Origin of the sequence: Roseomonas aeriglobus (genome assembly GCA_016937575.1) — a bacterium.
Classification (GTDB): domain Bacteria; phylum Pseudomonadota; class Alphaproteobacteria; order Sphingomonadales; family Sphingomonadaceae; genus Sphingomonas; species Sphingomonas aerigloba.
Genome location: JAFHKN010000002.1, coordinates 1872609 through 1927072 on the forward strand (window position 1 = coordinate 1872609; position 54464 = coordinate 1927072).

The window sequence follows — 54464 nt, forward strand, 5'->3', positions numbered from 1 at the left end:
GCCGTCCTCGCGCTTATCGACCAGCATGATGCCCGGCGCCTCGCGGAGCAGGTTCTGCGCGGCTTCCGCCGACAGCTCGTTCTCCATCTCGATCGTCAGCGCCTCGGAATGGCCGACGAAGACGGGCACGCGCACGCAGGTCGCGACGACCTTGATCTTGGGATCGAGGATCTTCTTGGTTTCGACCACCATCTTCCACTCTTCCTTGGTCGATCCGTCGTCCAGGAAGCTGTCGATGTGCGGGATCACGTTGAAGGCGATCTGCTTGGTGAATTTCTTGGGCTCGGCCGAGTCGCCGACGAAGATGTTGCGGCTCTGCTCGAACAGCTCGTCCATGCCCGCCTTCCCCGCGCCCGAAACCGACTGATAGGTCGCGACGACGACGCGGGTGATCTTGGCGGCGTCGTGGATCGGCTTCAGCGCGACGACCATCTGCGCGGTCGAGCAATTCGGGTTCGCGATGATGTTCTTGGCGGTGTAACCGTCGATCGCTTCCGGGTTCACTTCGGGCACGACCAGCGGCACGTCCGGGTCCATGCGGAACAGCGACGAATTGTCGATGACGGTGCAGCCCGCCGCGGCAAAGCGGGGGGCGTGGAGCTTGGTTGCTTCCGACCCGATGGCGAAAATCGCCATGTCCCATCCCTTGGGATCGAAATGCTCGATGTTCTGGATCTTCAGCTTGCGGCCGGTTTCGCCATAATCGACCTCGTCGCCCTGGCTGCGCGCCGACGCCAGCACCGCAATCTCGTCGGCCGGAAACTCGCGCTCGGCCAGGATGGCAAGAACCTCGCGCCCGACATTGCCCGTCGCGCCTGCGACAACGACCCGATACCCCATGAAACCCTCCACTTACTCGCGCGCGGCCGTAGCGGCGGGCCGGCGCGCGGGCAAGCAAGCAGGGGTTTAGACCCGTAAACGGCAATGACCGTGACGGAGCCGACATTGGTTCAGGCAAGAAACGAGGAGCGGCGCGATGCTATTGCATCGTGTCCCCAGGCGACTTTGGCTCGCGACGCTCTGGGGTAAAATCGGCCCGCCGCTTCCGGGTTTCATCAAATTATCGCTTTTGATGAGACCCTGCACGGTTGCCCTGTCGCGCCTACCGGCTGCGTCAGGGTTTCCCGCGAAGTAGCACCTTGCGGGGGCCCGGCGGCGAGCCTTGCAGGCTGCGCCGCTACCTGCTGCCCCCCCCTCGTTGCCGGACGAACACGACAGGGCAATCACGGTCGTTGTCCTTTGCGGGTCTGACCCCTTACTTGAGGCCAGCCCCAACCGTCCTGTCGAGGAAGTTCAGGATCGTCGTCCAGACATGAATGTCGCGGCCGGCGCTGTGGGTCTTTCCGGGATAGAACATCATTTCGAACGGCGTGTTCGTCGCCTGCATCCTGGCGGCGAAGGCGGTCGAATTGTCGAGCACGACATTGTCGTCGGCCATGCCGTGGATCAGGAGCAGCGGGTCGCTGATCTTCGGCCCGTCCTCGACCGCCGCCGATCTGGTATAGGCCGCCTTGTCGCGACCCTTCGGATCGGTGCCCATGTAGCGCTCGGTGTAATGGGTGTCGTAGAGTTCCCACTTCGTCACCGGCGCGCCCGATATGCCGGCGGCGTAGACGCCCGGGTTCGCCTCCAGCATCTTCAGCGTCATGTAGCCGCCGTACGACCAGCCATAGGTCGCAATGCGCTTGGGATCGACGAAGTCCAGCGTCTTGAGATAATTGGCCCCGGCCAGCTGGTCGCGCACCTCGACCCCGCCCATCGCGTGCCAGATCGCGTCCTCGAACGCCTTGCCGCGGTTCGCCGACCCGCGGTTGTCGATCATGAAGACGATATAGCCCTTGTCGACCAGCAGCTGGTGCAGCGGCGGCCCCCAGTTCCGCGTGACCGTCTGGCTATGCGGGCCGCCGTAATGTTCGAAGAACACGGGATACTTCTTGCCCGGCTCCAGCTTCGGCGTCAGCATTTCCCAATAGAGCGTCTCGCCATCGGGCGTCTTCAGACTGCCGAACTTCGTCTCGGCGTGACTCGAGAGATACGGATAATAGGGGTGGCCCGGCCGGATCGCATTTTCGGTGATCCAGGACAGCCGCTTACCGCTCGCATCGGCGAGATAGACCTGCGTCGGCTGAATCGGATTGGAACGCTGGACGATGAAGCGGCGGGCGCTGTCGTCGGCGGTGGCATTGTTCCACCAGCCGGCCTCGGTCAGGCGGGTCATAGCCAGGGACGCCAGGTCGAGCGCGTAGATATGGCGTTCGAGCGCACCGTCCTTGTTGCCGTTGAAATAGAGCTTGCCGCCCGTTTCATCGACGCCGTTCAGCCCGGCGACGTCCCATGCGCCCTTGGTCAGCTGCGTCCACTTGCCGGCGTTAAACCGGTACAGGTGCCCGTGGCCGTCGCGCTCTGACCACCAGATGATGCTGCCGTCCTTCATCGGCACGAAGACGTTCGACAGGTTGACCCAGCTCTTCGGGCCCGATTTTTCGGTGAAGAGGACGCTCGACGTACCGGTCGCCGGATCGACCTTCAGCACGTCGAGCACGGTCTGTTCGCGATTCTGACGCTGGACATAGAGCGTCTTGCCGTCGGGCGCCCACTTCACGCGGGCGAGGTAGATGTCGCGGTCCTTGCCCAGGTCGACCTTCACCGTCCCAGTACCGTCCGGGCGCATGACATAGAGGTCGACGAGGACGTTCGGCGTGCCGGCGGCGGGATAGCGTTGTTCGAAGACCTTCGTCTCCTCCGCCCCGATCGCCGCGCGGACGACGGTGCCGACCGGCGCTTCATCGAAGCGTTCGACCGCAATATACTGCTCGTCGGGCGACCACCAATAGCCAGTGGTGCGGTCCATTTCCTCCTGCGCGACGAACTCCGCCTCACCCCAATGCACCGTACCGGCGCCGTCGGGCGTGATCTTGCGCGCAGCACCGCCGTTCAGGTCGGAAACGTAGAGATTTTGATCCCTCACGAAGCTCAACAGATTGCCCCGCGGGCTGACCAGCGGATTGAGCTCGCCGCCCGGCGTGTTGGTCAGCCGCTTCACCTTGCCGTCGAGCGTGGCGAGGTACAGATCGCCGTCGAGCGGGACCAGGATCGACTTCCCGTCCGACGACCATTGATAAGCGACGATTCCGCGCTGGCCGCCGATGCGCGCGCGCTCGCGCTGCATCTTCTCGGCCTCGCTGAGTTCGGCGCCGGTACCGACCTTCTTGCTGTCGACCAGCATCCGCCATTGGCCCGTTGCGGTATCCATCGCCCACAGGTCGAACCGGTCCTTTTCCTCCGCGCGTGGGCGCAGTGACGTGAGCAGGCGGCCATCGGGCGACAGCTTCAGCGCGCGCGGCTGCTCGCCGGCCAGATCGGGGCTGGCGAACACGCGCTGTAGCGTCAGATCTTCGGCGTGGGCAGGCATGGACATGAGGGCGACGGAGGCGGCAAGCGCCGCGATAGTGGTGCGAAGCATGGGGCGGAACCTACTGAAGGCCCCGCCCGTAGCCAAGCGCTCAGGCTGCCACCGGCACGCCTCCCGCAACGAGCGGCGGGCGCTTGCGGATCGGCAGCAACTGCCGCGCGACGATGGATCGCCACGCCCATTCGACCGGCGCGATACGGTACTGACGGACGTACCAGTTCGCCGCCATCAGCAGCAGCGCGTTGATCGCGACCGCAGTCAGCATCAGCGCCATCCAGCCCTGCGTCCCGTACAGCCCCAGACCGAACGGCGGATACAGCAGCCACAGACAGATGATCGTCTGCCCGATGTAGATCGTCAGTGCCGTACGCCCTGCCGCTTCGAACGGGCGAAGCAGGCGTGTGCCCAGGGCGGTCGACAACAGCAGGTAGACCAGCCCGATATGGCCGAGCGTCGTCGTCAACCGAGCGACTTCGGACAGCGACCACATGATCGACGGGCTATCGTCGAAGCGCATCGTATGAATTGCGCCGACCGTCCGGCTCCCGAGGCCTACGGCATAGCTCGCCAAGGTCATCCGTACGTAGAAGGCGCGCGAGCGGGCGCCCTGGATGATGCCCCATTTGTAGAGCGCCGCGCCGACCAGCATCGTGGCGGCGGCTTCCCAGACGAGAGCGATCTCGAGCAGCTGGCCCTGCAGATACAGGAAGAAGCCCCAGGCCGCCGACGCCCAGGTGCCGAACGTACCGGTGGCGTCGCTGCGGGCCTTGTCTTCCGCGACGATGCGCGCGCGATCTTCGGCTTGCCCCTTCTCGCGCGCGGCGCGGCGCTCCAGCGCCTTCGTCAGCGTTTCCGCTTCCGCCTTGCTCAACGCGGCGCCGCTCGTCTTTTGGGCTTCCAGCCGGGCTATCTCCGCCCGCTGCCCCGGCACCGTCAGATAGCCGACACCGCCCCCGACGAGTTGCAGCAGCGCCATGCTGAGCCCGAGCGCCAGCAACGTCTTTGGACCGAGGCGCCGGAACAACACCGCGACCAGCGCAGCGATGCCATAGGTATGGAGAATGTCGCCCGGCCACAGCAGGACGAAGACGTGGATCAGTCCGAACGCGAAAAGGACGATGTTCCGCCAGGCATAGCTGCGCAGTACCGGCCAGGGACCGAACAGGCGACGGATGATCCGGCCCATGCGGCCTTCCGGCGGCGCCGTTGCCACAGCGCCGGCCACGCGATCGGTCAGAATGACCATGCCGACCCCGAACAACATCTCGAGCATGCAGCGCGCGGTGCCATCGGCGAACACCTCGCGGAGGAACCAGGCGATCTGATCGGCCTGCGACCAGCCGAGATGCCGCACGTCCTGCGCCCAGAACGCCCAGATCGATCCGCCCATGTCGTTGATGTTCATGAACAGGATGCCCAGGATCGCGATCCCGCGCAGAATATCGAGGCTGGCGACGCGCGGTGCGCCGTCCGGCTCGACCGCAGTCGTCATCATGGTGGCGTCGGCCATAGGATCGTCTCCCCCCGGAGTGTATCGCTACAGTATCACACTTACCGCGGAGCGCAAGCGGATCGCCGGGGCTTGTGCCGTCTGTGTCCAACCGGATACGATCACCCATGACTGACGATGACGGCGAACGCCGTGGCTGGCGCGACCGGCTGCCTTATGTGATCGGCGTGCTGGGACTCTTCGCCTGGTTTGCGCTGCTTTACTTCATGCTACGCGACGTCGCCTGACAGGCAGCGTGTCGCATGGTCCGGGTCAGGCGCGGGCGCTCGCTGCTCCTTGCGCTCGTGCTTAGTCCATCGGAGCACCCAGGCCGGATACGCCCGGCAACGCGCTCGCGATGAAAGACGGGGGGTAGCGGGCGCTGACGCTTCCCCCAAAAGGAGAAGGGGCGCCGCGACCCCCAGGTCGCGACGCCCCGTGAAACCCCGACGGGCCGGCGGCTTATTCGGCCGCTGCGGTCTCGGTCGTGCGGGTGTCGCGACGCTCGGCGATACGCGCCGACTTGCCGGTACGACCACGCAGATAGTACAGCTTGGCACGACGCACGACACCGCGACGAACGACGGTGATGCTGTCGATGTTCGGCGAATACAGCGGGAAGACACGCTCCACGCCTTCGCCGAAGCTGATCTTGCGGACGGTGAAGCTCGAACCCATGCCCTTGTTCGACCGCGCGATGCACACGCCTTCATAGGCCTGGACGCGGGTACGCTCGCCTTCGACGACGCGCACGCCGACACGCAGCGTATCGCCCGGGCGGAACTCGGGGACCTGCTTGCTGTCGTTGAACTTGGCGATCTGCTCGGCTTCGAGCTGCTGAATGATGTTCATACAAAATCGTCCTCTGACGGTTGCCGCGCGCCAGAGGGAGGGTGGACCCGAGCGCCGGTGTAGCGCTCCCACAGGTCTGGCCTCCGTAGCCGTGTATCAGTCTCGGCCTGTGCTTTCCGCCAGGCCGCGATCTTCGCATGATCCCCCGATCGCAGCACTTGCGGGATCGTGCGGCCCTCCCACTCGACGGGTCGGGTGTAGTGCGGATATTCGAGGAGGCCGCTTTCGAAGCTTTCCTCATCCCCACTGAGGGCCGCGCCCATTACGCCGGGAAGCAGCCGAATGCAAGCATCCAGCAGGACCAGCGCACCCATCTCTCCGCCCGACAGGATATAGTCGCCGATCGACACCGGCTCGACCGCGCGCCCTTCGAAGATGCGCTCGTCGAACCCCTCGAACCGCCCGCACAGGATGGCGACCCCCGGCCCCGCCGCCAGGTCGCGCACGCGAGCCTGGGTCAGCGGCGCCCCGCGCGGGCTCATCGCCAGCACGGGTACGACGTCCGTCACGCTGTCGATCGCCGCGGCGAGCACATCGGCCCGCAGCACCATTCCCGCCCCGCCCCCGGCGGGCGTGTCGTCCACCGTCCGATGCCTGTCGATCGCAAAATCTCGGATCTGCGTGGTCTTGAGCGACCATTTCCCCTCCCTGAGCGCTCGCCCGGCGAGCGACGCGCCGAGAGGACCGGGAAACATCTCCGGATAGAGCGTCAGGATGGTGGCGGCGAAGGTCATGCGGCCCAATTCTCAACGCGCAGGCCGGGGATGTCGGCGAAATCGCGGGTGTTGTTGGTGACGAGGGTGAGATCGAGCGCCAGGGCATGAGCTGCAATCAAACGATCGAAACTTCCACGGCGCATCCCGATCTGCTGTACCATCGTACCGTACGAAACCGCGGCCGCCTCATCGAACGGCTGAACGATCACGCCGCCAATAAAGCGATCGATGGTGCGATCATCCTCATGCGGATTACTGGTCGCTTTCGCACCCACGCGAAGTTCGGCCAGCGTGATTGTCGAGACGGCCACCCGTCCAAACATCGCGCGCATCTGCGAAATGACGCCCGGATTCCGACGTAGAAGAAAATCGAGGCACGCATTCGTGTCGGCCAGATAGATCATGCCGCCCTCGCCGGATCGCCCTCCGAACGCCAATCGCGCTCCGGCTGCTCGATATCGCCGCGTCCAACTGCCATGAAGTCCGGAGACAGCCGGCCGGCAAGAGACATGAACGCTTCCAGGGCTTCACTTGTCTTGATGATCGTAAATCCGCCGTCTGCATGCGAAATGATCTTGAGTTCTTCACCTTCGGTCACGCCCAGCGCTTTCGGCAGCCGCAAGGCCACCGAATTACCCGACTTGAACGCCTTCGCCAGATATTCCTTCGACATCCCGTAAATGTATATACGCCACGTATATACGTCAATCCGGCCGTACGCGAAAGTCGATGACCTGCAGGCTCAAGTCCGGCGTGGGTGCCCGCTGGACGCGGCCCGCGATGTGGCCGCGTTCACAATGCCAGTCGAACACACCTTCCATCGCCGAGATCGGGCGGATCGGCTCCGACATCGCGCAGGTGCCGACCTGCGCCTTGGCATCGGCAATCTCGCGCGCCCGTCTCGCAGCATCGCGGTCGAGCAACACGTTGTTGGCGAGCGGCGCGCGGGTAGCGTCGCCCGCGGTCCACGCCGTTTTCGCGACCGCATAGGCCGCCGCGAGACCGTCCGACACCGGCGTCGTCCGCGGCTTGGCAAGCCCCGCTTCGCGCAGCGCCATCAATGTCCGCATCATCGGCAACGCACCGCCCGTATAGGTTCGGCTGGAAAAGACGAACACGCCCACGCCGGCATCGGGCAGCAGCGCGACGTTCGATCCATAGCCCGGATAGCCACCGCTATGCGTAACAACCCGCCCAAGGTCGCAGTCGTCGAGCACCCGCCAGCCCATGCCATAGGCACCCGCTTGCCGACACGACGCCCCGAGCGCGGCGTTGCGCATCTGTCCACTGGCGAAGTTCGCCCCTTCAACGATCTCCCGCACGGTCGACCGCTTGACCGGCCCCGCTTCGGCACCATCGCGCGCGGGCCAGGCCGACAGAAGAAAGGCCACCCAGCGCCAGTAATCGTTGGCCGTCGTCTCCACCCCGCCCATCGCGCCGAACGCACCATCGGCCATGTCGGGCTCGCGGACGTAGCCGCCGTCCTGCCAGCGATAGCCGATCGTCCGGGACCCCTTGGGCGACGCGAAGATGTCGTATCCCGTCGACGTCATCCCGAGCGGCATCATGATCTCGCGCCGGATGTAATCCTGATACCGCACGCCCGACACGTTCGAGACGATCCGACCGAGCGTCGCATAGCCGAGGTTCGAATATTCGAACGCCGTCCCCGGCGCGGTAGCGAACGGCACGCCGTCCTTCAGCATCTTCGTGAACTGGGGCTCGGTTAGCACCTGCTGGCGGTCGCCCCACGGGTTGTCCTCGACATAGCCGGCGATGTGGTGGAGCAGGTCGCGCACCGTGATCTTCGCGCTGTCGCTGGTCGGATAGCGCCATCCGCGCATCTCGGGCACATAGCGTTCGGCCGGCGCGTCGAGCGACAGCTTGCCGGCATCGCGCAGCTTGAGGATGGCGAGCGCGGTAAAGGCCTTCGACATCGACGCGATGCGGAAGCGGCTGTCGGCGGTGACGGGGCGCTTGCTGTCCTGATCCTGCGTGCCGATCGTGCCGACATGGATCAGGCGGCCGTCCTTCACCACGCCGTACGCCGCACCGGGCACATGCGCCTCTCGCGCCCATTCGGCAAAGATCGTGTCGATCTTGGGCGCGATCGTCGCCACATCGGCCGCGGGCGCGGTCTGCGCCGCAGCCGGGTTTGCAACGCCCGCCAGAGCCAATGCGATCGCCAGACGCCTCATAGCCACTTCCCCTTTGCCCGGATCACGCGATTAGCGTGGGCGATGCGGAACCGCCAGCCACCTCGTCATTTGGGCTAGCGTGGACGACTGCATCATCATCGGCGCCGGGCCGGCGGGCTTGACCGCGGCAATCTATCTGGCGCGCTTTCACCTCTCGATCCGGCTATTCGACTCCGGGTCCAGCCGCGCTGCGTTGATCCCGCGAACGCACAACCACGCCGGCTACCCCGATGGGATCGAGGGCCCCGATTTGCTTCATCGCATGCTGCGCCAGGCCGAGCGCTATGGCGCAGTCCGTGAAGGCGTCGAAGTCACACGGATCGAACCGGTCGGTCGCGACTTTCGGGTGCATGCCGGCGAGCGAGCGTTCGACGCGCGCACGGTGCTGCTCGCGACCGGTGTCGTCAACAATCGCCCGGACATGCCTCGCGAGGCGCACGACGCGGCGCTTGCGGCCGGGCTGATCCGCTACTGCCCGATCTGCGACGGCTATGAGGTCACCGACAAGCGCGTCGGCGTGATCGGCACCGGCGACCACGGCATGCGCGAAGCGCTGTTCCTGCGCGGCTATACGAAAGACGTGACGCTGATCGCGCATGACGGCGAGCATGATCTGTCAGACGCGTGCCGGAGTGAACTCGCCGATGCAGGGATAGCGTGGGTCGACGGCCCCTGCACGCCGCTGCGGGCGGACGGCGCCGAACTGGTCGTCCAGACCGCGGATGGCGAGCGTCGCTTCGACAGCGTCTACCCCGCGCTCGGATCGGTCATCCGCTCAAAGCTGGCAGTCGACGCCGGCGCCAAGGCGAGTGACGACGGCTGTCTCGAGGTCGACGACCACCAGCGCACGTCCCTCCCCGGCCTGTTCGCGGCGGGGGACGTCGTAAAGGGCCTCGACCAGATCAGCAACGCGATGGGCCAGGCCGGCGTCGCCGCGACGACGATTCGCAACGAGCTCTCGGAACGCGTACCGTTGCGGCGCTGATGCTTCCCGCCCGGCGGAGAGCGGACGCGCATCGAGATCGCAGTGACGCGCTGACCCGCGCCTGCCTTCCCGCAAGCGGGTCAGTTGCGTTCGACCCGACCCGTTTCCAGCCAAACCGCCCAGGCATCGAACCCATTCTCCTGCGCTCGCCGCGCCGCCGCGCGGTGGTCGTAATCGACCGCATGAAACGTCAGCCGCTCATGCTCCAGCACCGCATAGCGCGCTCGCGGATCGCCATTCGCGACGCTGTAGGGATACGGCCGATCGTCGGTGAACGCCTGCAAACCGACGCTGCCCGGATTGGCGACCCGCCGCCCGTCCAGCAGCACACGCTCAGCCGCGACGTGCGAGTGACCGCATAGCGTCAGCCCGGACGCGGGACCGAGACAAGTGACGATTTCGGCATCGGTTGCGGCACGCATTCCGGCCGCATCGACCGAGAACAGCAGATGCTCGACGTCGCTCGACGGACTGCCGTGGCAAAGGAGGACGCCGTCCACTTCCAGCGTCGCAGGCAAGCCTTCGATCCATCGCCAGTGCCGATCCGACAGGCGCGCCGCTGCTAAGGCGTCGCTTGGGCTCAGCGCTGCGCCGAACAACTGCCGCTCATGATTGCCCGCGATCGTCGGCCAGTCGAGCACGATCAGACGGTCGGCGGTTTCGGCCGGCCACAGCGGACCTGACAGACTATCGCCCAAATTGAGAAACGCATCGCAACCCCGCGAGGCCGCATCGGCGATCACCGCCTCCAGCGCCGGCAGATTGCCGTGGATGTCGGACAGGACCGCGGTTCGGGTCAATCCACCCAACCGTCGGCGACGGTCAGCGTGTCCGCGTCCCAGCGCGGCACGGCGGCTTCGGTCATCGGGATCATGAAGCGCTTGCCGTCGGGGCGTTCGATCTCGATCACGTCGCCGGCGCCGAAGTTGTCGATCGCGACCACGGTCCCGATCGCCGCGCCGTCCTCGGTCACCGCAGCGAGGCCGAGCAGATCGGCGTGGTAATATTCGCCTTCGCCGAGCGGCGGCAGGCTGTCGCGGGGGACCGTCAGTTCGGTGCCGCGCATCTTTTCGGCCGCGGTGCGATCGGCGACCTCGGCGAAGCGCGCGATGGCACCCTGCGGGGTCAGGCGTAACGCCTTCATCGTCAGCGCACCGCCGTTGAAGCTCTTGTGAACGCCGAGATCGTCGGCGAACACTTTCAGCCGAACCTCGCCGCCGATGCCATGCGCACCGATCACCGCCGCCAGCGTGACCGCTCGGTCAGCGCGCGCGGTCGGCGCTGCCGTCGTCGCCGGGGGGGACGTCGTCGGCCCCTTCGGCGGGGTCGGTGCTCGACCGGCCTTCGTCGGTGGCGTCGTCTTGGTCATCGGTATCCGGCTCGGTCGGCGGAGGCGTGGCGGTCATGATCATCGTCCCGGCTTTTGTGGAAGCCCGGACAACGCATCACGACCGCCGTTGGATCACGCAAAAACCGCATCGTCCCCACCTGCGCGAGAACGACGCGCGTACACTTACGCTTCGGTCGTCTCGCCTTCGGCAGCCGGCGCGTCCGCGGCGGGCTCTTCAGCGGCCGGTGCCGCAGCGGCGGCAGCGGCAGCTTCCTCGGCGGCCTTCTGCTTCTCGGCACGCTCTTCGGCACGCTCGGTGGCCTTTTCGCCCGGCTTGCCCTTGTTCGGGTTGTTGCGCGCAGCGCGCTCCTTCACGCCAGCGGCGTCCAGGAAGCGGGCGACGCGGTCGGTCGGCTGCGCGCCGACGCTCAGCCAGTGCTTCGCGCGCTCGCCGTCGAGCACGACGCGCTTTTCGTCGTCCTTGGCGAGCAGCGGGTTGTAGGTGCCGATCTTCTCGATGAACTTGCCGTCACGCGACGCGCGCGCATCGGCAACGACGATGCGGTAATAGGGACGCTTCTTGCTGCCGCCACGCGACAGGCGAATGCTAACTGCCATTACTGTCTTCCTTCTCTAAACGATTGCGTAGGTTATTTTTTCTTAATCAGGTTTTCGAAGCCCGGCGGCAGTTTCATGCCATCGGGTCCGCCTAGGCCGGGCAGGCCCGGAAGCCCCCCGCCCTGCTGGTCGAGCTTGCCCATCATGTCGCCCATCTGAGCCCCGCCGATAGCGTTGCCGATGCCGCCAAGGCCGCCCTTGCCGAACATCGCCATCATGCCCTTCAGCCCGCCCATCTTCTTGATGCGCTTCATGGCCGTCGACATTTCCAGGTGCATCTTCAGCAGCTTGTTGACGTCCTGCACCGTGGTGCCCGAACCCTTTGCCACGCGGATCTTGCGCTTGGCGTTGATCAGTTCGGGCTTGGCGCGCTCCTTCGGCGTCATCGACCCGATCATCGCGTCCATGCGCAGCAGAATCTTTTCGTCGACCGCGCCCGACGCCATCGCCGCCTGCGCCTTCTTCATGCCCGGGATCATGCCCGCGAGCGCGCCCAGGCCACCCATGCGGCGCATCTGTGCTAGCTGCGCGCGAAGATCGTTCATGTCGAACTGACCCTTGGCGAGCTTCGCGGCCATCCGCTCGGCGTCTTCGGCCTCGATCGACTGCGCCGCCTTCTCGACCAGGCTGACGACGTCGCCCATGCCCAGGATGCGGCCGGCAACGCGGCCCGGGTGGAACGGCTCGATCGCGTCGAGCTTCTCGCCCATGCCGGCGAACTTGATCGGCTTGCCGGTGACGGCACGCATCGACAGCGCCGCACCGCCGCGCGCGTCGCCGTCCATGCGGGTCAGGATGACGCCGGTCAGTTGCACCTGCTCGCTGAAATTCTTGGCGACGTTGACCGCGTCCTGCCCGGTCAGGCTGTCGACGACGAGCAGGATTTCATTCGGGGTCGCGATGTCGGCGACCGCCTTCATCTCGTCCATCAGCGCCTGGTCGACGTGCAGGCGGCCTGCGGTGTCGAGCATCAGCACGTCGAAGCCCTGGAGCTTCGCCGCCTGCAGCGCGCGGCGTGCGATATCGACCGGCTGCTGGCCGGCGACGATCGGCAGCGTCGCGACTTCGGTCTGCGTGCCCAGCACCGCCAGCTGTTCCTGCGCCGCCGGGCGATTGACGTCCAGGGACGCCATCATGACCTTCTTGCGCTCGCGGCCCTTCAACAGCTTGGCGAGCTTCGCGGTCGTCGTCGTCTTGCCCGAACCTTGCAGACCGACGAGCATGACGACCGCCGGCGGGGTGACGTCGATATCGAGCCCGACATTGTCGCTGCCGAGCATTTCGACCAGCGCATCGTTGACGATCTTGACGACCTGCTGGCCCGGCGTGACCGAACGCAGGACGTTCTGACCGACCGCCTGTTCGGTGACCTTGTCGACGAATTCGCGCGCGACCGGCAGCGCGACGTCGGCCTCGAGGAGGGCGACGCGAACTTCGCGCATCGCACCGCGCACGTCGGCCTCGGTCAGCGCACCGCGGCCACGCAGGCGGTCGAACACCCCGCCGAGGCGGTCGCTCAGGCTGTCGAACATCGCGCGCACTCCAAAAACCCCACCCCTTGCGCACAGGCCCACGAAACGCGAAAAACGCCGGCGGACGAAACCTCGTCGGCCGGCGTCGCCGTCCTGACAGGCAGGATCGGCGGCAGATGCGTCACGTAGCCCTTTGCCAAGGGAACGATCGCCGCGGCCCCTAGCGCGTCCGTCTGCCAAACGCAAGCCGGCTGCCGCCTTAACCCGATCTACACCGCGCCGGGTGCAGGCACGCACAGTGCCTTCGTCATGGGGTTTGGATGAAAAGCGAGCAGATGGATACCGGCGGTCGCAGGCTGCGCGCCTCGCAGGCGGAACTGATGACCGGGGCCGTCTGCGTCGCGGCGATCCTCATGTTCGTCGGCATCGGCAGCTCGGTGCTGACGACCGCGCTCGACCGGATGGTCAATCAGTCGGCCGATCCGGTCGACCAGCCGCTGGCGCTGGCCCTGATCCTCAACGTCGCGCTGATCATGCTCGGCTGGCGGCGCCATCGCGCACTGCGGCAGGAGGTGGAAGACCGCGCCGCGGCGGAGGAACGCGCCAACCTGCTCGCGGCACGGGATCCGCTGACCGGCTTCCTCAATCGTCGCAGCGTGACAGAGGAAGGCGCCGCGATGGTCGCCCGCGCGGTGCAGCGTGGCAAAGCACTTGCCGTACTCGGGATCGACCTCGATCACTTCAAGACGGTCAATGACATGCACGGCCATGCCGTCGGCGACGCCCTGTTGCGCGTGGTCGCGCGCGAAATGGAACGCGTGCTGCCGCCCAATGCGCTGATGGCGCGGCTTGGCGGAGACGAATTCGCCTGCGGTTTCCTGTTCGATTCGAGCAATGCCGAGGTCGTGGTCCGCATCGCCGAGAAACTGGTCAGCCGCATGGCGCAGCCGTTCGACGCCGACGGCATTCGCTGTCACATCTCCGCGTCGATCGGCATCGCCCGGTCCGACGTCGACGGCGTATCGATCGAAACGCTGCTGCGCGCCTCCGATATCGCGATGTATGCCGCCAAGAAATCGGGCAAGAACCGTTTCGCCTGGTTCGATGCCGCCATGGAGCGCGAGTTGCAGGCTCGCAACGAAATGGAAAGCGGGCTGCGGCTGGCCATCCCGCGGCAGGAGATCGTCCCGTATTTCGAACAGCAGGTCGACCTGGCGACGGGGCGCCTGACCGGGTTCGAGGTGCTGGCACGCTGGGAACATCCGACGCGCGGACTGATCAGCCCGGAGGCCTTCATTCCGATTGCCGAGGAAACCGGCATGATCGCCGATCTGTCGCTGTCGATCATGCGCCAGGCGTTCACGGCCGCTCGCGACTGGGATCCCGAGCTTGTCATCTCGATCAACATCTCGCCATGGCAGTTGCGCGACGCCTGGCTGGCGCAGAAGATCATCAAGGTCCTGACCGAAACCGGCTTCCCGGCCAGGCGCTGCGAGATCGAGATCACCGAAAGCTCGCTGTTCGACAATCTGACCCTGGCTCAATCGACGGTCGGTAGCCTGAAGAACCAGGGCGTGCGCCTGGCGCTCGACGATTTCGGCACCGGCTATTCGTCGCTCGCGCACCTGCGCGCGCTGCCGTTCGACCGCATCAAGATCGACAAGAGCTTCGTCACATCGATGACCGAGAGCCCGGATTCGGCGGCGATCGTGGGTGCCATCGCCCGCCTGGGCGAAAGCCTGAACCTGCCGGTCACCGCGGAAGGCGTCGAGGATGCCGAAATTCAGGAACGGCTAGTCGCGCTCGGCATCGCCAAGGCGCAGGGCTGGTATTACGGCAAGCCGCTGTCCGTCGCCGGCGCGCGCCGCCTGCTGGCCGAGCGACGGATGCTCGCGGCCGCTCCTGCGCCGACCTCGACCGGAACCCCGATGGCAGACGCTACCAGCCGGCGCCTGGCTGGCTGAGATAGTCGAGCTCTTCCTCGGTCGATCCCCGCCCCAGCGCCTCGTTGCGCCCCGAAAAGCGGCCGAAACGGTCGAACACCGCCTTGTGCTCGCGCGCGAAGGCGGCGTTGTTCTCACGCCCCAGCGCCTCGAACTTGGCGACGCTCAGCGCCTGGGCATCGGCCTGTTCGGCGTGCATCAGCGGCATCAGCAGGAACACCACTCGGTTGGGCGGCAACACGCCGTCCCACCCCTTGTCGAGCGCGTCGTGGGTCAGTGACAGCGCCAGCGGATCGGCCTCGAACGCCCTGGCCTGGCCGCGGTAGATGTTGCGGCTGAACTGGTCGAGCAGGATGATTGCCGCAAGGATCGTCTCGGGCTCCCCGCGCCATCCCAGCGCGTCGCTGTCCAGCACGTCCTGGCGCATCTGTCCGAAATGCTCCGCGATGGCACGGTCGAGCGCGGGATCCTTGCCGAACTGCTGTTCCTCGCTCAGCGCGAACCAGAAGTCGTTGACCTTCTTCGCGGCGTCATAGACTTCACCCGTTCCTGATCCTAAGTGCCCCGTCATGCTCGCTCCCTTGGCGCCCGAGGTGATAACGCTCGGCTGCAGACTCAACATCGCCGAAAGCGAAACGATCCGCGGGTATCTCGGGGCCCGCGACGTCGTGGTAGTGAACAGCTGTGCGGTGACGAACGAAGCGGTGAAGGCCACCCGCGCTGCCATCCGTCGCGCGCGCCGCCGGCGGCCGGGGGCGGAGATCGTGGTGACCGGATGCGCCGCGACGATCGACCCGGCAGGATTTGCCGCCATGGCGGAGGTCGACCGCGTGGTCGGCAATCTCGACAAGCTTGCAGCGCACCACTGGACCGCCCCCCTCCCGTTCGTCCCGAGCGAACGCGAGGGGCGGGATATAAGCGGCGGATTTGCCGGCCACGCCCGCGCTTTGGTTGAAGTTCAGAACGGCTGCGATCACCGCTGCACATTCTGCGCAATTCCCTTCGGCCGCGGCCCGAGCCGTTCCGTTCCGGCCGGCGCGGTCGTCGAACGGATCGCGGGGCTGGTCGCGGCGGGACATTCCGAGGTGGTGCTGACCGGCGTCGACCTGACCAGCTACGGCCACGACCTGCCCGGCGCGCCGACGCTCGGCCACTTGGTCGAGCGTGTCCTGAAACTCGTCCCCACCTTGCCCCGGCTGCGGCTGTCGTCGCTCGATGGGATCGAGATCGACGATCGCCTGTTCGACCTGCTGGCCGGCGAGCCGCGGGTCATGCCACACGTCCACCTGTCCCTTCAGGCGGGCGACGACCTGATCCTCAAGCGCATGAAGCGCCGCCACAGCCGCGCGCAGTCGGTCGCGCTGGTCGAGCGACTGAAGGCGAAGCGGCCGGCGATCGCGATCGGCGCCGACATCATCGCCGGCTTCCCCACCGAGGACGAGGCGATGTTCGCGAACAGCCTGGCGCTGATCGCCGATTGCGACATCGTCCATGCCCATGTGTTTCCATATTCGCCGCGGTCCGGCACGCCCGCGGCGCGGATGCCGCAAGTCGCGCCGGTTGTGGTCAAGGAGCGCGCGACGCGGCTGCGCACGGCAGCGGAGGCGCATCGCGCGGCGTGGCTCGCTTCGCTGATCGGGACCGAGCAGCGCGTGCTGATCGAGGCGCCCGGTGACCGCGGACGTGCGGACAACTTCGCGGAAATAGAGCTCGACTGCGTATATCCAGTCGGCTCGCTGCAAAGCGTCACCCCCACGCAGGCGGGGGCAAATTCCCTGAGCACTCGGTTAATTGATTCCCGCCATCGGGGTCCCCATGAAGTATTACTTCATGGGGTGCCCCGTCGCGGGAACGACGAAGGTATTGTAACGGCATGAGCACCACCCCCTCCTGGTCCCAGCGCCTGCTCGGCGGGTTCAAGCGGACCTCCGATCGCCTGACCGGCAACCTCGCCGGCTTGGGCGCTGCGCGGCTCGACGACGCGACGCTCGACGATATCGAAGAAGCGCTGATCGCCTCCGACCTCGGCCCGGCCACATCGGCGCGCGTCCGTCAGCGGCTCGCCGATGGCCAGTATGAGCGCAATATGGAGGAACTCGGCATCCGCGTCGTCGTCGCCGAGGAAATCGCCAAGGCACTCGCCCCCGTCGCCAAGCCGCTCGAGATCGAAGCCTTCCCGCGCCCCCAGGTCATTCTCGTGATCGGCGTCAACGGCAGCGGCAAGACGACCACGATCGCCAAACTCGCCAATCTGTTTCTGGAGCAGGATTACGGCGTGATGCTCGCCGCCGGCGACACCTTCCGCGCCGCTGCGATCGGCCAGCTGAAGACCTGGGCCGAGCGGATCGGCGTGCCGATCGTCAGTGGGGCCGAAGGCGGCGACGCGGCCGGCATCGTCTACGAAGCGGTCAAGCAGGCGACCGCGACCGGGATCGACGTGCTGATCGTCGACACCGCCGGGCGCCTCCAGAACAAGCGCGAACTGATGGACGAACTCGCCAAGATCCGCCGCGTCCTTGGCCGCCTCAACCCGGCGTCGCCGCACGACGTCGTGCTCGTACTCGACGCGACGACGGGGCAGAACGCGCTCAGCCAGATCGAGGTGTTCAAGGAAGTCGCAGGGGTCACCGGGCTGGTCATGACCAAGCTCGACGGCACCGCCCGCGGCGGCGTGCTGGTCGCGGCGGCGGAGAAATACGGCCTGCCGATCCATGCGATCGGGGTGGGCGAGAAGATCGACGACCTGCGCCCGTTCGACCCGAATGAGGTGGGACGGATGATCGCCGGGGTCGATGAACTTCTGTAACGAAAGCCCCTCCCCTTTAGGTGAGGGGTCGGGGCGGGGCCTGTCCGCGGGCGCCAGTCTCTGTGAGACGCCACCCCACCCCCAACCCCTCCCCTGACGGGGAGGGGCTTGTATAGGGTACGCGTATGACCACCGAAAAAGCTCCCTCTACCCTCCTTCGCCTCGGCATCGACGCCGGCCCGCTGGTCGTGTTCTTCGCGGTCAACCAGCTCGCGCCAGGGCCGCAGATCGCCAAGGCGCTGACGGCGACCGTCGCCTTCATGATTGCCATCGCCGCCGCGATGGTCGTGTCGCGCGTGAAGCTCGGACGCATCTCGCCGATGCTGTGGTTTTCCGGCGGGTTGGTGCTCGTGTTCGGGGCGCTGACGCTGTATTTCCACGACACGACCTTCATCAAGGTCAAGCCGACCATCGTCTATGCCATGCTCGCCGGAATCCTGGCGTTCGGCGTCGTGACCGGCCGCCCCATGCTGAAGCTGATGCTGGAAAGCGCTTATCCGGGCCTGACCGAACAGGGCTGGCGAAAGCTGACGATCAGCTGGGCGGCGTTCTTCACCGTGATGGCGGTGGCCAACGAAGTCGCGTGGCGAGTGCTCGCGCCGGGTGACGACCTGTCCCGCTGGGCGGCGTTCAAGCTGTGGGTGGTGATGCCCGCGACGTTCCTGTTCGCGATGGCCAACATTCCTATGCTGCTGAAGAACGGGTTGGCGGTGGATGGCGATACGCCGGTGCCGCCGGAGGGGTAGAAAGCCCTCTCCCCGCTCGGGGAGAGGGTTGGGAGAGGGGCAGTGCCGCTGGCTCAGGTCTCGGTGAGACCCCTTCCCCTCTCCCAAACCCTCTCCCCACATGGGGAGAGGACTTTTGCAGACTTACTTCTTCGCCGCTTCGTACCGGTCGTTGGCGACGTCCCAGTCGACCACGTTCCACCAGGCCTTCAGATAGTCCGGGCGCACGTTGCGGTACGAGATGTAGTAGGCGTGCTCCCACACGTCGTTGCCCAGGATGGGCGTGCCCTTCACTTCGGCCACGTCCATCAGCGGATTGTCCTGGTTCGGCGTCGAGGTGATCGCCAGTTCGCCGTCCTGGCCCACGATCAGCCACACCCAGCCCGACCCGAACTGGCCGACGCCCGCCGCATTGAACTTTTCCTTGAAGTCATCGACCGAACCCCATTTGGCTTCGATCGCGTCCTTGAGCGCGCCGGTCGGCTCCGACCCGCCGCCCTTCATCGACTTCCAGAAAAAGTCGTGGTTCCAATAGCCGCCGCCGTTGTTGCGCAGGCCTGCCGGCTTGCCCTGCAGGCTCGACATGATCTCCTCGATCGACTTGCCCTGCAGCGACGTGTCGCCCTCGACGAACTCGTTGAGCTTGTCCGTATAGGCCTTGTGATGCTTGTCGTGATGGAGCGTCATCGTCTCCTTGTCGATCGTCGGCTCCAGCGCGTCATAGGCGTAGGGCAGCGGCGGAAGTTCGAAGGCCATCGTCGTCTCCAGTTGAATGTCGTCGCAGCAACGCGCGGGCGCCCGTCGGGGTCCGCGATCGTTACGGCGGCGATATGGGTGGTCAGCCCGCGCCGAGCAACCCGTGACGGCGCAGGGCGTGGCGCAATTGGTCGTAGCTGAGCCCCAGGGCAGCGGCGGCCTGACGCTGATTGTAGCGATGCTCGGCCAGGCATTTCGTGAGCAGCTCGCGCTCGAACCGGGCGACGCGCGCCTTGAAGTCGGACGGCCCTTCCTCGCAGGCGACGACCGGCTCGTCGGTCGGCACATTCGATCCCGGCTGTGGCGCTTCCACCGGCTTGGCGCGCGCGGCGCCGGGACGATGCGGCGAAGCGAAGGGGTCGATCTCGATCTCGTCGATGGGACCCGGCCGGTCCCAGCGATACACCGCCCGCTCCACGACGTTGCGCAATTCGCGGACGTTGCCTGGCCAGCGGTAATTGGTCAGCTGGTCCGTGGCATGCGCGCCGAAGCCGGGGAAGCGATCGCGCCCGATCTCGGACGCCATCCGCCGCCCGAAGAAATCGGCGAGCACCATGACGTCGCCCGATCGCGCCCGCAACGGCGGCAGGGTAATCACCTCGAAGCTCAACCGGTCGAGCAGGTCGGCGCGGAACGTCCCCTTCTCCACCCGGTCGGGCAGATGTTCGTTGGTCGCGGCCACGATGCGCACGTCGACCCGCGTCGGCCGTGACGCGCCGATGCGGGTGATCTCGCCATATTCTACCGCGCGCAGCAGCCGGTCCTGCGCCGCCATGCTGAGTGTGCCGAGTTCGTCGAGGAACAACGTGCCCCCATCCGCCTCCTCAAACCGACCGGCGCGCGTCTTCGTCGCCCCCGTGAAGGCGCCCGCCTCATGCCCGAACAGCTCGGCCTCGATCAGCGTCTCCGGCAACGCTGCGCAATTCATCACGACCAGCGGCTGGTCCCAGCGCTGCGACAGGCGGTGGAGGCGCTCGGCGACGAGCTCCTTGCCCGTCCCCCGCTCCCCGATCACCAGCACCGGGCGATCGAGCGCGGCGGCGCGGCTGGCGCGCTCCAGCGAGTCGAGAAACGCACTCGATTGTCCGACGACCTGGGTGTGCTGAATGGCCATGTGCCGAGGCATGGCGCATTCCACCAACTGTTAGCAACCCTGGAAATCACGCCTGCGCAACGATCGACGAAAAACGTCGAAAATCTCCCGTTTTTGGATTTGGCACGCCCCCTGCAATGCTATGATCAACCGTCTGGCACAGGCCCCTGGGCCAGGCGAGCCGGGGTGGGATCCCTCGCCCCACCCCGGCAGATCATGCGAAGTGAGTGTAGGAGTTTTCGATGGGTATCTTCTCCCGAACCCGCGACATCATTGCCGCCAATGTGACCGACCTGCTCGACCGTGCCGAAGATCCCGCGAAGATGGTCCGCATGATCATCTCGGAGATGGAGGACACGCTGGTCGAGGTCCGCGCATCGGCCGCCCGCACCATCGCCGACCAGAAGGAAATGCGCCGCCACGTCATCAAGCTGGAAGGGTTGCAGGCAAGCTGGACCGAAAAGGCCGAACTGGCGCTGTCGAAGGATCGCGAGGATCTGGCCAAGGCTGCCCTGCTCGAACGCCAGAAGGCCGCCGACATGTGCGACCAGCTGACCGCCGAGATCACGGTTCTGGACGACGCGCTGCGTGCCTATGAGGTCGACATCGCCAAGCTGCAGAAGAAGCTGAGCGAAGCCCGCGCCCGTCAGAACTCGGTCGAGACGCGACTGGAAAGCGCGAACAACCGCTTCCGCCTGCGCGACATGTACGCCGGCCCCAAGACGACCGAGGCCTTCTCGCGCTTCGACGTGCTGGAACGCCGCGTGGACGAGGCAGAGGGGCGTGCCGATGCCGCCGGCCTGGGTGCGATCCGCACGCTGGAGGACGAATTCGCCGACCTGCGCTCCAGCGACAAGGTCGACGCCGAACTCGCCGCTTTGAAGGCACGCCTGAGCAAGGAGGGCTGAGATGGGTGAGTTCGTAGTTGGCGCGATCGCGATCATCGCGATCTTCATCGGCCTGCCCTGGCTCGTCTTCCACTATGTCACCAAGTGGAAGCAGGCTCCGAAGATCACGGACGAAGACGAAAAGCTCCTCGATGAGCTCTATCACTTCGCCCGCCGTCTCGAAGACCGGGTGCAGACCGTCGAACGCATCGTCGCCGCCGACAACCCCGATTTCCGCCAGCTCTCGGCCCCGACGCCCGATGCGTCGCCCAGCCTGAGCTCGACCCAAGACTATGACTTTTCGCGGAGGAACTGACCCATGGCTGCCCGCACGAAATTCTATACCGACAAGCCCAACGGCAAGTGGATGGGCGTCTGCGCCGGAATTGCCGACTACACCGGGATCGACGTGACGCTGGTTCGGGTCGGCATGGTCCTGCTGACGGTCGTCAGCAACGGCATCGCGCTGATCGGTTATGTCGCCGCCGGCTGGCTCGCGCCGAAGAAGCCCTATGACCTCTACGAGACGCCGGACCAGGAGAAGTTCTGGCAGGGCGTCCGGTCGAACCCCAAACGCTCGACCGCGGAAGTCCGCAGCAAGTTCCGCGAGCTCGATCGGCGCCTGGCCGACATCGAGACCCACTATACCAGCCGCAATACGCGTCTGGCCGAAGAGATCGAGGCACTGCGCTAAGCGCAGGCCTCAAACGGGGAGACGGACGATGGAATGGGGTGGCCCGACATTCGTCATCATGATCGTGGCGATCTGCACTGGCAGCTGGCTGATCAACAACTGGATCCGCGCCAAGCACGGCTATGAGCCGACCGACGAATGGGGCGGCACCGGCGAGAGCAAGACGGCGATCGCCGACAAGCGGAAGATCGAGCTGTTGAGCACCGAGAACGCGTCGTTGCAGGGCAAGGTCAGCCGGCTGGAAGAGCGGACCGCGGTGCTTGAGCGCATCGCCACCGACCCTGCCGAGCGGACCGCCCGCGAAATCGACGCCCTGCGCTGAAGGACTGACCGATGAACGGCTTTTCGATTTTCATGATCGTCTTCGTGGTCGTCGGCCTGCCGGTGATCCTCGGCATCGGCAGCGAGATGTTCAGGCGCTGGCTGAAGCACAAGGAAGTGATGGCCGAGGCGCTGAACGCCCAAACCGCTGAAAAGGCGGCGCAATATGCCGCTCACACCGAACGGCTGGAGCAGCGGGTGCGCGTGCTGGAGCGGATCGCGACCGACCGCGGCGTGGCGGTCGCGGACGAGATCGAGCGGCTGCGCGACGACCGGACGGTCCCGCCGCTCAACTGAGACGACGAGGGGTGTGGGCGGCACTTTCCGCCCAACCAAATTCTCAAGGACACAAAACAATGTTGGTATTTTGCATCGTCATGGCGGCGGTGGCCGGAGTCGGCTGCTTTCTGACCGAGCGCGTCGATCGCCCCCGCCGCCGCGCCGCCCGTGAAGCGGCACTCCACCCGGCCGAATAGGCCAGCTATACAAAAACAAAATCATCAGAGGGAGTTACGACTATGTCCGGTGGCCAATTCATGGTGGTGATGATCGTCGCGATCGTGATGTTCAGCAGCATCATCAAGGCGAAGATGGGCATCCGACGCGACCGTCACGGCGACTACAGCATCCGCGACGATGCCGCCGTCAGCGCCGAGAACCATCGCCTGAAGGGTGAGATCGCCGACCTGCGCGAGCGCATCCAGGTTCTGGAACGCGTCGTGACCGACAATGAAGGTAGCCTGCGCCTCGATCGCGAGATCGAGAAGCTGCGCGGCCCCCGCGACTGACATTCGATACGTAAAGGGAGTATGGAGCGATGACCGATCCGAACTACTACCTGACCCTCGCCTCCGCCGGCCTCGTCGGCCTTGGCATGGTGACGATGGCGGCACTGAACGGCTGGCGCGGATGGCTGGCGCTGAAGGCGCAGGAAATGTCCGCACGCCGCGAAATGGACGACGCCCCCAGCGTGCCCAGCGCCGGCGCCCGCATCGAGATCGCGGACCTCAAGGAACGCATCCGCAAGCTGGAAGCGATTGCCGCCGGGGTGGACCTCTGAGCCACCCCCGGCGTAGGGGCGAGGGATGACGACCCTCGCCGACCTGACCGACGAATATGGCTTCCTCGACGCCGACGATCGCTACCGCCTGCTGATCGACCTGGGCCGCGACCTGGAGCCGATGCCCGAAGCGCTCAAGACCGATGCGACCTTGGTGCGCGGATGTTCGGCCTCGGTCTGGGTCTATCCGACCGTCCACGACGACGGCACGCTGCATTTCCTGGCCGACAGCAATGCCGCGATCACCAAGGGGATCATCGCGCTCGTTCTGTTGAGCGTGCAGGACCGGACGCCCGCGGACATATTGGCGACCGACATCGAAAGCGCGCTGGCGCCGTTCGACCTGAAAAACCAGCTGAGTTCGAACCGGACCCAAGGGATCCCGAACATGATCGCCCTGATCCGCAAGACGGCTGAGCGGTACGCATAGACTTCGTTAGGCTCTCGCGTAGCGGAGGCTCAAGGCGGCGAGCCATAGCGCTTGTGACTTCAGGCTCCCGTCCTTGCGGGACCACAGCATGATGCTTCTACACCGAGCGGTTCCCCGGCGAAGGCCGGGGCCCAGTTGCAATGACCACCGCGATCGGCCCACAACTGAGGCCATCGGCACCTAGAACCCGGCCTCCGCCGGGGTACGAGGAAGCGTCAAGCCGCATCCCGATCGTTCGCCGCGCGCTTCACGCCCAGCCCCAGCTCTGCCACGACCCGGTCGACCGCAGTTCCCTCCGGTACCACCAGCCACCCGCCGGCCCGCCCGACGACGACCGCGCGCTTGGGGCACACGCCCAGGCACTTCGTCTCGACGATGCCGACCGTCGCCTTGCGGCCCTTGCTCAGGCCCAGCCGCTTGCGCAGCGCCTTGGCTAACGACTGCTTGCCCCGATCGCCGAAGCCGCCGTCCAGCTTCTTCGAACATTTCCCGCACACGACGATCGCATCCTGCCACCCGGAGGGCAGGCGACGGATCATGCCGGCTTCCACTGGCGGCGATCCTCTGCGACGCGGAGCACCTCGTACGCGGCCTGGATCGCCTGGAACTGCTTGGCCGCCTCGGCATCGCCCGGCCGGACGTCGGGGTGACTTTCCTTCGCCAGCCGTCGCCAGGCGACGCGCACCGCTTCGAAATCGGCGTCCGGCTCCAGCTCGAGCACGTCGAGCGCACGCATCTCGTCACGCGAACGCGTGCCGTCGCCCGGCCCCGCCCAGCTGTTGTGCTTGGACTGCTGGAACCCACCCGCATCGCGCCGCTCGTCCGCCTCGCGCGCGGCGGCTTCCTCGGCCGACAGGCCGGCGAAATAATCCCAGCCCTTGTTGTACTCAGCCGCATGGGTCTGACAGAAATACCAGCGTTCCGGGCTGTTCGGCGCCTTCGGTGCGGGGCAATTGCCCGGTTCCTCGCAGCCGTGCCGGTCGCACAGCCGCACGGTTGTCGCCTCGCGCGACGAGCCATAGCCGCCCCAGCGGGGGAAGCCCCAGTTATCGGATCGTGTCTGGCGGGCCATTCCGGGTGACATAGGGTGGTGGACGCGGGACGCAAGCGGGTCACGTCTCCGGAAGGCGCGGACATGCGAGTAAATCACAGGCCCGTCGGTCCTTGCTCGACAGCGGGGCCGGCCGTGCTTCGCCGTGCTGCGCACCGGCGATTAGCACCGCTAATCGTCTCGGCGAAGTGCCAGAGGGTCTGTAAGCCGGGTTCTGTCCACCTTGCCTTGCAGCAAGGATAGGCGACCATTCCTCTAGGACGACGCTCGCGCGCCGCCTCCAGCAACCAACCCGGACGACGGGCCGGAACGAGGCCCCTATGCCGTCCCTATTCGGTTTTGCTCCCGGTGGGGTTTACCGTGCCGCTTCCGTTACCGGTCGCGCGGTGCGCTCTTACCGCACCCTTTCACCGTGACCGGGTCGCAACCCGGCCGTCTGCTCTCTGTTGCACTGTCCCTGGGGTCGCCCCCGGCGGGCGTTACCCGCCACCGTCGTTTCCGTGGAGCCCGGACTTTCCTCGCGTGCTTCACGAAGCACCCGCGGCCGCCCGACCCTCTGGCGACAACGGCTTTAGTCGTCACCTTGGGGTTTGGGAAGCAGGAGCGCGAGCAGGATCATTCGGCACTCCGCATCGATCTCGCCATCGACCAGTTCGGGGCGGAAGCGTCGCTGGAAAGCAACGATGGCGGCCATCGGATTGGTGACGTCGTATCCGAACCGCTCGAGCGCCAATAGAAAGCCGGCCTCGGTCCAGTGCGGGTCGATCAGGTTCTTGGTCGGCCGCGGCAGCGCCAAGCGGCGCCGGGCGAGCTCGTGCCACGGGAACAGTTCGCCGGGATCGCGCTTGCGGGCGGGCGCGATGTCCGAATGGCCGACGACGTTGCCACGCGTGATCTGCCACCGGTCCTTGATCCCGGCGACCAGCCGCACGACCGCATCGATCTGCGCAGGCGGATACGGCACATATTTATATTCGTGTCCCGGATTGACGATCTCAATCCCGACCGACGCGCTGTTCAGGTCGGTCAGGCCGCGCCAGTGCGACTTGCCGGCGTGCCAGGCGCGTTTCTCTTCCGGCACCAGCCGATGGACCGTCCCGTCTTCGTACACGAGATAGTGCGACGAGACCTTGGCTTCCGGATCGCACAACCGTTGCAGGGCGGATTCCGCATCGAGCATCCCGGTATAGTGAAGCACGATCGCGCAGATCGGCAGCAGCCGCTCGTCGAAATTGGGCGAAGGCGTGTCGATGAAGTCCATGCGGCGATCAGCTTGCGAGCGCCGCGCGCGAAACGCAACCGTCAGTGCGGCTGATCGCTGCGGACATAGGTGCCGCGCCACTGTTTCGACGGTTCAAACCGGTCGGTCTGGCCGATCGTCGTCTCGCCTGCGCCCATCACCAGCAGGCCACTCGGCCGCAGCGCGTCAGCCAGCGTGCCCAGTACGCTGCGGCGGACCTCCGGTGAGAAATAGAGCATGACGTTGCGGCACAGGATAAGGTCGAACAATCCCGGCGGCGGCGGATCGAAAACCAGGTTTTGCGTACGATACTGGATGCGTCGCAGTAGTTCGCGGTTCGCTGTCCAGCTGGTGTCGTTGCCGTCGAACCAGGTGATCATCCGCCCCATCGCCAGGCCGCGCTGGATCTCGAACTGGGTAAACGTCCCGGTCTTGGCGCGTGCAACTGACTCCACCGACACGTCGGTGGCGATGATATCGTACGTCGATTCGTCGAGCCCACGCTCGTCGAGCAGGATCGCCAGGCTGATCGGTTCCTGTCCCGCCGAGCACCCCGACGACCAGATCCGCAGCCGGCGATCCGGGTGCGCCGCCCGCATCGCGACTGCGGCGTCGGCAACCGTGTCCAGCGTCGCAGGGTCACGAAAGAACGAAGATTCCTGGTTCAGCAAGGCATCGACAACCTTCTGCGTGAGCGCCGCGCACCCGTCGCCGGTCAGGCGGGCGGCGAGCTCGTCCAGCGTCGTCAGGCCAATATCGCGGACCAGCGGGGTCAGCGCCGATTCGACGCGCCACAGTCGCTGCGGGCCTAACAGCTGCCCGGTCTGGCGCTCGAAGGTCGCGGCGATCGTGCCGATTGCGACGGCGACCGGCGTGGCTCCACCATCGGTCCAGACGGTCGCTCGCTCCCGGCTCATGCCGCTGCCCCGCGCAGCGCGATCAGCCGACCGATCTCTTCCGGCGGCAAAATCGCCGTTGCGTCGCCCGTGCTGGCGATCGCGCCCGGCATGCCCCAGACCACGGAGGTCGCACGGTCCTGGACGATCACCGATGCGCCCGCCCGCAACAGGTCGCGGGCGCCGACGCTGCCGTCACGCCCCATCCCGCTCAGCACGACCGCCAGCGCGCGCTTGCCATAGACCTGGGCGGCGGATGCGAACATCGGGTCGACCGATGGCAGGCAGCCGCTGGCCGCCGGCTCGGTCGACAGGCGGATGGCGGCACCATCGCCTGTCGCGGTCAGGCACATATGCGCGTGACCCGGCGCCACCACGATCCGCCCGGGTCGCAGCCGCATGTGATGCTCGGCAACGTCGCAGGGCCGCGCTGCGATCAGCGCGATCTGCGCGGCAAAATAGGGCATGAAGGATGCCGGCAGATGCTGGGTGATCAGGATTGGCTTGGTAAAGCTGGGTGGCAGCGCGCGCAGCACGGCGCTCAGCGCGTGGATGCCGCCCGTCGACGCACCCACGACGACGATGTCGAAGCCGCCCAGCTGCGGCATCTGCCCGGCTCGCGGCGGTGGCGCCGGCACGACGACCGCATCATCGGACCAGACCAGCCGGTCGAGCTTGTCCTGCAGCAACGCGCCGAAGCGGCCGGCGAAGGCGCCGATGCGCGGTTTCTCCAGCGTATCCGCCGCGCCCAATGCCAGCGCCTGAACGGTCGCCAGCGCGCCGTCGCCGGCGGTCGCCGACACGACGATCACCTTCGCGCCCTGCCCGGCCGCTAGCAGATCGGGCAGACCGCTCAGCCCGTCTATCCCGGGCAATTCCAGATCGAGCAGGATGATATCGACCCGGTTGCGCGCCAGGAACGCCAACGCCGCAGCGACGCCGCCCACCGCGCCCATCACGACGTAACGGTCGGTCGAATCGATCATCCGCCCAAGCGCCGCCCGCGCGACGACCGAATCGTCGACGATCAGGACGCTGCGAACCGGCGCGTCGGCGTGAAGGGTGGGCGAGAGTGCGGACATGGTCGTCCTCGGCTCAACGGACGGTACGTCTCGATCAGGCCATGCCCACGATCTGCAGCTTGCTTTCGAGCGTCTCGCGATCGAACGGCTTCATGACATATTCGTCGGCGCCCGCTTCGATCGCGGCGCGAATGTAGGCCATGCCGTTCTCGGTCGTGCAGAATACGACCTTGGGGCGCGTCGGAATGTCCGAATCGCGCAGCGCCCGCAGGAAATCCATTCCGCTCATCACCGGCATGTTCCAGTCGAGCAGGATCACGTCCGGCGCCTGCTGCAGGCAGCTTTCCAGCGCCTCGCGACCGTCGCCGGCCTCGCGCACTTCGAACTCGAGCGTTTCGAGGATGTGCCGGGCAACCTTGCGGATCACCTTGGAATCATCGACGACGAGACAGGTCTTCATCTGCGCACTTTCTGCTGCGAGGGTTCAGCCGACCATGCGTCGACAGACGTAAGCGTGACGTTAACAGTCAAAATGGATCGATCTGGTCTCACGCCGCGGCGGCCGGGCGCGGCACCAGCGCCGTCAGGTCGATCGCCAGCACGGGCTCCCCGTCCCGTTCTACGATCCCGCTTGCGATGCCGCGCCAGTTCGCGGCCATGGTCGTCCCATTCGCCAGCGGCTGAAGGTCGAAGGCCGAGACATCGTCGAGTGCGTCGACCAGCATCGCGTAATGATGCCCGTCGACTCGTACGATCACCGCCCGTGCGGCGTTTCCCTCCCCCTGGAGGCCGAGCGCGGTGCGCGTGTCGATAACCGTCACCACGCGGCTGCGCAGGGTCGCCAGTCCCCGCACCAGCTCGGGCGCGCGCGGCACCGGCGTGATTTCACCGATGTCGACAACCGATTCGACCTGTTCGGAACAGATGGCGAAGGTCCGGCCCGCGATGTGGGCGATCAGGAAGAGCTCCTTCAGACGGCTGCTCATCGCCGCACTCCTGCAACCTTGGCCTCGACCGCGGCGAGGATAGCGTCGCGGTCATAGCGATAGATGGCGCCCGCCCCGTCGCTGCGCGTATCGCTCAGCCGGATCGCATTGGGCGCAGGGATCGGGTCGAGGGTCAGCACCGCATCGGCGGCTATGCCGTCCGCGCCCTCGATCACCCGGTAGCCGGCCCGCGCGAGCATCGGCGCGACGAAGCCGCGCAACCACGGGTCCTTGCCGATCGCGCAGGTCGGCTGACGCTGCTCGGTCGCCCCGCCGCCTGATCGGGCAGTGGAGAACAGCCAGAACGGATCGATGAGTTCGACCGGATTGCCATCGACCAGCGCGACGCCGGCGACCAGACCCGGCATCACCGGGTCGGCGATGCTTTCCGGCAGGGTGAAGATGTCGAGCGCCTCGGCGATCGCATAGCCCATTTCCTGCCCACCGTCGGTCATACGCACGACGTCGATCGTCGGCAGCCCCCGCCACTCACCGCTCGCGACCAGAGGAATGATCTGATCGTCGACGACCAGGCGGAGCGCGCCGCCGGAGGTACCGACGCGGTCCGCCGAGACCGTTTCCACGCGATCCACCGCCGCCAGCGGGATCGCGCGCAACTGGCCGTCGATATCGCGGAACAGCAGCGCCTCGACGCCCAACGCCTGCGCCTCGACTGCCCCGTCCTCTTCCTGCACCTCGCGGACGAAGGTCAGCCCGGCATCGACCGCCAATCCCGAACAATCGAGCATCAGCATCGGCCGGCCGTTGTCGGGCAGCGTCTGGCCCGCAAACAGGCCACACGCCATGATCGCCGGCGCCGCCGGCTTGATCACCAGTTCCTCGGTGTCGTGCACCGAATCGACAGCGATCACATAGCTGCCGACGCCGATCCCGACGATGACCAGCATCCGCGTGCCGCCGTCGCCCGCCAGTTGCAGGCGTTCGCCAAGGTCGAGCATCGGCAAACGACGTTCGCGGACGGTCGCCAACGTCGTGCTTCCGACGTGATCGATGCGAATCGCCTCGGCGCTCTCGCTCACGATCTCCTCGATCGCCTGCCGCGGAATGGCGAAGCGCTGGTTGCCGACACCGACGATGATCGTCGGGATGATCGACAGCGTCAGCGGCACGTGGATTGCAATCCGCAGCCCCTGCCCGCGCGTGCTGTCCAGCTCGATACGCCCGCCGATCCCCTCGATTGCCGAACGGACGATATCCATGCCCACGCCGCGGCCGGAAATCTCGGTCACTTCGTCCTTCGACGACAGGCCGGGTTCGAAGATCAGCTCGAGCTGCTGGCGCGGCGACAGGCCGCGAAGTTCGCGTTCATCACGGGCGCCGTTGGCCGCCAGCTTGGCGATCAGTCGGTCCGCGTCGATCCCGGCGCCGTCGTCGGCGATTTCGACGATGATCTGATTGCCCGCCTGGCGCGCACTGACGGTCAGCCGACCGCTTTCGCGCTTGCCTGCAACCCGTCGCGCAGCCGGCGTCTCGATGCCGTGGTCGATCGAATTGCGGACGATGTGGACCAGCGGATCGCGCAGAACCTCGATCATCTCGCGGTCCAGCTCGACGTCGGCGCCGTCGACGGTGACGATCACAGACTTGCCCAGGCTGGCGGCGGTATCCCGCACCATCCGCGGCAGCGCCGAAAACAGCGACTCGATTTTTTGCATGCGCGTGCGGGTGACCGTCTCGCGCATGTCGGCCACCGTCGCGGACAGGCGTTCCAGCGATGCCTCGAGCGCGGGGTCGGGATTTTCGTCGCGGATACGGCGGGCCAGCTCGTTACGCGCCAGCACCATGTCCGACATGCCCGACATCATCCGATCGAGCAGGTCGACGCTCAACCGGACGCTCCGGCTGCCGTTGCGCTGGCCGGCCGGGGCCGGCGCCTGCACGACGACCTCGCGCCCCTCGGCAAGCGCGGCGATCAGGAGATCTTCGCCCGTGTCGTTCAGCGCGACCTGAGCATCGATCGCCTCGACCAGTTCGCCAATGCGATCGACAACCGCGAGTACCGCGTTGACCAGCGCGCGGTCCGGCGTCCGCCGCCCGTCCCGGACGGCGGCCAGCACGTCCTCGGCCGCATGGCTCAGCCGCGCGAGGCGCGGCAGGTCGAGGAAGCCGCAGCTTCCCTTGACGGTGTGGACGAAACGAAAAATCGCATCGAGGCGCGCGCGATCGGTCGGATCGGCTTCCCAAGCCACGATCTCCCCGGCGAGTGCTTCGAGCGTCTCCCGCGTTTCGGCAATGAATTCCTGAAGTAGCTCGTCCACCTGAAGCCCCGTTGGCAGTCGGGTGCGACCATGGCCGGGCTTCGGTTAAATCGGCGTTTACGGCGTCGAGGCGATTCCGAGCCTCCCGCCGCTACCAAAAAGGGAGGATCAGGACGTCACGCTGCGTTGAAGATCGCTCCGAACATCAACACCGATGCATCAGGCGGCGATACCTGCAGCGACCCGCCGTTCTCGACCACCAGCGAACGCGCGAGGTGCGCCGCTGCTGCCCTCGGCGTCACCGCGGCGGTCGACGTGCCGGTCAGCGCGCCGCGCAGTTCGTCGTCGAGGACGATCCGCTGCCCCTCGCCGCGCACGACGATCTCGACATGATTGTCGCGCTGCTCGGCGCCGATATCCAGCTGCCCACCGCGGACCAGCGCGTCACCAGCGATCAGCACCAAATTCAGCAGCACCTTGATCGCCCCCTTCGGCAGGGTCGGATCCTCGATCATCCAGCCGATGGTGACGCGGCGATTATCGCCGAAAAGACCCATCACCGCCGCTTGTGCCTCGCGCGTGTCGACGCGTTCGCCGAAGCCGCCCGCAGCACCGAACGCCAGCCGAAAGAACTTCAGTTTGTTCGCCGATGCTCGCGCGCTGTCGGACAGCAGGTCCAGGCACCGCTGGCGCATCTCGGGATCGGTTTCATCGGCCAACAGCTCCAGCCCGTTGTTAAGCGCGCCGATCGGGCTCAGCAAATCATGGCACAGGCGCGAACACAGCAGGCTGGCGAATTCGGTCGAGGATGTCGGCAAGGGGCAGTGCTCCTGGGGAAGCGGCGGCCTTACAGGAACGACCGGCCATGCCGCAACCGTTCAGGCGCTATCGATCGGGGCAAGATCGACGGATCGGAAGCGATCCTGCACCGGTCCATCCGACTCCACTCGCCACGCCCGTACCGACGACGGCGATCCGATGAGCCACAGCCAACCTTCCGTTACGGCATCCGCCGCATCCCGTCGCGACGGACGCGAGTCGCCCGAGGGATGCGAATGGTAGCAGCCGATTAATCTTGCCCCACCCTGTCGCTCTGCGCGGTAGGCGGCGATCAGCGCGGCAGGGTCGATCTCGAAGGCGACCGCGGGCTCCGGCGAGACGTTGCGGCATGGCTGATGGTCGCGAATTATAGCGGTTTCGCCGAACAGCAGGCCGCAGATTTCACGGTCGGGCGCCGACGCGATCTCCGCACGGATCGCGGCCAGCGTGCTACTTGAAATTCGGACGACATTTCCCATCTAGACATCACTCATGGACCGGGGGGTTTCCATCATTCAAGCGCGGATCGCCGCGGCAGCCGATGGCTGGCGGCTCGATCGTGCGCTGGCCGACGCGGTGCCGACCATGTCGCGCGAACGGCTGAAGGTGCTGATCGCGTCGGGCGCCGTGACGGGTCCCGCCGGCCTGGTGCGCGATCCGGCGAAGAAGGCGGTCGGCGATGGCCTGTACGACATCGCCGTACCTGACCCGACACCGGCACATAACGAGCCGCAGGATATCGCGCTCACCGTCGTTTACGAAGACGAGCATCTGATCGTTATCGACAAGCAGGCGGGATTGGTCGTCCATCCGGCCGCCGGCAACCTTGACGGCACGCTGGTAAATGCGTTGCTGCACCATTGCCAGGGCTCGCTGTCGGGCATCGGTGGTGTCGCGCGGCCAGGTATCGTCCACCGCATTGACAAGGACACCTCCGGCCTGATGGTCGCGGCAAAGACCGATCGGACGCATGAAGGGCTGGCGCGCCAGTTCAAGGCGCACAGCATCGACCGGCGATACAAGGCGATCGTGTCCGGGCTGCCACGCGTGAAGGCCGGGACGGTCGACGCCCCCCTCGCCCGGTCGCCGCAGAACCGCAAGAAGGTCGCGATCGTTTCGGGGGGCAAACACGCGATCACCCATTGGCGTGAACTTCGTGAACTTCGCGATGCGGCGCTCGTCGAATGTCGGCTGGAGACGGGGCGAACGCATCAGGTCCGCGTGCACATGGCTTCGCTCGGGCATCCGCTGGTCGGCGATCCGGTGTACGGGCGGACCAAGTCGTCACACCGCGCGCTTCTGGAAACGCTCGGTTTCCGGCGCCAGGCGTTGCATGCGGCGCGGCTGGGGTTCATTCATCCCATAACAAGCGTCGCTTTGTCGTTCGAAAGCGAAATGCCGGCTGACATGCAGGAACTGTTCAACCAGCTTCGAGTATAAGGTCTAGGACCTTCGCCGCGGTGCGGCATGGTCCAGCAAGGAGAAAGGCACGATCATGGCAAATGGCAGCAACGTCCCAGCGACGATTCCTGCGCTCGGCGGTGAGGCGAGCCTCAACCGCTATCTCGCCGAGATCAAGAAATTCCCGATCCTTGCGCCCGAGCAGGAATATATGCTCGCCAAGCGCTTTCAGGATCATGGCGACCCCGACGCGGCCGCACAGCTCGTGACCAGCCACCTGCGGCTCGTCGCGAAGATCGCGATGGGCTACCGCGGCTATGGCCTGCCGGTGTCCGAGCTCATCTCGGAAGGCAACATCGGCCTGATGCAGGGCGTGAAGAAGTTCGAGCCCGACCGGGGCTTCCGCCTGGCGACCTACGCCATGTGGTGGATCCGCGCGTCGATTCAGGAATTCATCCTGCGCAGCTGGTCGCTGGTGAAGATGGGCACGACGGCCGCGCAGAAGAAGCTGTTCTTCAACCTGCGCCGCATGAAGTCCAAGCTCGATGCGTTCGAAGAAGGCGATCTGTCGCCCGAACACCTCGCCAAGATCGCAACCGACCTGGGTGTGACCGAGGAAGAGGTGACCTCGATGAATCGCCGCATGGCGATGGGCGGCGACACGTCGCTCAACGTGCCGATGCGCGAGGATGGCGAGGGCCAGTGGCAGGATTGGCTGGCGGACGACGCGCCGTTGCAGGACTCGATCGTCGCCGACGCGCAGGAAGCCGATGTGCGCCACGACATGCTTGTGACGGCGATGGATGAGCTCAACGACCGTGAAAAGCACATCCTGACCGAACGTCGCCTGACCGACGACCCCAAGACGCTCGAGGAGCTGTCGCAGGTGTACGGCGTCAGCCGCGAACGCGTTCGTCAGATCGAGGTGCGCGCGTTCGAGAAGCTGCAGAAGGCGATGATGCGCCTGGCCGGTGGCAACCGGATGATCCCGGTCGCTGCCTGAGGCTTAGAATCGGCGGGCGATCCCGACGTAGAGTTCGAGATCGTCCGTCGTCCGATTGAGGCCGAAATTGGCGCCTGCATCGAACTGCAGATTGGCGCTGCGCTGCCAGGCGACCGACAGGCCTGCCGCGGATTTGGTCGTATGGGCGACGGGATCGTCATCCCGGAAGATCGACAGTTCCCCGGTCGCCGACAGCGTCTTGCCGACCGGCAATTGCACACCGACGACACTGCCATAGGCGATGTGCCGTCCCTGCCGGTCCTCGTCGACCGCGGCATCGATTTCCGGCGTGAGCTGGACGTTCAGATCGCCCGGGAGATCGAACGATAGCGGGACGAGCAGACTCGCATCCCAGTCCCCCGCCCCGATCGTCTGACCGCCGGTCGGGACCGTCGCGGTCCCCATGACGGCGAGCGAAAAGCCCGATCCGTCCGGGCTGCTGATGTTTCGACGCAGCGCAAGCGTGACGTCGCCAATGCCACGACCGTGATCGACCGTCCCGGCAAGGCTGTCGCGCTGCCGCTGTAGGCCGAAGGCGGTCCATCCGACCTGCGCCTCGGTCTGCGGGTCCAGACCGATACGGACCAGCGTGTCGGCGAAGGTCGTCGTATCCGCCCGCTGAGGCCCTTTATGATCGAGCGTCCAGTCGGCCAGCCCGAACTCGACCATTACGTGGCCAGGATCGAGCGTGCAGGCCGGCGTGCCGAGCCCGGGTCGATCCGCGCAGAAGTCCCGAAGGTCTTGGGCTTGGGCGGGGGCAGCGGCGATGGCCGCGAGCGAAAGGAGCAACGTGCGCATGACCCGATTCCCCTAATCCAGATTGATTAAGCGGACGTAACGAAGTCCGCGCGCCCTTCCCTCCACGGCGGCGGCTCGCTAGCAGCGTCCCCCATGGCCGCCACCGCTCGCCCATCCCCTCCCCGCCGTGGCCTGGTGCGCCGCGTCCTCGGCTGGTTCGCCAAGCTGCTGCTCGTCTTCCTGCTTGTCAGCGTCGTCATGACGATCGCCTATCGTTTCATACCGCCGCCGATTACCTGGACGATGCTGGGCGATGTCGTCTCGGGCCACGGCGTTACCAAGGACTGGACGCCGCTCGGCAGCATCGACCCGGATATGCCGCGCGCCGCGATCGCCGCAGAGGACTCGCGCTTCTGCTCGCATGCGGGCTTCGACTACAAGGCAATCGCCGCGGCCGCGTATCGGAATGCCCAGGGTGGGCGCATTCGCGGCGGGTCGACGATCAGCCAGCAGACCGCCAAGAACGTCTTTCTGTTCCAGGGCGGCGGCTATGCCCGCAAGGCGCTGGAAGCCTATTTCACCGTCCTGATCGACGCCATCTGGGGCAAGCGGCGGATCATGGAGGTCTATCTGAACGTCGCCGAGACCGGCATCGGCACCTACGGGGTCGAGGCGGGCGCGCGCCGCTATTTCAAGCACGGGGCGGGCAAGCTCAGCCCGCGCGAGGCCGCCCAGATCGCGGCCGTCCTGCCGCTGCCGAAAAAACGCGCCGGCATCGCGCCGCGCGGCTTCACCGGCCGTTATGCCGGGCTGATCCAGCGGCGGATCCCGGTGGTCCGCAACCAGGGGCTCGACGCCTGCCTGCGATGAGGCGTGTCGGCCAGGTCGGGGGAGAGCGTGCGCCCTCCCCCGGGATCCCTTACTCGACCGCCTTCTTCGCCGAATCGCCAACGTCCTTCGCCGCTGCGCCGACCGACTTGGCCGCGCCGGCGATCGCATCGTCCTTGCGGCTTTCGCTGCTGTTCTGAGTGAACAGGAAGAACACGCCGACCGCGACGACGATCAGGACCGCCAGCCCGATCAACAAGCCGCCGCCACCGCCGCTGCGACGTTCGACGACCGTCGTCGTATGGGCGGCAGGCTGCGCGCCGGTGGTCGTCGTGGTCTCGGTGTAGCGATCGTCACTCATTACGCATCCCCTCTGTCAAAAGTCGATGCGCGCGCAACGGTTTAGCCGGCCATTCCGTTCCGCCTGAGAAACAGTCTCAAAATGGCAGCTTGAACCCCGGCGGCAGTGGCAGGCCGCTCGTCAGCTTGCCCATTTCGGTCGAGGACGCGGCATCCGCTTTCGTCCGCGCGTCGTTGAACGCGGCAGCGACCAGGTCCTCGAGCATCTGCTTCTCGCTGGGTTGGAGCAGCGATTCGTCGATATCGACGCTCATGATCCGGCCCTTGGCCGACGCCTTCACCTTCACCAGGCCGCCGCCCGACACGCCCTCGACCTCGATCGTGTCGAGATTCGCCTGCGCCTTCTGCAGCTCGTCCTGGACGTTCTGCGCCATTGCCATGATGTCTTCGATACTCTTCACGCCTGATTGCCTCCGGCCAGTTTGAAATCATGGAGCTCGGCCCCCGGGAACGCCGCCAGCGCCGCGGCGACCATGGGGGTCGCCAGCACCGCCGCGCGCGCCGCCTCCGCGGCTGCCGCACTCTGTTCCGCCAAGGTGGGGTCGCCGGGGGTCGGCGACAACGTCACCTTCCACGGCTTGCCGGTGAGCGCGCGCAGTTCGACCGCGAGCTCCTTCGGCAGCTCGGCGGGCAGCGGGGTCAGATTGCTGAGAATGATCTCGGGAAAGGCGAAGCTCACCACGCGCAGCCTGTGCCAGACATCGACGGCCAGCCGCATACGGTCCGACGCATCCAGCAGGGTGTGGACGTCCCGCAGGCTCGCCGGCAATGCCGCTTCGGCCGGAGCCGCGGGCGCCGCCGATGCCGCAGGCGCGCCCTGCCCCACCGCCGGTGCCGGCACGCCCCCATGCGCGATCTGCCGCGCAAGCTCGCCCGGATCGGGCAGGCTCGCAGCGTGGATCACGCGCAGCAGCGCCATTTCCGCCGTCTCGATCGGTAGCGCCGCGCGCGCGACCTCGTCATGGCCCTTCAGCAACAGCTGCCACAGCCGGTGAAGCGCCGGGAAGCTGAGCGCGGTCGCCCATTCGGTGAGCGCCGCGCGTTCCTCGGCCGCCTGGCCGGTTGCGCTCAGATCGGCACCGATCTTGACCAGCGTCGCACCGTGAACCGTCTCAAGCAGCGTCTTGAGCACTGCGGCCGGATCGACGCCCAGGTCATATTGCTGGCGCAGATTGGTAAGCGCGCCCGCGGCGTCGCCCTCCAGCAGCTTGCCGAACAGGGTCCGGATCGCGCCGCGGTCGCTGAGGCCCAGCATGTCGCGCACGGCGTCGGCGGTCACTGCCCCGCCCTCGATGCCGGCATGGGCGATCGCCTGATCGAGGATCGACAGGCCGTCGCGCGCCGACCCTTCCGCCGCGCGCGCTACCAGCGCCAGCGCGTCCGCCTCGGCCTCGACGCCCTCGGCCTTCGCGACCTCGGCGAAATGGCCCGCAAGCAGGTCGGCCGGGATCCGCTTCAGGTCGAAGCGTTGGCAGCGCGACAGGACCGTTACCGGCACCTTGTTCACCTCGGTCGTGGCGAACAGGAATTTCACATGCCCCGGCGGCTCCTCCAGCGTCTTGAGCAGGCCGTTGAACGCGGCCTTCGACAGCATGTGGACTTCGTCGATGATGTAGATCTTGTAGCGTGCCGAGACGGCGGCGTAGCGCGACGCCTCGATAATCTCGCGGATGTCATCGATACCGGTGTGGCTGGCGGCGTCCATCTCGATCACGTCGATATGGCGCCCTTCGGCGATCGCACGGCACGGTTCACACACCCCGCACGGGTCGATCGTCGGCCCGCCCTGGCCGTCGGGGCCGATGCAGTTGAGCGCCTTTGCGATCAGCCGCGCGGTCGACGTCTTGCCGACCCCACGGACGCCCGTCAGCAGGAAGGCGTGCGCCAGCCGGTCGCGCCGAATCGCATTGGCCAACGTCGTGACCATCGCGTCCTGGCCGATCAGCTCGCGGAAGGTCTGCGGCCGATATTTGCGGGCGAGCACACGATACGCCGCGCCCTTGGGCTGCGGGGGTTCGCCGAGGTCGAGAGAGTCGGACATTGCGGGTCTTCTCTAGGCGGTCGAGGGAGCGTTGTCGAAGGCTTCGCGGTGCGATGCTCGATGTTGCCGGCGCAGGCTGAGCGCCGCATGATGCCTCCCGCATCGACGAGGAGAAAGACCATGCTCAGGATGATCGGACTGGCGGCGACCTGCTTTGTCTCCGTCGCCGCGTCGGCCCAACTCGCACCGGGCGTTCGCATGCCCGCCGAGATCGGCGCGGCCTATGGCCGGCTCGGCGAGGCGATGATGGCGCACGACGCCGCCGGCGTTCGCGCGGTCTGGGCGGAGGACTTCGTCGTCAATTCGCCCGACAATCGCGTCCTGACCCGCGAGCAGGTGATCGAAGCGATGGAAAGCGACTTCCTGAACTACAAGGATTTCCGCAAGCACATCAGCTTCATCGGCGAGAAACCCGAAGTGACGGTGGTCATGGGATATGACACGATGGTCCCGCTGAAAGGCCCCGGCGCCGGCAAACAGGTCATGCGCCCATTCACCGATGTCTGGGCCAAGCGCTCCGACGGCTGGCGGCTGATCGCACGGCAAGCCACCATTGCAGAGGCCCGGTAGCAGCGACCGCACCCCAAAAGTTGCGATACCGCGGTCCATTCGTCAGCCTTCGTCACTTTTGTCACTTTTGTCACTTTTGCCGCAGATGCGGCGGCACGGGCGGATCGCGCAGCGCCGCAAGGCCGGCGGCGTTGTCGCTGAAATGGCGCGTGCCGACAAATTCGCCGCGATATCTTCGCGGCACGAGCACGCCCACGGTCGCGCGTTCAAACAGGATGTCGAAGCGTTCGGCACGGGCGCGGGAGAGCGCATTATCCCAGGCAGCGGCGAAACTCTGCGCACCCGGCCGACCGCGCAAGCGATAGGCACTGGTCCGCGTCGATCCGACCGCCCGCGCGGCGGCGTTCACGCTGCAGGTTTCAGCGAGTGCGGCGATGAAACGCTGCTGGCGCTCCGCGGACCAGCCGTCGTGGCGAGAACGGGCCATGGGGACGGGCGTGAAGGCGATTGGAGAAGGGTCTGAGTCGCTCATCCGCCAGGGTGGAGCAGATTTGCGCCATGTAGGAAAGTTCTATTTTTGTTCGCGACGTCACCGCACGTGACGATCCTGCGCCATGCGTTGGTGAAGGACGCGAATGATGCGCAAGACATCGCCATCCGACCGGAAATAAATGAAGTGCCGCAACGCCGTGACGCGACGCGTGCCCGCTGTCGCGCCTAGATACGGCCGTCCGCTTTCCGGCGCGTCGGTCAACGCCGTGAGCTTCGTATTCAGGAGCGTCTGATACCGGACGGCCTGGGCCAGGCCGAACGCCTGCTCGGTCCAGTTGAAGATGCTACGAAGGTCGGCCTCGGCCGCGTTGGTAAGTTCAAGCCGCAAGGCGTTTGCGGAGCAAATCTTCGAGAATGTCGTCGGGACTGAGTGTGCTCAGTCCACTCGTCTCACCCTCTTCCAGCGCAGTTAGCACCGACTGACGGTCGGCCACGGCATCTTCGATGAGATCGGACAAAAACGTGGTCGTATCGGCATATCCCGCCGCCTCGACCTGGGTGTCGATTCGGCGCTTGAGCGCGTCGGGAATTACGATCGTCGCCATGGGTCAAAGATGGCGGATGCCGGTGCATAACTCAAGGGCAGGCGTCAGACGTCTGGTTCGTCAGACGATCCAGCGGGGATGGCATGCCGCGGACCAACGCGCCTGACGCCGACGCACGATGCAGATCAACCCTTAGCCGAACCTGCCCGCCGTTTGAAAAGATACCTCGACCATCGCAAGCGTCCTGTGGGTCGAAAACAGCGGCCGGGAAAAGGATGCGAACAGCAGATGCCCGTCGCGGTCACGAAATTGCGTCGGCTTTGCTTTGGTTGTACATACCGGCTTGTATTCGACCGACGATGCGGCTGGCGCATTCTGCTGGAGACCTTCGAACTCTCCTGCGGCAAGGTTGAGCCGTTGCCTGTAGTGCGGGACAAACGTCGAGAGTTCGAGCGCACGATCCGATGGACGCAGGTTTATCGGATAAGCGGGCACAGTGCTTTCGGTCGCTGCGGTATATGCGGCTTCGAGAACGGTGCAGTCTTGCGATTCCGGCGATCAAATTTTCACCAAAGCGGGCGACGATAAGACTGTCAGGACAAGCACTACTGAAACAGCAAATTTTTGGGCCACCACGCCATCTCTGCTGGTGCGTCGGAACAACTTCATGTGTGTAGGTAAATTGCATTCCGGGATGAGGTCCGCGCCGCGGCGAAGCCGCGTCGTCGGACGGGCCGCTGGCCCGCCGGCCACGCTTGCGCGTCTCGGGCTGGCGCAGCCAGCGCCGTGCGCGCTGCGCGGTGGGAGCCGGGACGACCCGGGGCGAAATCGTTGTGGCTGCTGCCTTCCGGCCCTGACCAGGTTGGCGACGACCCCGTCCGCCCGACTCCCGCGTGCCAGATAGGGGAGCCGGGCGGCGCGATCAAGTCGCTGTTTGGCCGTTACGACTTAGCGGCGGAAGCAGCGGCGTTCCGGTCCGTACCAGCCATCGACCCAGACGCAGCGCACGCGGTTGCCACGCCAGCCGCGATCCCAGCCGCGATTCCACCCACCACGGTTCCAGCCCCGGTCGCCGCGCCATCCGCGGTTCCAGTTCCGGCGGTCGTGTCCACGGCCGCGATCATATCCGCGATCCCAGCCGCGGCCGTCATTCCAGCCATGGCGCTGCGCCTGTGCAGGGGTCGGCGTTACGGCACTTGCGGCGATAAGGCCGGCAGCGGCCAATGCGATCATCTTCATGACCTTACTCCTCTCTTACACGCCCGATACGCGGGCTCCTGGAGAGAAGAATGGGTCGGCGGCCATGCACGTTCCCTGAATGCGGCGTTATCCCGCGTTCATCGTCCGCGCATGTCGCGCGCCTCGGCCGGCACGCGGACGGTCAGGCCATCGATCGCGGCCGTCAGCGCGATCTGGCACGCAAGCCGGCTGGTTCGCGTGGCGCCGGCGGCGAGGTCGAGCATATCCTCCTCCTCCTCGCTCGCCCGCGGCAAGCGGTCGAAATCCTCCGCCGCGACGATGACATGGCAGGTGGAGCAGGCCATCTGGCCCTCGCACGTTCCCTCAAGCGGCTGGCCGGCGGCCTGGGCGAGGCGCAGCAGCGTGTCGCCGGCCTGCCCCACCACGTCCGAAACGCCCCCGTCGGGGCCGATCATTCGGACGCGGATCATGCGGCGGCGCGCTGGTCTGCCGCGGCGGCGGTAATACGGGCCATGGCGGTATCGATATCCTCGGACGTGGTGTAGCGGCCGAAGCCGATGCGAATGCTTTCGCGCGCCTGCCCGTCGGTCAGCCCGATCGCGCGCAGCACATGGCTCGACCGACCCGATCCGCTGGCGCAGGCCGACCCGGCGGAAAAGGCGATGTCGCGCAACTCGCTCATCAACCGCGCAACGTCGAGGCCGGGGAGCCGCACGTTGAGGTTGCCAGGGTAGCGGTGCGCGCACGACCCGTTGACCTGCCAATCGGGACCAAGGTGGTGCAGGGCGCGGTCGAACAGGGCAGCGACGTGCATATTGTCCTGTGTCCGGCGAGCTTTCGCCACTGCCGCGGCGGCGCCGAAGCCGGCGCATAGGGCGGGGCTGAGCGTGCCGGATCGCCCCCCTGCTTCCTGCCCGCCGCCGTGGAGCAACGGCGTGAGCGCCACTCCGTCGCGAATCCACAGCGCGCCGATACCCTTTGGACCGTGGATCTTGTGCGCGGATAGGGCGATCAGGTCGCAGCCGTTGGGAATGGGCACGCGGCCATAGCCCTGTACCGCATCGCACAGGAACAAGGCTCCGGCGGCATCGGCAATCTCGGCGAGGTCGGCGATCGGCTGGATTACGCCGATCTCGTTGTTGACGAGCATCGCAGCGACGAGCGCGGTGCCGGGGCGGATCGCTTCGCGCGCGGCGGCAAGGTCGACCAGGCCGTCGCGCCCCACCGGCAGAACGGTGCAGGCGGCACGCGACTGCGCGGTCTCCAGGACCGCGGCATGTTCGGTGGCGATCGTGACCACGGGGCCGGTCGTGCCCTGGATCGCCCAATTGAGCGCCTCGGTCGCCCCGCCGGTGAAACTGACCGTGCCGCCGGCGGGAAGAAGTGCTGCGACCTGCGCCCGCGCCACTTCGACCGCGGCCTTGGCCTTGCGTCCCGCCGCGTGGGGGGAGTGCGGGTTGGCAAAGCCATCGCGCAGCCAGGGGACCATCGCGTCGAACGCCTCGGGCGCGAGCGGCGTCGTCGCCTGGTAATCGAGATAGATCACAGCGCTTCTTCGGCCGGATCGCCCCGCGCGCGCAGGTCGCGGGCGACGTCGGCCCAGGCACTGATGAAACGCTCGACATCGGCCGGCGTGGTGTCGCGCGAGAAGCTGACGCGAACGACCTCGCCCGCCGCCGCCCCTTCCCAGCCCATATGGGCAAGGACGTGGCTGGGACGCATCGTGCCGGAGGAGCAGGCCGACCCCGCCGACACCGCGATGCCCGCCAGGTCGAAGCGAATGAGCTGCGCCGCCGCCGACAGACCGGGCATTCGGTATGACGCGATGTGCGGGGCGCGGAGCGAATGGCCCGCGACGATCTGGCCGCCCAGCGATTCGATCGCCGAATCGAGTCGCGCGCGCAGCGTCGCCATGGCGGCCAGGTCTTCGCCGATCGTGACCGCCGCGGCGAAGCCCAGCGCCGCGGGCATGTTCTCGGTACCGCCGCGATAGCCTCGCTCCTGCCCGCCGGTCGGCAGCAGTAGCGACAGGTCGCGGACGAGCAGCCCGCCGATGCCGGCCGGGCCGCCGCGCTTGTGGCCCGAAATCGCGATCAGGTCGGCGACCTCCTGCGGCGGATGGTCGTTCCAGGCAGCCGGCATCTGCGCGGCATCGACGAACAGCCTGCCGCCGGCGGCGCGGACGATCTCGGCGATCTCGGCGATCGGCTGGATGACGCCCGTTTCGCTGTTCGCCCATTGCACCGCGACCAGAGCGGGCGCCGGCGCGACCGCCAGTTCGTGGCCGAGCACGTCGAGGTCGAGCACGCCATCGGCCCGCACCGCCAGACGCACCGCCTCGGGCGCAGCGCGCAACACCGCCTCATGTTCGGTCGCGCCGACCAGCACGCTTCTTACCTGCGCGCGGGTCAGGGCCATCGCGATCGCTTCGGTGGCACCACTGGTCAGGATCAGCTCGCCCGGCCAGCGATACGCCGCCTTCAGCACGTTGCGCGCGCTTTCCAGCATCGCCCGCGCCGCGCGCCCCTCGGCATGCGGGGAGGACGGATTGGCCCAGCCGGCCAGACCGCGCACGACCGCCTCGGCGGCCTGGGGCAGCATCGGCGTGGTTGCCGCGTGATCTAGATAGAGACGATTGGCCACGGGACTCCCGATCGATTCGATTTCGTTGCGCCCGCGTGCGGCCTTCTTATATAGCGCCCGCAATTCCCACGCGCCATTCCAACGCGCCAGCCTCCTTCGCAGGTTCCGAACGTCATGCCAGAAGTCATTTTCCCCGGTCCCGAAGGTCGCCTTGAGGGCCGTTTCGCCCCGGCGCCCCGCCCGCGCGCACCGGTCGCCATGATCCTGCACCCGCATCCGATGTCGGGCGGCACGATGAACAACCGCATCGTGCAGGAACTCTACAAGACGTTCCAGCGCCGCGGCTTCGCGACGCTCCGGTTCAATTTCCGCGGCGTCGGCAAGAGCCAGGGGACGTTCGACAACGGCGTCGGCGAGCTGAGCGATGCGGCAAGCGCGCTCGACTGGGTACAGAGCTTCCATCCCGAAGCGTCGACGACCTGGGTCGCAGGCTTCGGGTTCGGCGCCTGGATCGGCATGCAGCTGCTGATGCGCCGCCCGGAAATCCGCGGCTTCATCTCGATCGCGCCGCCGGCGAACATGTTCGACTTCACCTTCCTGGCGCCCTGCCCGTCGTCGGGCATCATCATCCAGGGCGAGGCGGACGAGGTCGTGACGCCGATCGCGGTGCAGAAGCTGGTCGACAAGCTGCGCACACAGAAGCACATCACGATCCACCACGACACGATCCCGGGTGCCAACCATTTCTTCGAGCACGAGATGGACCAGCTGATGGGGAGCGTGGATCGGTACTTGGATATGCGGCTCGATCCCAATTCGCCCATAAAATAGGCGAATTGGGAGCCCGCAGTGGATTAGCGAAACGCTAATCCACGCCCGCGGCGAGCCCGGCCGGCGGTGCGAAGCTCCGGCCGACGGCATCGGCTTTGCCGATGCCCGCGCTAGGCTCCTAAGAGCAGCCCTTCGACAAGCTCAGGCCGAACGGCTGGGTGGCCAAGCTCATCTTGCCGCCCGCGAACCCATTCTGCCTTCGCAAACGCCCCGCCGCAGGCCAGACGCGGCGTCACAGCGTCCAGATGAGCACATTCCCCACCAGCACGCCTGCGCAGACGAGCATCAGCACGCCTTTCGTGCGGCTATCGCCCCCTGCGCGGATCAGGCGGATGCCGCCGAAGACGAGCGCGAAGACGGCGAGCATCGTGATGGTCGGGGCGAGTTTGGCGATGGCATCCATGCTCCTGTCCATCGCACCGCTGCGATTCACTCGCAACACTCGACCACGGGGCATCCCGTCTGCTATGGGCGCCGCGCATTCCGACAGGCCAATGATTTCGCGCGAGGTTTCCCTGCGCGCCACACATGAAGGACGTATCCGCCGATGAGCGATTCGATCGCTGCCCCGACCGTGCTTGAACCGACCGCCGCACTGACCGTCGAAACGGTGACCAAGGTCCACCACTGGAACGAGCACCTCTTCAGCTTCGCGATCACGCGCCCGGCAAGCTTCCGCTTCCGTTCGGGCGAATTCGTGATGATCGGGCTGCAGGGCGAGAACCGCCCGCTGCTGCGCGCCTATTCGGTCGCATCGCCGTCGTGGGACGAGGAACTCGACTTCCTGTCGATCAAGGTCGAGGACGGGCCCCTGACCTCGCGCCTGCAGAAGATCCAGATCGGCGACCAGATCTATCTGGGCCGCAAGCCGACCGGCACGTTGGTCACCGACGCGCTGACGCCGGGCAAGCGGTTGTTCCTGCTGGCGACGGGCACCGGCTTGGCCCCGTTCCTCAGCCTGATCCGCGACCCCGACGTGTACGAGATGTTCGAACAGGTCATCGTCGTCCACTCGGTCCGCCGCGTAAGCGATCTCGCCTATCGCGAGGTGCTCGAAGCGAAGCTGGCGGGCGATCCGCTGGTCGAGGATCAGGCCGCGGCGCAGCTGCATTACGTGCCGACCGTGACGCGCGAGGATTTCCCGACGCAGAAGCGCATCGGGACGATGATCGAGGACGGATCGCTGTTCGACGGGATCCCGGGCGAGGCGAAGCTCGATCCGGCAACCGACCGCGTGATGCTGTGCGGTAGCATGGCGATGATCCGCGACACGGCGGCGATGCTCGACGGGATGGGGTTCACCGAAGGGTCGAATGCCAACCCGGGCGATTACGTGATCGAGCGGGCGTTCGTGGGGTGATAAGGGCGCCCGGCTTCGAGCCGAGCCCTGACCGCCGTCATCTCCGCGAAGGCGGGGATAAATTCCGGCTGACCTGTCGATAGAGCCGATAGACCAGCGACTATTGATCCCCGCCTTCGCGGGGATGACGGCTGGTTGGTTTCAATCCGACCCGCCCAACACCGCCGCATAGGCGTCCGGATCGGCATTTCCGCCCGATACCAGCACCAGCATATTTTCCTGCGGTTCGACCTTGCCCGCCAGCAGCGCCGCGATTCCCACGGCGCCGCCCGGCTCCACCACCAGCCGTAACTTCGCCGCCGCCCAGCGCTGCGCCGCGCGGACTTCGGCTTCGGTCACCGCCACGCCCGTAGCACCCCGACGCGACAGGACGTCGAAGGTCAGCTGCGACACCCGCTTCGTCTGAAGCGAATCGCAGGACGTATAGGGCGCGTCGGCCGGCACTTCCTCGATCCAGCCCGCTTCCAGACTGCGGCGCATGTCGTCCCAGCCTTCGGGTTCGACGACCGTGATCGTCGCTTCGGGCAGCGCCAGCGCGAGTCCCGCCGACAAGCCACCACCGCCGCAGGGGCTCACGACATGCTCGACCGGACCCCAGCCGATCTCTTCGAACTGGTCCTCCGCCTCGATCCCCGCGCTCCCCTGCCCTTCGATCACCCAGGCGTCGTCGAAGCTCGGCACCAGCACCGCGCCGCGCGCGTGCGCCAGATGCGCGGCGATCTTTTCGCGGCTGTCGGTGAAGCGGTTGCACCCGACGACCTCGGCGCCCAGCGCCAGCGTCGAGTCGCGTTTCACCTTCGGCGCGTCGTCCGGCATCACGATGACGGCGGGCATGCCGAGTTCGCGCGCGGCCCAGGCGACCCCCTGCGCGTGATTGCCGGACGAGAAAGCGACCACGCCCCGCTTGCGCGCCTCTTCATCCACCGCGGTCAGTCGGTGCCAGGCACCACGGATCTTGAACGCGCCGATCGGCTGCAGCGACTCGGCCTTGAAGGCCAGTTCGACCCCACGAATCTCGGCGCGCAGCAGCGGTGTCGGGGGCAGCAGATCGGCCATCTTGGCCGCGGCATCGCGCACGCCGGCGCGGGTGGGTTGTCGCACGATGGTCACGCTTCATCCCTGCCGCAAAATGGTACGCAACGAAACTCTTTACATGCTCGTTCGACGACCCTATTTCGCCGCCTCCGCTGCCCCATGGGACTTCCACCGCAAGGCAGTGTTCGTGAACTGAAAGTCCGGGGCCACAGCCCTGGCATTGGAGGTCCCTTGAGTTGCACCAGCAAGATTGCGCGCTGGGGCTAGCTGCCCCAACAACGGGTCGTAACGCCGTTGAGATCGCCAAGGGCAAGCCGGTTCAGCCGGTGACGCTCGTTCGTCCGCACGCTGCTGCGCGGGCCGCCCGGTTCTTCGTGGAGAAGTTCCCGGGCCGGTCGATGTATGCGGTGAAGGCGAACCCGAGCCCTGAGCTGCTTCAGATCCTGTGGGATGCAGGCGTGACGCATTACGACGTCGCGTCGCTGGGCGAGGTTCGCCTGGTCGCCCGCACGTTGCCGCAGGCGACTCTGTGCTTCATGCACCCGGTCAAGGCCGAGGAAGCGATCCATCAGGCGTATTTCGAGCATGGCGTCCGCGTCTTTTCGCTCGATTCGATGGAAGAGCTGGACAAGATCGTCGCGGCGACGTCGTGGAACGGCGTGCCCGCCGCCGACCTGACGCTGTGCGTCCGCATCCGCGTGTCGTCGGACCTGTCGAAGCTCAGCCTCGCATCGAAGTTCGGCGTGATGCCGGAGGAAGCCAAGGCGCTGCTGTTCGCTGCCCGCCAGGCGGCCGATGCGCTGGGCATCTGCTTCCACGTCGGTTCGCAGGCGATGTCGCCCGACGCCTATGCGCAGGCGATGGAGCGCGTGCGCGCGGCCATCGTCGAGGCAGCGGTGACGGTCGATGTGATCGACGTCGGCGGCGGCTTTCCGAGCATCTATCCGGGCATGGAGCCGGTCGCGCTCGAGCGCTATTTCGAGACGATCCACCGCGCGTTCGAGTCGCTGCCGATCAGCTATTCGGCCGAACTGTGGGCCGAGCCGGGTCGTGCGCTGTGCGCCGAGTATAGCTCGATCATCGTCCGCGTCGAAAAGCGTCGTGGCGACGAACTGTATATCAACGACGGTGCCTATGGCGCATTGTTCGACGCCGCGCACATCGGCTGGCGCTTCCCGGTCCGCCTGCTGCGCGAGCCCGACAGCAATGCCAGGGACATGGCGTTCAGCTTCTACGGCCCGACCTGCGACGATCTGGACCATATGACCGGCCCGTTCCTGTTGCCGGCGGACATCCGCGCGGGCGACTATATCGAGGTCGGCATGCTCGGCGCGTACGGTTCGGCCATGCGTACCGCGTTCAACGGCTTCGGTTCGGACCAGACGGTCATCGTCGAAGACGAACCGATGGCGTCGCTGTACGCCGAGGTCGAACCAGCTGTCGCTTCGAACGTCGTCAAGCTGTAACGCACGACCATCACACGAAATCGGCGGTGGGGCCCGGACCGGGCCCCGCCGTCCAAACGGGTTTCCGCGTCCCCACCTGAACGACGCCGGCTAGACTATGGGAGTTCCCATGACCGACACCCTGACCAAGACCGCGGCGGCCAACGCCCCGATCAACGATACCCGCAAGGCCGAACTGCTGTCGAAGCAGGTCAAGCACATCGACATCAAGAGCTTCGACGCGCGCCCGATCGTCGATGCGATGGCGGACATGAGCTTCACCAGCCGCGATCTCGGCCGTGCGACCAAGATCTACAACGACATGCTGGCCGACAAGGACTGCACGGTCTGCCTGGTGATCGCCGGGTCGACCTCGGCCGGCGGCTGCATGGACCTGTATGCGGAGCTGGTGCGCAACAACATGGTCGACGTGATCGTCGCCACCGGCGCCACCATCGTCGACATGGACTTCTTCGAAGGCCTTGGCCACAAGCACTATCAAGCGCTTGAAATCCCGGACGACGACACGCTGCGTTCGCTGTACATCGACCGCATCTACGACACGTACATCGACGAAGAACAGCTGCAGGACTGCGACTTCACGATCAACAAGATCGCGGAATCGCTCGAGCCCAAGCCGTATTCGAGCCGCGCGTTCATCCGCGAGATGGGCAAGTACCTCGTCGAGCACGGCAAGAAGGACAACAGCCTGGTCAAGCTCGCCTACGAGCATGACGTGCCGATTTTCTGCCCGGCGTTCGTCGATTCGTCGGCCGGCTTCGGCCTGGTGAAGCATCAGGTCGATGCGGCGAAGGAAGGCCGCCCGTACATGGTGCTCGACGCCATCGCCGACTTCCGCGAGCTGACCGAAATCAAGATCAAGGCGGGCACCACCGGCCTGCTGATGATCGGCGGCGGCGTGCCGAAGAACTTCATCCAGGACACGGTCGTCTGCGCCGAGATCCTGGGCCACGAGGACGTCGAAGTGCATAAGTACGCGGTGCAGATCACCGTCGCCGACGTGCGCGACGGTGCCTGCTCGTCGTCGACGCTTCAGGAAGCGGCCAGCTGGGGCAAGGTGAACACCGGCATCGAACAGATGGTGTTCGCCGAAGCCGGTTCGGTGATGCCGCTGCTGGCGAGCGATGCGTATCACCGTGGTCACTGGAAGGACCGGGCGAAGCGCGGCTGGGCGAAGCTGTTCGCCTAAGCCGCACGCAGATAGCCAAGCTATCGGCGAGACGGCGCTAGGCCGGCCGGCACGGGCCGAGCCCGCGTCCGACGTCACGGGATTTACTCCCGTGACGGCCCCCTATGAGTTGCCTATCGCAATCGAATGATGCAGCCTCCCCCCGCGACCACCGGGGGGAGGCTTTTTCATGCACCAGGACATTCTGAAACCCGTCGTCGTCCTGATCGCCTGGACGCTCGTGATGTGGGCCTGGATGCTCGCCAAGCGCATCCCTGCGCTGAAGGCGGCGGGCATCGACCTCACCAAGCTGACCGGCAGCAAGACCGGTGACGCCGACCGCGTGCTGCCGGCCAAGGTCCAATGGCCGGCGCACAACTACAATCACCTGATGGAGCAGCCGACGATCTTCTACGCGGTGGCGATCGTCATCGCGCTGACGGGGACCGGCAACGGGGTCAACGCCTGGCTGGCGTGGGGCTATGCGGGCTTGCGGATCGTGCATTCGCTGGTGCAGGGGACGGTCAACAAGGTGGGCCCGCGCTTCGTCCTGTTCGTTGCCTCGACGCTGTGCCTGGTGGCGCTGACGCTGCATGCCGCTATGGCTGTGTTCCATGGCTAAGGGCGAAGGATTCGAGCGGCACAAGCAGCCGTGGACCGCGGCGGAGCTGCAGAAGCTCCATACGCTGGCGAAAAAGGGCATGGCGCTCAAGGCGATCGCCAAGGCGCTGACCCGCAGCGAGGAATCGGTGAAGGACCGCGCAAAGGCCGACGGGTTGAATATCGCGAAGCTGCGATAGGTCGATCGCCCTCACCCTTCCCACCGCCTGACGGCGGCGGCCCCTTCCCTCTCCTGGCGGGAGAGGGAGGGAGGCGCGAAGCGCCGGAAGGGTGAGGGTGATCGAGATTTAAGCGAACATCCGCCGTACGCTGCGATCCAGCATCACGAGCTGCCACAGCGTCCGGCCGTGCTCGGCGCGGCCCGCGCGATGGTCCTCCGCCAGCCGGTCGAGTGCCGCGCGATCGAACCAGGCGCCCAGCACCGGCGACTTGCTCAGGCTCGCCGCTTCTCCGGCAAGCTCGCGGCGGAACCACGCGCTGACCGGCGTCACGAAGCCCATCTTCGGCCGGTAGAGCACGTCCTTCGGCAGCCAGGGTTCGAGCGCTTTCTTCATCAGCCATTTGCCCTGCCCGCCCTGGATGCGCATCCGCTCGGGCAGGGTCGCGGCGAATTCGAGCAGGCGGTGGTCGAGCAGCGGCTCGCGTGCTTCCAGGCTGACCGCCATCGAGGTGCGATCGACCTTGGTCAGGATGTCGCCCGGCAACCAGTGATGGATGTCGGCATATTGCGCGGCGTCGAGGCCCGAGCGCGCCGGCGCCGCCCGCATCGTCGCGATCATCGCATCCTCGCCGCGATGCCCGCCCAGGCTGCGGCGGAAGGCGTCGCCGTAAAGCCGGTCGCGGGTCGCGGGCGTCGTCACGCCGACCGCGCGCGCGTAGGCGGTGGCGCCATCGTCGGCGAGCGCGAGCAAGGTCGACTTCGCCCGCAGCGGACGCGGCGCCCAGTCGGCCTTGGGATAGAGCCGGCCGAGCGTCCCGAACAATTTTTGCCGCATGTCACCCGGCAGCAGGCCGCGGACGCTCTCCTCGGCGGCATGGAAGCGGTAGCGGCGGTATCCGGCGAACGCCTCATCCGCGCCATCCCCCGACAGCGCGACCGTCACGCTCTCGCGCGCCAGTTCGCACACCCGGTAGGTGGCGAGCGCGGAGGCATCGGCGAAGGGTTCGTCAAACGCGTGGACCAAAGTGTCGATCAGCGCGAAGTCGTCGGCTGCGACAGTTCGGGTGCGGTGGTCGGTCGCGAAACGGTCGGCGACCGCGCGGGCATAGGCGCTTTCGTCATGCCCCGCCTCGTCGAAGCCGATCGACAGCGTCTTGACCGCGCGCGGGGACGCCTCCGCCATCAGTGCGACGACCGCCGAGCTGTCGACCCCGCCCGACAGGAAGGCGCCGAGCGGCACGTCGGCGACCATCCGGCTGCGCACCGATGCGCGCAGGCGATCGATCATCTCGGCCTCAAGGTCCCTGGCCGAGCCTTTGGCGCGCTGCGAGAAGTCGATGTCCCACCAGCGGCGGGGGGCCGGGACCGGCTTGCCGCGTTCCAACTGCAACAGCCCGGCGGCGGGCAGCTTCTTCACGCCCGCGACGATGCAGGCATGGTCGGGGACGTAGCCGAGCGCCATGAAATCCTCGACCGCGCGGACGTCGACGTCGCGCCGGACGAGCGGATGCGCCAATAACCCCTTGAGTTCGGATGCGAAGGCCACCGCACCGTCGCTCAGCTCGACATAATGGAGCGGCTTCACGCCCAGCCGGTCGCGGACCAGCGTCAGCGTGTTGGCATCGGCATCGTGGATCGCGAAGGCGAACATGCCGGCCAAGCGGTCGAGCAGCCCCGCCCCCCAGGCGCGCCAGCCGTGGAGCAGCACTTCGGTATCGCCCGAGGTGACGAAACGCGCGCCCTTCGCCTCCAATTCGGCACGCAGTTCGGCGAAATTATAGACCTCGCCATTATAGGTGATCGTCAGGCTGCCGGCCTGCATCGGCTGCGGCGATCCGGCGACGTCGATGATCGACAGGCGCCGGTGACCGAGCCCGACGCCGCTGCCGGTCCACACCCCCGCCCCATCCGGGCCGCGATGCGCCTGGGCGTCGGTCATGGCGACGATGCGGGCCGGATCGACCGGTTTGGGCGTGCCGGGGTAGAAGATCCCCGCGATGCCGCACACGCGCCTAGCGCCCCGAAAGGACGGTGTCGGTGACCTTGGCCGGAGAGCCCGCGGCGCTCAGGAACGCGGCGATCGCGGCGCGGGTGTCCGCGCCGCGGCCCTTTACGGCCGAAACATGCAGCGCCACGCCCGCCTGTCGCCCACCCGTCAGCTTCGCCTTCAGCGTCTGCACCTTCACCTGATTGTCGCTCGCGGTAACCATATCGCCGACGCGATACCAAGTCCCGACCAGACGTTCCACCGCGCCCGCCGTGGTAATCCGCTCGATCCGGCCGTTTTGTAGCGGCGCTTCGTCCATGACCTTCACCCAGCGGTCGTTCTCGGCAAGCGTCCCCTGGCCGAAGGCGACGAGTTCATGCCCCTCGCGCTGCCCGGCATAGACCGCAACCGCGACGTCGACGACATGGCCGCGGGCATCGGCGTAGCGACCATATAGGTGGTGATCGGCGGTCGGATAGCTCGGCTGCCAGAAGGCGCGTTGATCGATGCCGACCCGGCGCCAGCCCGGCACGTCGGGCAGATAGAGCTGCGTCGGCAGCGCATCGGCGCGCGACGCGATGACCGCGCCGGTCAGGTACGCAAGCGCGGCGACGGCGATCGCCACAGCGCCGACCAGGCCATCCTTGGCCGGCCGAAACGGCGTGGGGGCAATGCGGTCGATATCGACCCAGGAAGCGTCGGGATCGCGATCGAACCAGCGCCAGCCGATCGCGAGAACGCCCGCCATGACCAGGGCAAAGAACACCCAGCCGTAGACGATATGGTCGAACCCCGTCGCCGCTTCGACCGAGGTCAGATGCGCGGCGTAGATCGTGCCGAACGCGCGAACGCCGTTCGCCAGCACCGGCACGACCATCGCCATCGCGAAGAAGGCGGCCCGGCGGGGCCAACTGACGTAGCAGACGTTGGCGACGAGCGCGCCATAGGCGATCATCGCGATGACGAACTTCGCGCCCGAACAGGCCTCCGCCACTTCGAACCAGCCGGTCGGCGTGGTGATCAGCACGCCATCGGTCGTGGCGGGCACGCCGAAAAGGTGGAGCAGCGGGACCGCGATGTCGCGGGTGACGACCTGTAGCGGCGCATCGAGCGATTCGCCGAAGGGGACGAGAAAGAGCAGATAGGCGAGCGGAAACAGCAGTGCGCGGGTGACCTGCGGTCCCAGCAGCGCGACGACCGCACCTTGCAGCATCAGGATCAGGCCGGTGTGGCGAAACAGCGCGACGCCGGCAATATCGCCCAGGAACCAGGCCGCTGCACCCAGTGCGCCGACGGCCACGCCCGGCCACCAGGCGGCGGGGGCCAGGCGCGCGACTTCGTCGCGGCGTTGCCACACCAGCCAGCCGACGACCGGCAGGACGAACAGGCAATGGCCGAAGGTGGTCGAGTTCCAGTAGATCTGCGCAAGGTCGGCAACGTCGCGGTGGAAGATGACCAGCGTCGCCGCCCAGACCCCGGCGAGGGTCGCAAGCGCCGTGCGCCAGCGCTCGGTCGGCGCGAAGGCGGCAGCGGGGATGGCGATGGTCATGCGCCAGCCTTTGACCGGAGCCGATCGCCCTCACCCTTCCCACCGCCCACGGCGGCGGGGCCCTTCCCTCTCCCAACGGGAGAGGGAGGGAGCGGCAGCGTCGCGGAAGGGTGCGGGCGAGCGCGGGCAAGCCTCAACAACCCATCCAACCCCGCCAATCGCGCATCCCAGCCATAGCGCGCCTGGACCTGCCGCCGCGCCGCCTGGCCCAGCGCATCCCCAGCCGCCCGATCCGCAATCAGGGCAGAGACTTCCTGCGCGAAGCCCGCGGCATCGCCCGCGGTGCGCAGCGTGCCGCCATGATCGATCCCTTCCGCCGCGACGTCGGACACGACCACCGGCCGGGCCATCGCCATCGCCTCGAGCACCTTGTTCTGGATGCCCCGCGCAATCCGCAGCGGCGCGACCGCGACAGCCGCTGCCGCCAGCCAGCCGCGGACGTCGGCGACTTCCCCTGTGACGATCACGCGGTCGCTGGCCAGTGCATGCACCTCCGCGGTCGGCGCCCGGCCGACGATCGCAAAGGTCGCCTCGGGGATTTGTGGCAGGACGTCGGTTGCGAACCA

65 protein-coding genes and 2 other RNA genes (2 of these 67 cut by a window edge) are annotated in these 54464 nt (G+C 66.6%); 23 read left to right on the top strand and 44 right to left on the bottom strand.

The features are described 5' to 3' along the window. The 8 genes from JW805_09360 to JW805_09395 all read right to left on the bottom strand — a co-directional run. A protein-coding gene (locus JW805_09360) for an aspartate-semialdehyde dehydrogenase (GenBank protein ID MBN2972221.1) crosses the window boundary here: on the bottom strand, positions 1–840 show its 5' portion. It extends 186 nt beyond the left edge of the window; 840 of the gene's 1026 nt are visible here — the first part of the coding sequence; it begins with the start codon at positions 838–840; the stop codon falls past the left edge of the window. 415 nt (positions 841–1255) lie between these two features. Continuing rightward, positions 1256–3463, bottom strand: a complete 2208-nt coding sequence (locus JW805_09365) for a S9 family peptidase (protein ID MBN2972222.1) — start codon at positions 3461–3463, stop codon at positions 1256–1258. Between the two features lie 40 nt (positions 3464–3503). Further along, positions 3504–4922, bottom strand: coding sequence for a DUF418 domain-containing protein (locus JW805_09370; protein MBN2972223.1), 1419 nt, complete (start codon positions 4920–4922; stop codon positions 3504–3506). Positions 4923–5363: 441 nt separating this feature from the next. Next, positions 5364–5753 (bottom strand): 50S ribosomal protein L19, encoded by a 390-nt coding sequence (gene rplS / locus JW805_09375; protein MBN2972224.1) that lies wholly within the window; start codon positions 5751–5753, stop codon positions 5364–5366. After that, a complete protein-coding gene (gene trmD / locus JW805_09380; protein ID MBN2972225.1) occupies positions 5750–6487 on the bottom strand; it encodes a tRNA (guanosine(37)-N1)-methyltransferase TrmD in 738 nt (245 codons plus the stop codon). The genes rplS and trmD overlap by 4 nt, the downstream gene beginning before the upstream one ends. Beyond that, the gene (locus tag JW805_09385) at positions 6484–6873 is read right to left on the bottom strand and encodes a type II toxin-antitoxin system VapC family toxin (GenBank protein ID MBN2972226.1); all 390 of its coding nucleotides are present in this window, start codon (positions 6871–6873) and stop codon (positions 6484–6486) included. Before JW805_09385 ends, trmD begins: the two co-directional genes overlap by 4 nt. Beyond that, positions 6870–7142, bottom strand: coding sequence for a hypothetical protein (locus JW805_09390; GenBank protein ID MBN2972227.1), 273 nt, complete (start codon positions 7140–7142; stop codon positions 6870–6872). Before JW805_09390 ends, JW805_09385 begins: the two co-directional genes overlap by 4 nt. A 31-nt stretch (positions 7143–7173) precedes the next feature. Next, positions 7174–8667 (bottom strand): beta-lactamase family protein, encoded by a 1494-nt coding sequence (locus tag JW805_09395; GenBank protein ID MBN2972228.1) that lies wholly within the window; start codon positions 8665–8667, stop codon positions 7174–7176. Positions 8668–8734: 67 nt separating this feature from the next. Here JW805_09395 and JW805_09400 point away from each other — a divergent pair, with 67 nt between their 5' ends. Continuing rightward, positions 8735–9652 carry an NAD(P)/FAD-dependent oxidoreductase gene (locus tag JW805_09400; protein MBN2972229.1) on the top strand — a complete coding sequence of 306 codons (918 nt, stop codon included), beginning with the start codon at positions 8735–8737 and terminating at the stop codon, positions 9650–9652. An 80-nt stretch (positions 9653–9732) separates the two neighbouring features. On the opposite strand, the gene JW805_09405 is transcribed toward JW805_09400, so the two are convergent. The 4 genes from JW805_09405 to ffh all read right to left on the bottom strand — a co-directional run bounded on the left by JW805_09405 (position 9733) and on the right by ffh (position 13132). Then, positions 9733–10452: a metallophosphoesterase family protein gene (locus tag JW805_09405; GenBank protein MBN2972230.1), complete on the bottom strand. Its 720-nt coding sequence runs from the start codon at positions 10450–10452 to the stop codon at positions 9733–9735. Beyond that, on the bottom strand, positions 10449–11021 hold the full coding sequence (rimM, locus tag JW805_09410; GenBank protein MBN2972231.1) for a 16S rRNA processing protein RimM: 573 nt from the start codon (positions 11019–11021) through the stop codon (positions 10449–10451). Before rimM ends, JW805_09405 begins: the two co-directional genes overlap by 4 nt. A 144-nt stretch (positions 11022–11165) precedes the next feature. Then, on the bottom strand, positions 11166–11600 hold the full coding sequence (gene rpsP / locus JW805_09415) for a 30S ribosomal protein S16 (GenBank protein ID MBN2972232.1): 435 nt from the start codon (positions 11598–11600) through the stop codon (positions 11166–11168). Positions 11601–11632: 32 nt separating this feature from the next. Then, the gene (gene ffh / locus JW805_09420; protein MBN2972233.1) at positions 11633–13132 is read right to left on the bottom strand and encodes a signal recognition particle protein; all 1500 of its coding nucleotides are present in this window, start codon (positions 13130–13132) and stop codon (positions 11633–11635) included. 260 nt (positions 13133–13392) lie between these two features. On the opposite strand from ffh, the gene JW805_09425 reads away from it, so the two are divergent. Beyond that, the gene (locus JW805_09425; GenBank protein MBN2972234.1) at positions 13393–15036 is read left to right on the top strand and encodes an EAL domain-containing protein; all 1644 of its coding nucleotides are present in this window, start codon (positions 13393–13395) and stop codon (positions 15034–15036) included. On the opposite strand, the gene JW805_09430 is transcribed toward JW805_09425, so the two are convergent. Further along, on the bottom strand, positions 15011–15586 hold the full coding sequence (locus JW805_09430; protein ID MBN2972235.1) for a DUF924 domain-containing protein: 576 nt from the start codon (positions 15584–15586) through the stop codon (positions 15011–15013). The genes JW805_09425 and JW805_09430 overlap by 26 nt on opposite strands. Between JW805_09430 and mtaB the strand changes: the two genes are divergently transcribed. The 3 genes from mtaB to JW805_09445 all read left to right on the top strand — a co-directional run bounded on the left by mtaB (position 15585) and on the right by JW805_09445 (position 18567). Further along, complete coding sequence (gene mtaB / locus JW805_09435) at positions 15585–16892, top strand: tRNA (N(6)-L-threonylcarbamoyladenosine(37)-C(2))-methylthiotransferase MtaB (protein MBN2972236.1); 1308 nt, start codon at positions 15585–15587, stop codon at positions 16890–16892. The two genes, JW805_09430 and mtaB, sit on opposite strands and share 2 nt — an antisense overlap. Continuing rightward, positions 16889–17821 carry a signal recognition particle-docking protein FtsY gene (gene ftsY / locus JW805_09440; GenBank protein MBN2972237.1) on the top strand — a complete coding sequence of 311 codons (933 nt, stop codon included), beginning with the start codon at positions 16889–16891 and terminating at the stop codon, positions 17819–17821. Before mtaB ends, ftsY begins: the two co-directional genes overlap by 4 nt. A 125-nt stretch (positions 17822–17946) precedes the next feature. Continuing rightward, entirely contained in the window at positions 17947–18567 is a 621-nt protein-coding gene (locus JW805_09445) for a septation protein IspZ (protein MBN2972238.1), read from the top strand. Between the two features lie 123 nt (positions 18568–18690). Here the strand turns inward: JW805_09445 and JW805_09450 are convergent, their stop codons facing one another. Then, positions 18691–19302, bottom strand: coding sequence for a superoxide dismutase (locus JW805_09450; GenBank protein ID MBN2972239.1), 612 nt, complete (start codon positions 19300–19302; stop codon positions 18691–18693). An 82-nt stretch (positions 19303–19384) separates the two neighbouring features. After that, the gene (gene pspF, locus JW805_09455) at positions 19385–20416 is read right to left on the bottom strand and encodes a phage shock protein operon transcriptional activator (protein ID MBN2972240.1); all 1032 of its coding nucleotides are present in this window, start codon (positions 20414–20416) and stop codon (positions 19385–19387) included. A 221-nt stretch (positions 20417–20637) separates the two neighbouring features. Here pspF and pspA point away from each other — a divergent pair, with 221 nt between their 5' ends. The 8 genes from pspA to JW805_09495 all read left to right on the top strand — a co-directional run bounded on the left by pspA (position 20638) and on the right by JW805_09495 (position 23787). Beyond that, positions 20638–21303, top strand: a complete 666-nt coding sequence (gene pspA, locus JW805_09460; GenBank protein MBN2972241.1) for a phage shock protein PspA — start codon at positions 20638–20640, stop codon at positions 21301–21303. Position 21304: 1 nt separating this feature from the next. After that, positions 21305–21598: an envelope stress response membrane protein PspB gene (gene pspB / locus JW805_09465; GenBank protein MBN2972242.1), complete on the top strand. Its 294-nt coding sequence runs from the start codon at positions 21305–21307 to the stop codon at positions 21596–21598. 3 nt (positions 21599–21601) lie between these two features. Beyond that, positions 21602–21976, top strand: coding sequence for an envelope stress response membrane protein PspC (pspC, locus tag JW805_09470; protein MBN2972243.1), 375 nt, complete (start codon positions 21602–21604; stop codon positions 21974–21976). A gap of 28 nt (positions 21977–22004) precedes the next feature. After that, on the top strand, positions 22005–22298 hold the full coding sequence (locus JW805_09475) for a hypothetical protein (protein ID MBN2972244.1): 294 nt from the start codon (positions 22005–22007) through the stop codon (positions 22296–22298). 11 nt (positions 22299–22309) lie between these two features. Next, a complete protein-coding gene (locus JW805_09480; GenBank protein ID MBN2972245.1) occupies positions 22310–22594 on the top strand; it encodes a hypothetical protein in 285 nt (94 codons plus the stop codon). A 221-nt stretch (positions 22595–22815) separates the two neighbouring features. Then, entirely contained in the window at positions 22816–23085 is a 270-nt protein-coding gene (locus JW805_09485; protein MBN2972246.1) for a hypothetical protein, read from the top strand. Between the two features lie 29 nt (positions 23086–23114). After that, positions 23115–23357: a hypothetical protein gene (locus JW805_09490; protein MBN2972247.1), complete on the top strand. Its 243-nt coding sequence runs from the start codon at positions 23115–23117 to the stop codon at positions 23355–23357. A 25-nt stretch (positions 23358–23382) separates the two neighbouring features. Continuing rightward, the gene (locus JW805_09495; GenBank protein ID MBN2972248.1) at positions 23383–23787 is read left to right on the top strand and encodes a SufE family protein; all 405 of its coding nucleotides are present in this window, start codon (positions 23383–23385) and stop codon (positions 23785–23787) included. A gap of 215 nt (positions 23788–24002) precedes the next feature. Here JW805_09495 and JW805_09500 read toward each other — a convergent pair whose 3' ends face one another. From JW805_09500 to JW805_09550, 11 genes are all read right to left on the bottom strand, one after another. Beyond that, entirely contained in the window at positions 24003–24326 is a 324-nt protein-coding gene (locus JW805_09500) for a hypothetical protein (GenBank protein MBN2972249.1), read from the bottom strand. After that, entirely contained in the window at positions 24323–24859 is a 537-nt protein-coding gene (locus JW805_09505) for a J domain-containing protein (GenBank protein ID MBN2972250.1), read from the bottom strand. Before JW805_09505 ends, JW805_09500 begins: the two co-directional genes overlap by 4 nt. 166 nt (positions 24860–25025) lie before the next feature. Beyond that, positions 25026–25398: RNase P RNA component class A (gene rnpB, locus JW805_09510), an RNA gene on the bottom strand. Positions 25399–25409: 11 nt separating this feature from the next. Then, on the bottom strand, positions 25410–26099 hold the full coding sequence (locus JW805_09515) for an N-acetylmuramoyl-L-alanine amidase (GenBank protein MBN2972251.1): 690 nt from the start codon (positions 26097–26099) through the stop codon (positions 25410–25412). Positions 26100–26140: 41 nt separating this feature from the next. Further along, positions 26141–26995, bottom strand: a complete 855-nt coding sequence (locus JW805_09520; protein MBN2972252.1) for a chemotaxis protein CheR — start codon at positions 26993–26995, stop codon at positions 26141–26143. Then, entirely contained in the window at positions 26992–28056 is a 1065-nt protein-coding gene (locus JW805_09525; protein MBN2972253.1) for a response regulator, read from the bottom strand. Before JW805_09525 ends, JW805_09520 begins: the two co-directional genes overlap by 4 nt. A 34-nt stretch (positions 28057–28090) precedes the next feature. Next, positions 28091–28456 (bottom strand): response regulator, encoded by a 366-nt coding sequence (locus JW805_09530; protein ID MBN2972254.1) that lies wholly within the window; start codon positions 28454–28456, stop codon positions 28091–28093. 88 nt (positions 28457–28544) lie between these two features. Continuing rightward, positions 28545–28982: a chemotaxis protein CheW gene (locus JW805_09535; protein MBN2972255.1), complete on the bottom strand. Its 438-nt coding sequence runs from the start codon at positions 28980–28982 to the stop codon at positions 28545–28547. Beyond that, positions 28979–31261 carry a chemotaxis protein CheW gene (locus tag JW805_09540; protein MBN2972256.1) on the bottom strand — a complete coding sequence of 761 codons (2283 nt, stop codon included), beginning with the start codon at positions 31259–31261 and terminating at the stop codon, positions 28979–28981. Before JW805_09540 ends, JW805_09535 begins: the two co-directional genes overlap by 4 nt. Positions 31262–31377: 116 nt before the next feature. Further along, a complete protein-coding gene (locus tag JW805_09545; GenBank protein ID MBN2972257.1) occupies positions 31378–32019 on the bottom strand; it encodes a hypothetical protein in 642 nt (213 codons plus the stop codon). A 60-nt stretch (positions 32020–32079) separates the two neighbouring features. Further along, entirely contained in the window at positions 32080–32499 is a 420-nt protein-coding gene (locus JW805_09550; protein ID MBN2972258.1) for a M67 family metallopeptidase, read from the bottom strand. 13 nt (positions 32500–32512) lie between these two features. Here JW805_09550 and JW805_09555 point away from each other — a divergent pair, with 13 nt between their 5' ends. After that, positions 32513–33460 (top strand): RluA family pseudouridine synthase, encoded by a 948-nt coding sequence (locus JW805_09555; protein ID MBN2972259.1) that lies wholly within the window; start codon positions 32513–32515, stop codon positions 33458–33460. A 55-nt stretch (positions 33461–33515) separates the two neighbouring features. Then, a complete protein-coding gene (gene rpoH, locus JW805_09560; protein ID MBN2972260.1) occupies positions 33516–34424 on the top strand; it encodes an RNA polymerase sigma factor RpoH in 909 nt (302 codons plus the stop codon). A 3-nt stretch (positions 34425–34427) separates the two neighbouring features. Here the strand turns inward: rpoH and JW805_09565 are convergent, their stop codons facing one another. Further along, on the bottom strand, positions 34428–35222 hold the full coding sequence (locus JW805_09565) for a transporter (protein MBN2972261.1): 795 nt from the start codon (positions 35220–35222) through the stop codon (positions 34428–34430). A gap of 93 nt (positions 35223–35315) precedes the next feature. Between JW805_09565 and mtgA the strand changes: the two genes are divergently transcribed. Then, entirely contained in the window at positions 35316–36032 is a 717-nt protein-coding gene (gene mtgA / locus JW805_09570; GenBank protein ID MBN2972262.1) for a monofunctional biosynthetic peptidoglycan transglycosylase, read from the top strand. A gap of 49 nt (positions 36033–36081) precedes the next feature. Here mtgA and JW805_09575 read toward each other — a convergent pair whose 3' ends face one another. The 3 genes from JW805_09575 to JW805_09585 form a co-directional block, all read right to left on the bottom strand. Then, positions 36082–36351, bottom strand: coding sequence for a hypothetical protein (locus JW805_09575; protein MBN2972263.1), 270 nt, complete (start codon positions 36349–36351; stop codon positions 36082–36084). Positions 36352–36427: 76 nt separating this feature from the next. Beyond that, positions 36428–36751 (bottom strand): YbaB/EbfC family nucleoid-associated protein, encoded by a 324-nt coding sequence (locus tag JW805_09580; GenBank protein ID MBN2972264.1) that lies wholly within the window; start codon positions 36749–36751, stop codon positions 36428–36430. Next, on the bottom strand, positions 36748–38391 hold the full coding sequence (locus tag JW805_09585; protein ID MBN2972265.1) for a DNA polymerase III subunit gamma/tau: 1644 nt from the start codon (positions 38389–38391) through the stop codon (positions 36748–36750). The genes JW805_09580 and JW805_09585 overlap by 4 nt, the downstream gene beginning before the upstream one ends. A 120-nt stretch (positions 38392–38511) precedes the next feature. Between JW805_09585 and JW805_09590 the strand changes: the two genes are divergently transcribed. After that, positions 38512–38961: a nuclear transport factor 2 family protein gene (locus JW805_09590; protein ID MBN2972266.1), complete on the top strand. Its 450-nt coding sequence runs from the start codon at positions 38512–38514 to the stop codon at positions 38959–38961. Positions 38962–39031: 70 nt separating this feature from the next. On the opposite strand, the gene JW805_09595 is transcribed toward JW805_09590, so the two are convergent. From JW805_09595 to JW805_09635, 9 genes are all read right to left on the bottom strand, one after another. Continuing rightward, positions 39032–39310, bottom strand: coding sequence for a hypothetical protein (locus JW805_09595; GenBank protein MBN2972267.1), 279 nt, complete (start codon positions 39308–39310; stop codon positions 39032–39034). A 180-nt stretch (positions 39311–39490) separates the two neighbouring features. After that, positions 39491–39781, bottom strand: a complete 291-nt coding sequence (locus JW805_09600) for a type II toxin-antitoxin system RelE/ParE family toxin (GenBank protein ID MBN2972268.1) — start codon at positions 39779–39781, stop codon at positions 39491–39493. Next, on the bottom strand, positions 39771–39998 hold the full coding sequence (locus JW805_09605) for a hypothetical protein (protein ID MBN2972269.1): 228 nt from the start codon (positions 39996–39998) through the stop codon (positions 39771–39773). Before JW805_09605 ends, JW805_09600 begins: the two co-directional genes overlap by 11 nt. Positions 39999–40130: 132 nt before the next feature. Further along, the gene (locus tag JW805_09610; protein MBN2972270.1) at positions 40131–40433 is read right to left on the bottom strand and encodes a hypothetical protein; all 303 of its coding nucleotides are present in this window, start codon (positions 40431–40433) and stop codon (positions 40131–40133) included. A gap of 303 nt (positions 40434–40736) precedes the next feature. Continuing rightward, positions 40737–40830, bottom strand: an RNA gene (gene ffs / locus JW805_09615) — signal recognition particle sRNA small type. 56 nt (positions 40831–40886) lie between these two features. Further along, positions 40887–41177: a hypothetical protein gene (locus tag JW805_09620; GenBank protein MBN2972271.1), complete on the bottom strand. Its 291-nt coding sequence runs from the start codon at positions 41175–41177 to the stop codon at positions 40887–40889. A 98-nt stretch (positions 41178–41275) separates the two neighbouring features. Next, entirely contained in the window at positions 41276–41608 is a 333-nt protein-coding gene (locus tag JW805_09625; GenBank protein MBN2972272.1) for a 2Fe-2S iron-sulfur cluster binding domain-containing protein, read from the bottom strand. Further along, the gene (locus tag JW805_09630; protein MBN2972273.1) at positions 41605–42684 is read right to left on the bottom strand and encodes a cysteine desulfurase; all 1080 of its coding nucleotides are present in this window, start codon (positions 42682–42684) and stop codon (positions 41605–41607) included. Before JW805_09630 ends, JW805_09625 begins: the two co-directional genes overlap by 4 nt. After that, positions 42681–43781, bottom strand: coding sequence for an aminotransferase class V-fold PLP-dependent enzyme (locus tag JW805_09635; GenBank protein ID MBN2972274.1), 1101 nt, complete (start codon positions 43779–43781; stop codon positions 42681–42683). The genes JW805_09630 and JW805_09635 overlap by 4 nt, the downstream gene beginning before the upstream one ends. Positions 43782–43895: 114 nt before the next feature. Between JW805_09635 and JW805_09640 the strand changes: the two genes are divergently transcribed. Further along, positions 43896–44552 carry an alpha/beta hydrolase gene (locus JW805_09640; GenBank protein ID MBN2972275.1) on the top strand — a complete coding sequence of 219 codons (657 nt, stop codon included), beginning with the start codon at positions 43896–43898 and terminating at the stop codon, positions 44550–44552. Between the two features lie 232 nt (positions 44553–44784). Here the strand turns inward: JW805_09640 and JW805_09645 are convergent, their stop codons facing one another. Further along, the gene (locus JW805_09645) at positions 44785–44955 is read right to left on the bottom strand and encodes a hypothetical protein (protein ID MBN2972276.1); all 171 of its coding nucleotides are present in this window, start codon (positions 44953–44955) and stop codon (positions 44785–44787) included. Positions 44956–45099: 144 nt separating this feature from the next. Between JW805_09645 and JW805_09650 the strand changes: the two genes are divergently transcribed. Further along, complete coding sequence (locus JW805_09650; protein MBN2972277.1) at positions 45100–45912, top strand: ferredoxin--NADP reductase; 813 nt, start codon at positions 45100–45102, stop codon at positions 45910–45912. 141 nt (positions 45913–46053) lie between these two features. Here JW805_09650 and JW805_09655 read toward each other — a convergent pair whose 3' ends face one another. Continuing rightward, positions 46054–46968: a threonine/serine dehydratase gene (locus tag JW805_09655; GenBank protein MBN2972278.1), complete on the bottom strand. Its 915-nt coding sequence runs from the start codon at positions 46966–46968 to the stop codon at positions 46054–46056. A 215-nt stretch (positions 46969–47183) separates the two neighbouring features. Between JW805_09655 and JW805_09660 the strand changes: the two genes are divergently transcribed. The 4 genes from JW805_09660 (at position 47184) to JW805_09675 (ending at position 50381) form a co-directional block, all read left to right on the top strand. Further along, positions 47184–48413 (top strand): type III PLP-dependent enzyme, encoded by a 1230-nt coding sequence (locus JW805_09660; protein ID MBN2972279.1) that lies wholly within the window; start codon positions 47184–47186, stop codon positions 48411–48413. Positions 48414–48522: 109 nt separating this feature from the next. Then, positions 48523–49602, top strand: coding sequence for a deoxyhypusine synthase (locus JW805_09665; GenBank protein ID MBN2972280.1), 1080 nt, complete (start codon positions 48523–48525; stop codon positions 49600–49602). 169 nt (positions 49603–49771) lie between these two features. Next, a complete protein-coding gene (locus tag JW805_09670; GenBank protein MBN2972281.1) occupies positions 49772–50203 on the top strand; it encodes an MAPEG family protein in 432 nt (143 codons plus the stop codon). Then, positions 50196–50381 carry a hypothetical protein gene (locus JW805_09675; GenBank protein MBN2972282.1) on the top strand — a complete coding sequence of 62 codons (186 nt, stop codon included), beginning with the start codon at positions 50196–50198 and terminating at the stop codon, positions 50379–50381. The genes JW805_09670 and JW805_09675 overlap by 8 nt, the downstream gene beginning before the upstream one ends. Before the next feature lie 108 nt (positions 50382–50489). Here the strand turns inward: JW805_09675 and JW805_09680 are convergent, their stop codons facing one another. The 3 genes in view from JW805_09680 to JW805_09690 are tightly spaced (at most 4 nt apart) and all read right to left on the bottom strand, a layout consistent with a single transcriptional unit that may run on beyond the window. Next, positions 50490–52370, bottom strand: coding sequence for an amidotransferase 1, exosortase A system-associated (locus JW805_09680; GenBank protein ID MBN2972283.1), 1881 nt, complete (start codon positions 52368–52370; stop codon positions 50490–50492). Between the two features lie 4 nt (positions 52371–52374). Continuing rightward, positions 52375–53898: an exosortase A gene (gene xrtA, locus JW805_09685; protein MBN2972284.1), complete on the bottom strand. Its 1524-nt coding sequence runs from the start codon at positions 53896–53898 to the stop codon at positions 52375–52377. Further along, a protein-coding gene (locus JW805_09690) for a TIGR03087 family PEP-CTERM/XrtA system glycosyltransferase (protein MBN2972285.1) crosses the window boundary here: on the bottom strand, positions 53895–54464 show its 3' portion. 708 nt of this gene lie beyond the right edge of the window; the window shows 570 of its 1278 coding nt (coding positions 709–1278); its start codon lies beyond the right edge, outside the window — the gene reads right to left on this strand; its stop codon occupies positions 53895–53897. Before JW805_09690 ends, xrtA begins: the two co-directional genes overlap by 4 nt.

Coding starts and splice junctions, on each gene's coding strand:
- JW805_09555 (MBN2972259.1), top strand. CDS start 32,513: ATGGACCGGGGGGTTTCCATCATTCAAGCGCGGATCGCCGCGGCAGCC.
- JW805_09565 (MBN2972261.1), bottom strand. CDS start 35,222: ATGCGCACGTTGCTCCTTTCGCTCGCGGCCATCGCCGCTGCCCCCGCC.
- JW805_09525 (MBN2972253.1), bottom strand. CDS start 28,056: ATGTCCGCACTCTCGCCCACCCTTCACGCCGACGCGCCGGTTCGCAGC.
- JW805_09535 (MBN2972255.1), bottom strand. CDS start 28,982: ATGAGCAGCCGTCTGAAGGAGCTCTTCCTGATCGCCCACATCGCGGGC.
- JW805_09495 (MBN2972248.1), top strand. CDS start 23,383: ATGACGACCCTCGCCGACCTGACCGACGAATATGGCTTCCTCGACGCC.
- pspA (MBN2972241.1), top strand. CDS start 20,638: ATGGGTATCTTCTCCCGAACCCGCGACATCATTGCCGCCAATGTGACC.
- JW805_09650 (MBN2972277.1), top strand. CDS start 45,100: ATGAGCGATTCGATCGCTGCCCCGACCGTGCTTGAACCGACCGCCGCA.
- JW805_09425 (MBN2972234.1), top strand. CDS start 13,393: ATGAAAAGCGAGCAGATGGATACCGGCGGTCGCAGGCTGCGCGCCTCG.
- ffh (MBN2972233.1), bottom strand. CDS start 13,132: ATGTTCGACAGCCTGAGCGACCGCCTCGGCGGGGTGTTCGACCGCCTG.
- JW805_09620 (MBN2972271.1), bottom strand. CDS start 41,177: ATGAAGATGATCGCATTGGCCGCTGCCGGCCTTATCGCCGCAAGTGCC.
- JW805_09645 (MBN2972276.1), bottom strand. CDS start 44,955: ATGGATGCCATCGCCAAACTCGCCCCGACCATCACGATGCTCGCCGTC.
- JW805_09515 (MBN2972251.1), bottom strand. CDS start 26,099: ATGGACTTCATCGACACGCCTTCGCCCAATTTCGACGAGCGGCTGCTG.
- JW805_09485 (MBN2972246.1), top strand. CDS start 22,816: ATGTCCGGTGGCCAATTCATGGTGGTGATGATCGTCGCGATCGTGATG.
- pspC (MBN2972243.1), top strand. CDS start 21,602: ATGGCTGCCCGCACGAAATTCTATACCGACAAGCCCAACGGCAAGTGG.
- JW805_09500 (MBN2972249.1), bottom strand. CDS start 24,326: ATGATCCGTCGCCTGCCCTCCGGGTGGCAGGATGCGATCGTCGTGTGC.
- JW805_09430 (MBN2972235.1), bottom strand. CDS start 15,586: ATGACGGGGCACTTAGGATCAGGAACGGGTGAAGTCTATGACGCCGCG.
- JW805_09395 (MBN2972228.1), bottom strand. CDS start 8,667: ATGAGGCGTCTGGCGATCGCATTGGCTCTGGCGGGCGTTGCAAACCCG.
- rpoH (MBN2972260.1), top strand. CDS start 33,516: ATGGCAAATGGCAGCAACGTCCCAGCGACGATTCCTGCGCTCGGCGGT.
- JW805_09665 (MBN2972280.1), top strand. CDS start 48,523: ATGACCGACACCCTGACCAAGACCGCGGCGGCCAACGCCCCGATCAAC.
- JW805_09550 (MBN2972258.1), bottom strand. CDS start 32,499: ATGGGAAATGTCGTCCGAATTTCAAGTAGCACGCTGGCCGCGATCCGT.
- rplS (MBN2972224.1), bottom strand. CDS start 5,753: ATGAACATCATTCAGCAGCTCGAAGCCGAGCAGATCGCCAAGTTCAAC.
- pspB (MBN2972242.1), top strand. CDS start 21,305: ATGGGTGAGTTCGTAGTTGGCGCGATCGCGATCATCGCGATCTTCATC.
- JW805_09385 (MBN2972226.1), bottom strand. CDS start 6,873: ATGATCTATCTGGCCGACACGAATGCGTGCCTCGATTTTCTTCTACGT.
- JW805_09370 (MBN2972223.1), bottom strand. CDS start 4,922: ATGGCCGACGCCACCATGATGACGACTGCGGTCGAGCCGGACGGCGCA.
- JW805_09505 (MBN2972250.1), bottom strand. CDS start 24,859: ATGGCCCGCCAGACACGATCCGATAACTGGGGCTTCCCCCGCTGGGGC.
- JW805_09530 (MBN2972254.1), bottom strand. CDS start 28,456: ATGAAGACCTGTCTCGTCGTCGATGATTCCAAGGTGATCCGCAAGGTT.
- JW805_09490 (MBN2972247.1), top strand. CDS start 23,115: ATGACCGATCCGAACTACTACCTGACCCTCGCCTCCGCCGGCCTCGTC.
- xrtA (MBN2972284.1), bottom strand. CDS start 53,898: ATGACCATCGCCATCCCCGCTGCCGCCTTCGCGCCGACCGAGCGCTGG.
- JW805_09675 (MBN2972282.1), top strand. CDS start 50,196: ATGGCTAAGGGCGAAGGATTCGAGCGGCACAAGCAGCCGTGGACCGCG.
- JW805_09605 (MBN2972269.1), bottom strand. CDS start 39,998: ATGGCGACGATCGTAATTCCCGACGCGCTCAAGCGCCGAATCGACACC.
- JW805_09585 (MBN2972265.1), bottom strand. CDS start 38,391: ATGTCCGACTCTCTCGACCTCGGCGAACCCCCGCAGCCCAAGGGCGCG.
- rimM (MBN2972231.1), bottom strand. CDS start 11,021: ATGACCAAGACGACGCCACCGACGAAGGCCGGTCGAGCACCGACCCCG.
- JW805_09640 (MBN2972275.1), top strand. CDS start 43,896: ATGCCAGAAGTCATTTTCCCCGGTCCCGAAGGTCGCCTTGAGGGCCGT.
- JW805_09575 (MBN2972263.1), bottom strand. CDS start 36,351: ATGAGTGACGATCGCTACACCGAGACCACGACGACCACCGGCGCGCAG.
- pspF (MBN2972240.1), bottom strand. CDS start 20,416: ATGGCCATTCAGCACACCCAGGTCGTCGGACAATCGAGTGCGTTTCTC.
- JW805_09365 (MBN2972222.1), bottom strand. CDS start 3,463: ATGCTTCGCACCACTATCGCGGCGCTTGCCGCCTCCGTCGCCCTCATG.
- JW805_09445 (MBN2972238.1), top strand. CDS start 17,947: ATGACCACCGAAAAAGCTCCCTCTACCCTCCTTCGCCTCGGCATCGAC.
- mtgA (MBN2972262.1), top strand. CDS start 35,316: ATGGCCGCCACCGCTCGCCCATCCCCTCCCCGCCGTGGCCTGGTGCGC.
- trmD (MBN2972225.1), bottom strand. CDS start 6,487: ATGACCTTCGCCGCCACCATCCTGACGCTCTATCCGGAGATGTTTCCC.
- JW805_09475 (MBN2972244.1), top strand. CDS start 22,005: ATGGAATGGGGTGGCCCGACATTCGTCATCATGATCGTGGCGATCTGC.
- JW805_09390 (MBN2972227.1), bottom strand. CDS start 7,142: ATGTCGAAGGAATATCTGGCGAAGGCGTTCAAGTCGGGTAATTCGGTG.
- JW805_09625 (MBN2972272.1), bottom strand. CDS start 41,608: ATGATCCGCGTCCGAATGATCGGCCCCGACGGGGGCGTTTCGGACGTG.
- JW805_09655 (MBN2972278.1), bottom strand. CDS start 46,968: ATGGCCGATCTGCTGCCCCCGACACCGCTGCTGCGCGCCGAGATTCGT.
- ftsY (MBN2972237.1), top strand. CDS start 16,889: ATGAGCACCACCCCCTCCTGGTCCCAGCGCCTGCTCGGCGGGTTCAAG.
- rpsP (MBN2972232.1), bottom strand. CDS start 11,600: ATGGCAGTTAGCATTCGCCTGTCGCGTGGCGGCAGCAAGAAGCGTCCC.
- JW805_09520 (MBN2972252.1), bottom strand. CDS start 26,995: ATGAGCCGGGAGCGAGCGACCGTCTGGACCGATGGTGGAGCCACGCCG.
- mtaB (MBN2972236.1), top strand. CDS start 15,585: ATGCTCGCTCCCTTGGCGCCCGAGGTGATAACGCTCGGCTGCAGACTC.
- JW805_09670 (MBN2972281.1), top strand. CDS start 49,772: ATGCACCAGGACATTCTGAAACCCGTCGTCGTCCTGATCGCCTGGACG.
- JW805_09450 (MBN2972239.1), bottom strand. CDS start 19,302: ATGGCCTTCGAACTTCCGCCGCTGCCCTACGCCTATGACGCGCTGGAG.
- JW805_09480 (MBN2972245.1), top strand. CDS start 22,310: ATGAACGGCTTTTCGATTTTCATGATCGTCTTCGTGGTCGTCGGCCTG.
- JW805_09590 (MBN2972266.1), top strand. CDS start 38,512: ATGCTCAGGATGATCGGACTGGCGGCGACCTGCTTTGTCTCCGTCGCC.